A 57,671-nucleotide genomic window follows, 5' to 3' on the forward strand; every position below is an offset into this window, starting at 1 on the left:
CCTTCCAGTACCTGCGCGATGCCAATGGCAATGTGCTGCAGACCACCCAGTTTGCCAACGGACAGGGCATCTACCAGGTCAGCAGCAATGACCGCGTCACCCGCACGGTCTACGATGCCGCCAATCGCGCAACCCGCACGGTGGACGCCACCGGTGCGGTTACCGATCTGGCCTATGACAAGATGGGCAATGTGCTGCGCACCAGGCAGTACGCCAATGCCTTGGCCGGCTACACGGCTGCTCAGGGGGGCTCGAACCTGGTGGCACTGGCTGCACCTATGGTGGATGCCGCGCATGACCGCGTCACGCGCCATGCCTATGACCGTGCCGGCCGTGAGGCGGTGGTGGTCAATGCCGAGGGCGAAGTCACGCAGTATGCGCGCAATGCGCTGGGCCTGGTGACCGACCTGACCCGCTATGCCACCAAGGCCACCGCCGTGGCCTTGCAGAATCTGGATACGGGCATGGCCATGACCGACCAGGCCGTGGCCGGTAACTTTGCGACGAGCACGCAAGACCGAGTGACCAGCCGCCGCTATGACGCCGCTGGCCAGTTGGAATTCGTGGTGGATGCCGAGGGCTATGTCACCCGCTACCGCCACGATGGCACGGGCCAGATGGTGGAGCAGACCCAGTTCGCACAGCGCGCTGACCGCAATGGTCTGGATGGCACCTTCTTTGCGGCCGCGGGCGCTAACGATGCCGCGACCGGGTTCACCTTTGATGGTGCGGGGCAGTTGAGCCTGCAGACTGATGCCCTGGGGCATACCCAGGTCTTTACGTACGACGGTGCGGGCAACAAGACCAGCTTTACCAACGAGAACGCCAGCACCTGGAACTATGACTACGATGCTGCAGGGCATCTGCTTCGGGAAACTTCGCCCGAAGTTGGAGTTTTGACAGTTCAAGGCGGCGACTCAGGTCCGTTGACATCAAGTCAGGATTTGTTCCACACGGTTCGCCTTGTCACCGAGATGGCATACGACGCGCGCGGCAACGTGCTGTCGCGCACCGAGGCCAAGGGACTTGTTGGCCAGGAACGCACGACTACCTACGTCTACGACAGCCTGGATCGCCAGGTCAAGACCATCTTTGCGACTGTGGGTGTGACCAACCCGCTCGACACCTACTCCATGGCGGATGTCAACGGAAACGCTACACGCCATGAGACGCAGCGACAACTCTCCACCTTCACCGAGTACGACACGCTGGGCAATGCCTTCCGTAGTACCGATGTGGCAGGCAATCCCCGTAGCAAGACCTACGACAAGGCCGGGCGTGTACTGACCGAGACCGATGCCGAAGGCAATGTGACCGAGTACCAGCGCGACTACGCCTTTGGTGATGTGGCACGCCTGGTCCGCCACGACAAGACCAATGCTGCCAATGACCGCCAGCTCGACACCTACTACGATCGCATGGGCCGTGTGGTCACCGTCCAGAGTGAAATGCTGTACGGCGTCATCACCGATGCACAGGGCAATCCCACTACTTACCGTGGCGTGCGTCCCACCACCACCAAGACCTACAACGCCTTTGGCGAACTCATTGTCCAATCTGATGTGCGCGACCCGGTCGCGCAGACTTCGCTGAAGACCTATTACCAGTACGACAAGCTGGGCCACCAGGTGGGGCAGATCGATGCTATGGGCTATCTGATGGCTCAGGACTTCGATGCTCGTGGCAATGTGGTGGCGCACACGGAGTTTGCCAAGGCTCTGAGTGGTTGGACCGGCAACCTGCCCAATGCTACCTTGCAAGATCTGCTGCCTTACGGTTTTGCTCCAAGTGCCACCGATCGCACCACGCAGTACAAGTATGATTTGCTCAACCGCAAGATTGAGCAAATCGAGGTTAACCTCAGCTATACCAACATCAACAACGATGGCACTTTGGGCGCCACGGCCAGCGGTGTGCACACGCTGTATGAATACGACAAGGTTGGCAACCTGACGAAGACGACCGACCCGCAGAATCATGCAGTCACCGAGAGTCAGTACGATGCGCTGGGCCGTGTTCGGGCTGTCATTGCACCGGAGCGCTCGGTGCAAGCCAATGCGCAGGCCGCCCCCACAACCGGCGCCCCCACCACCAGCTTCTACCGAGACGCGTTTGGCAATGTGGTGGTCATGTTGCAACGCCATGCGGGACAAGGCGATGCGATCGATCCAGCTTTGGACCGTGCGACCCTCACCCGGTACGATGCCCTGGGCCGCGCAGTGCAGGTTACGGATGCCGAGGGGCACAACAGCTTCATGTCATACGACGCCATGGGGCGCGTGACTACGCAGTGGCAAAACCTGACCAATACACAGCAGACCTTGTTCACAGCGACCGCCTATGACAAGGTGGGTAACCGAATCCATGTCTACACCTCCGTAGGGGCGGAGACGGCAGCACTGGTGGACACCGCTTCCATCTACAACGCATTTGGCGAGATTACCTCCAAGATAGTGCTGCAAGGGGATGCCCCATTGCGCAACGTTCTGGATTCTTCTCACCTGGGAGAGTTTTACGAGTACGACAAGGCCGGTCGCGTGTGGCGCAGCAATGCGGGCGATGGGGTGACCCGAATCTTCTTCTACGACCTGCAGGGCAACCAGACCACCCGTATCGAGAGCAATGGCGCAGCCAATCTGGATGCACCGGAATTGACGAGTGCAGCCCAAGTCTTGTCTATGGATGGCAGTGTGGACCCTACGGCCTACCGCCGAACGGATTTGGCGTATGACGCCTTGGGCCACCTCATCTTGACCAAGGAACCCACACGAGCGGCGAATGCGCAGCTCAACGTTCGCGTTCAGACCAACGACCTCTACGCAACTATCAAGCAGCAATCCAGCAGTGCGGACGGCGTCAATCAAATCGACATGCTGTGGAGCCCGCTGAACACATTGGGTAGCGGCGACGTGCGCGTCACCGTCGAATACGAGACGCATTCAACTTTTGAGCATGACGTCACGCAGCGGGAGTCTCAGACCGTCATACTGTCCCCAGAGGAAAGCGTCAACGGATATAGCTTCAAATGGAAAAACACCCACAAGGAACTGGACCCCAGCGCCAGCAGTTGGGGTGTTTCCAAGATATATAGCATCAAGGTTGAGAAAAAAGATATCTTGGGCGCCTGGTTGACTGTCTATGGCAGCAATACGCCTGGAACGCAGGGCGCCAGCGAAATTCAAACTTGGCAGTCCACGCAGCCGTCGGTACACCTGATTGCAAGCCCCGACCTGGTGCCACCTGGCCTAGCCACCATCATTCCGCTGGTCCGTTACCGCAACCAGTTCACAGGCCGTTATATCGTCACCTCCGACCGGGGTGAACCGAGCGACACAACCAACAAGGACATACTGCGCAACCACCTGGTGGGCTGGTCTGCCGGTGATGTCATTGGTTACATTGCCAAGGACCAAGTGCCTGGCCAGAGCCTGGTGCCGCTGTACCGCTACCACCAGGCTGGCACAGACGTATACCGCTATGCAACCGACGCCAATGACCCTGGTGTGGCGGGCTGGGTCTTTGATCGCATCGACGGTTATGTATACAGTTCCGCACAAGCGGGTTTCACAACGCAGATGTACGCACTGCAGCACGGCGCAGGCTCCAACGAATTCAACTACACCACATCGGCCATAGAAAACGCCAACCTGTTGCAAAGCGCGAACGCTTACTTTGTGCAGCACAGTGGGTTGTCCTTGGAAGTTTCGCTGCCGACCAATCTGAATTTCATCCCTACGCTGGAGATCACGGACAAAGCTACCCAGGCCGTCATTACCATTCCCGGGGAAGCCATACGTGCGTTCAAGGACGCCTATCGCTTCACAGACATCGGCTTGCCGCCCGGCAATTACGACTACAAGCTGAGCGTAGTTTCCAGCACGCAGGGTGACACCTTGGTCAGCAAAGGGTCCTTCGCGATTGGCGGTCCCAGTGCGCCCAGCGACTTCAATAGCTACCTTGCCAAGAACGACTCATTCCGTGTTGGCATGGAAAACGTGGGCGGACAAAGCCACAGCGTGGCCAGTTGGGATCGTCCAACGGGTGATGTCCATCCAGTCATCTCCTATCGCCTGCGTGGGCAGACCGAGTGGAACAAGGATTTGCAGGCACAGCCTCTGGACGCCAATGGGCGTGTGGGCGTCGTGTTGGATGGTTTTGGAGCCGGAATCTACGAATACAAGGTTGATTTCTTCAACTGGGTCAACGGTGACCACACCGTCAATTCGGGCACGATCACTATCACAGCGCCAACGCCACCGGTTTCTGCGGATATCACTTCTGTTGTGAGCAACCAGCCTTACTTCCAAAACGGCGGCATTGTCGGCTATGTCTACACCGACCCCGCATGGGACCGTGTACCGCTCAAACGCTACGTGAACAATGCCGGGCGCCATTACTTCACGGCGCGCGCGCAAGACGACATGTATTCGGTTTTGTCGGACTGGCAGAAGTTGGATGCTTGGGGGCCAGACATCAAGAATTTCTTTGGTGTGGCCGACCTGCACCAGGTCAGCTTGGACAACGTGCTCCGCATGATGCTTGGATTCCAGCCGGAGCCAGCGGTCGGATACGTCAATAGGACGCCAACAGCCAACGACATCCCGCTCTATTCCTTGTACCAAGGGAGCGACGTGGCGACCATGGACCGGCGCTTTACCACCAGTGCTGCGGAGAAAAACGCTCTGGGTTGGCAATCGGACATAGCGGGCTATGTCAGCAAAACACCGGCGGATGGCACCACAGCCCTATACCGTGCCGACATTCCGGGTATCGATGAAGTGCTTACCACCAGTGTGGGGGAGCGAACCAACCTGCTGACCTTCAGCGCCAACCCGTTGGCGCCGTCTAGCCCAGCGGGCGAGCCCCACATCGACGGCATCAGCTTAGGTATTGGCAAGATCGATGGCAAGCAATATGCCGTCATCCAAGGCCCCGCGCTGCCGGACAAAGCACGCGTGCGCGTCATCATTGCCTCTGCGACGCAGGGCATCGTCAACGCCGATGCCACTGTCTACAGCACGATCAGTGGCCGAGCCAGCTTGGATGCCGGTTATGGAATGTGCGTGCCCATTGCGGGGCAGAATATCTACCCACCCGGTGAGTACACGGTGCAGATCATTCTGGAGGGTGTGGTCTCGGAAAATGGGGGTTCTTACAACGAAGCCCGTACTACCTTGCGAGTGACCGTGCCGGCAAACTACACCCCGTCGGTCAATGTGAGCCACGTAGCCAATGCAGGCCCCTTGTGGCAACCCACACGCGTGTATGACAACACCACAGCAGACCAGAACATGCGCCCCACCATTGCGCGCCAGGTAGATCGCTGGGGCAATGTGACGCAGATCGATGATCCACGGGTCAACGCCAGTGGCAACCATCAGCACACCAGCTACGTCTACAACGCGCGCAATCAGTTGGTTGAGCAAACGCAGACAATCAACAGCGATATCTTGCCCCTCGGCATACACCGTGAAGAGCAGGCCACTACCAGGGTCTCCTATGATGCCCAGGGCCACCAGATCGCCATCACCGACGCGCTGGGCCATACCAATACCAAGCTATATGACGCGGATGGCAACCTTGTATTGGAGCACCACGCCGACGGTGGCTCGGTGCGCTATGGCTACAACGCCTTTGGCGACAAGGTGCAAAGCGTGGCTGACCAGTCTGCTGGCACCACCATCACCACCAACTTCGCTTACGACAAGCTGGGGCGTGTCGTCAAGACCACGCTCAAGGATGTAGTTGCATCTTACAAAGCCACCATTGAAGGTAACGAAGACTCTGTCAGCGTCATCGTCAATGGAACGGCGACCAGCAGTTTTGATGCAGCCAATGCCGTCAGTTTCAAAGACGTTGCGCTGGAACAAGGCGAAACCCTGGTGGAGAAGATCGTCTATGACGACGCCGGGCGCGTGATCAAAACCACCAACGGCAACTATGAACAAACGGTCTATGAGTACGATCGCAACGGCCAGGTCAGCGTGCGCAGCAACCTTGTGCCTACCGAATCGCCTGTAGTGAGTTACCTGGTACAAAGCGTTCACTACCGCTATGACGTGTTAGGCCGCAAGACCGAGCAATCAGACGCCACCGGTTACACCCAGCGCTGGACCTACGACCAATTCGGCCGCAAGTTGGGTTACCAGGACGCTGGTGTGACCTACAAGTACGCTTACAACGAGGCTGGCGAGCTTATCCATGAAGAGAACAACCGTGCTGGTAGGGCCGTCAACAAGGACTATCAGTACGACAACGCCGGCCAGCTCATTACCCTGCGTGACAACTATCTGGGCCAGACCACCCAGTACACATACGATCTGGCGGGCAACCGCCTGAGCGAGCAGCTGCGCCAACTCACCCGCCTGGCGGACGGCACCCTCAGCAGCGTGGTCTACCAAGACAACGACACGCTGTACGACAGCCTCAACCGCGTGATCTACACCAGCGACGGGCATGCCCAGGTGCGCATGGAGTACGACAAGGCAGGCAACCGCACCACGGTGAATACGGAAGTCTGGAACCCCTCTGTGACACAGGGCGTTCAGTCCGACGACCACAAGACCACCAACAGCACTTTCACCTATGACGCCATGAACCGGCAGGCAAGCCAGCATGATGCTCGGGAGGGTGGCGTGGTTGAAGACCGCACCTATCTCTACGATCTACAAGGCAATCGCGTTCAAGAGACAGTGACCGGTGGCGCCACCCCAGGTTCCACTTCGTACACCTATGACAAGCTCAACCGCTTGACGAACGCCAGCTCCGCGACCGAACTCAACCGGCATGACTACCGCTATGACGGCGCCGGCCGTGTCGTAGCCAGCACCAGCTACGTGGCCTACGGGATCGACCAAGCCCGCCTAACCCCACAATACCGCTACACCCAATACGATGCCACAGGCAAGGCCACCAAAACGCGCAGTGTGCAGCGTGGGGACTTCTTGCAAGGCAACGTCAATACCCCGGTCCAGGTCAGCACGATGGACTACCTCAGCGGGGGTGGCTACGATGCTGCGGGCAACCAACAGGGGTATGTGGATATCACCAAGACCTTTACCCAAGGCGGGGTGGCCAACAAGCGCATCACAACCACGGTTACCAACGTCAACGAGCACCAAAACGGCCAGGTTCACCAAACCAGCATCATCTCTGCCCGCAAGGTCGAGGCATGGGCTATTGGCGGACCAAACCCCGATCTGGGCTTTGGCACCCCAGGCTATACCCCCAGCCAGTGGGTGGACGACATAGGTGACGCTGTCGTCACCGCGACCAATACCTACGACGCCAACGGCTTCCTGGTGCGGCACGCAGAAAGCGTCGACACGTCGTTCAACCGGGCGTTTGTCAACAACAGCGCTGGCCAGGCGGTGTATGTCAACCAGCATGCCGCAGAAACACCCGGCGTCTATGGGGCGGGTTATCTGACCAACCCCAACGCGAACTTTGTGGGCGGCTTTGTGGGCAACTCCACGATGCCCGGTCAAGTGCAGCGCCAGCTCATCGTCAACGGTGAGGTATTGGCTCGCTACGGTATTGCCGCCCAAGATGACGCCAACCCCAATGGCATACCGGGCGTCACATACAAGAGCACGTTGGACGTATCCGTGGGTAGCGCACCCATCACCGGCACCAAGGCGGAGCCCACTGCCAGCAGCTACACCGTACAGCGTGGCGAGACCATGCAGAGCATCGCGCGTGCAGTCTATGGTGATGCCCGCCTGTGGTACCGCATAGCGGACGCCAACGGCTTGGCTGTGGCTGCGGACTCGCTGCTGCAGGAAGGCCAAACCCTGTCGCTGCCCAAGTTGACCCTGAGCACCAACAATGCGGGCAACTTCCAGCCTTACGACCCCAGCAAGATCACGGGCAACACCAGCCCCACGCTGCCCGTCATGCCCAACCCCGCGCAGACCGGTGGTTGCGGCATCATGGGCCAGATGATCATGGTGGTGGTAGCCGCTGTGGTGATGTATTACACCGGTGGGGAGGCGGCCGAATGGTTTGCAAGCCCTGAAGTTTGGGGCAGCGGCACTGCATCAGCGGTTGCCGGCGGCGCTGTGGGTGGAGCCGCAGGTTCTATCGCCGGGCAAGTCGTCGGCAATGCGCTAGGCGTCGTCAACGGCTTTAGCTGGAGCCAGGTGGCCATGGGTGCCATTGGCGGCGGAGTAGCTGGCGGGCTTGGCAACTATTCCGCCTTTGGTGGTGAGACGACCTCCTTTGGCAACACGATCGTCCGCTCGGCCATTGGCAACGCACTCACGCAAGGCATTGCGGTCGTCACGCATGTGCAAGACCACTTTGATTGGACGTCAGTGACAGCCAGTGCCGTAGGTGCGGGCGTGGGCTGGGGCATGAACGAAGCCCTGGACTTGACGAACAACGGTATGCTGAATAGTTCGATAACCGGTTTTGACAAGTTCACGCGTGCTGCGTTCAGCGGGGTTGTGGCTGGCAGCGCCACCGCTATTGCGCGTGGTGGCAAGCAGAGTATCCTGCAGGTGGCTACCGATGCGTTTGGCAATGCATTGGGTGGGGCGTTCATTGATGCAATGCAGCCGGTGGACAACCGACACTTACTCAACGGCGTCAACAAGGTCATGGACCCTGACTACTATGGCTCAGACAACCGGTCTGTGCTCAATGCGGTTAATCGGGCCAATGATCCTGACTACTACCAGGCTAGTACGGACTTTGCCGGTTATGCAGCTGCGCGTCAGCAAGAGCGCGATCCCTCGGGATTTATGAAGTGGAGTGGAGGCCCCGTTGAGCCACTCACCAATTCCGAAATTCTCGCCGCCGCCGGGTTTAGTGGCAATAGCGAAGTACAGCGGTCAATGCGTTCCTTGGATGTGTCGCGAATGATTGATGGCGGTACTGCACCAACAGTTGGCTATCGGGACAGCACGGCATTTAGGCCTATTGAAAAAGGAGTCTACGAATACAAAGAGTGGGTGGACGCTGATGGCTATCAGCAGAAGAGTTGGTTGGACTACCCATCCAACGTGGCATTGAAGGATGCGGCCGGCAACAACATCCTGCCTCAACTAACTCGCGTAAGCGGAGCCAATCCCCTGATGACCTCATTTCAGGAGACAGATCAATACGGCAATCTCACAGGCGGCACAACCGAGATTGATCCGACGCCAGTCCGTGACTCGTGGGGTGAAGCCGTGGTGCGCACAGCCAAGGCTGCTTGGAACAACCCGTGGCAAGCCGGGGTTGGCGCCGCCAAGAGCGTGCTGAACATCGGACCATCACTGGTCAACTTGCCGATCATGGCGGCCAAGAAAATCCCGGAAGGGTATCTTGCTATCGGGAATAAAATTGGGTGGGTCTCGGATGAGGTTTACGGCAACTACCGCGATGTACAGCCTTGGCAGTTGCACACTTGGTCTGCAAGCAATGATGCGCAGAGCTTCGGGTTGCATGGAACCGATGCGCTCATGGCTGTGGCTGGTGGAGTCTCGGCCTGGCAGCAGGCGGGGAAGGTGGCTGCGCTCAGGGAGGCCGCTAGTGCAGTCGATGCAGCGGCTGCCTTCCATCCCGGTCAACTGGCCGCCGCTTCAGGTGAGGTTTCCCAAGCGTCTATATTGCGTTCTTTGCGGCAGGCTGGGACTCCTGAGTCCCTTGCGTCGGCAAAGTTGATTAGTCGTGGTAAGGTGAGCTTAGACATTCTGGAAATTGACCCGTCCAATCGTGGCCTCGGTGGGCTATATCGCTTTGGTTCTTCCAGGGTTGAGGTTTATAGCAACGCATCGGCGACTCCGTTGGAGGCTGCTGGATATACGACACATGAGATGACCCACTTTATGCAGGGACTCAATGCGCGAAACTACAACCTCGGACATGAATTCTCTGCATTTAGAGCGCAAGGTGCAGTTGATGCAGGGCATTGGACAAACTCACTAAGTGATATTCAACTGTATGAGCGCCTTGCAAATCATCCTGTATATCGTGGTGTTCGCCCGGACCCAAATTGGTCCTACTAAGGGGGTGATTTATGAAATGTAGCAATTGTGGTGGAGAGCATTGGGCTGTCGTGAATCGACTTGGAGCGATAGAAACATGGCGCTGTCTAGAGTGTTCTAGAGAGGAGGTCGTACATGTAAATGCACCTTTATCAGCAGCGGATCTGCCGTTGAATAAAGAGCCTGTATTCCGGCTTATGGCTGAATGGTCTGCAATGCCAGGGGCTAGAGATGTAGAGTCACTTCGTTCTTTGTTTCCCCGTGTGAAAGACTTGACGTTGGCCACGATGATGCGCGCCGCACGTGAGAAGAGGTCGATTGAGTTGGGGCGGTTTATTGAGAGCGAGTTGCTTCCTATGACGAAAACTCTGGACACGTTGAGTCTCAAGTTGTCGCGGGTTCCGATCATTGTTCCGTAAGTTTGATAGCTGAAATCCTCCGCTTGGCTAACTTATGACTCAAGTCGAGCGCACAGCCAGTTACTAGTTTAATAGCTACTAAATAAAAAGCCCTCACCACCCCAGCCCTAGCGGCGGAGGTTTGTGAGGGCTTTGTCTTGGGTGGTGCTGTTGTTACTGTTCAGTGCTGCGCCAATACCGCATCCAGCATCTCACTGACAAAGCGCTGCCTTGCCTTGGGCAGTTGAGAAATCGCCTCGATCTGCTGCTGCCACTTCGGAGTCGGCCCACGTTTGCTGCGCTCCGTCTTGCTCGTCAGGCCAATCAACTCGTCCACCGCCACACTGAGGATCTGGGCCAACTGCGGCAGCATGGATGCCGGCACGCGCAGCCGCGCACCCTCGTAATGCGCCAGTGTCTGCTGCGCGATACCCAGCTGTTCGGCCAGTGCCTGCTGCGTCAAGCCATGCTCCTTGCGCAACTGCGCCACCTTCTGGCCCACGGCCACAAAAAAATCCTTGTCGTCCGTTGCCATGCTCTCAATCCAGATCCACTGCGATGGTCTGGGTGGGTAGCTCGCTCAATCAAGTGCGTCCTAGGTGTGCTTGTTCACCAGCGTATCCCGGCGGAACGATAGGCGTTAGCCACGGCGACTGTTGCGTTGGTTCGCAAAAGGTCAGAAGCGCAGTATTGCTATGATTTATGGAGCAAACTATATAGATTTGGCGAGGGTTAGTGGCAAAATCTATCCTTGTTCGTGCCTGGGAACTACCAATAAAACCTATTTTGGGTATTTTGAGCCAGTTGATATGCCATTCAGATGAAAAATGGCTACTAGCCCTCGCCAAGTGGTCTTTGGGTGCTATGAATTACGGAGCAAACAATCTCCCACCCTACCTTGACCAAGGATTCCGTTCAAACCCGATGGCTGCAACATCCGCTCGCCAGCCCCCATACCAGTGGCGCCAGGGCCCGAATCCACGGACAATGGAGGGGCAGGTCCTTCCTGGTCGTGCACCTTCTTCAGCCTTTTTGCCAGCCAACCCCTCCCGTGACAACCATCAACCCCCAGGTCCAACAAATCGCAACCACGCTGCGCACCCAGATAGCGGCGCTGCGCACGCCCATCGTGCAGGCCCGCGTGGCGCGGGACGCCAAGGACCGGTTGAAGAACGAGCAAGCCACCGCCAAAGAGGCGGCGGCGCCAGAGCCCGACTTTGCCCAGGCGCTGGCGCAGCGGGTGCAGCGCATTGCGCCGGATGACCCGTATGTCAAACGCAAGGTGTTTCGCGTGCTTTTGGAGTCGGTGCTGGCGGCAGAATTTGGCGCCGCGCTGGTGGCAGACCCGCAGTTCGCCACCATGGTGGACGGCATTCAGCAGCAGATGGAGTCTGATGCAGACCTGAACGCCATGATGGAAAAGGTGGCCAAGGATTTGACGGCGGCCAACCGCTGAGCGGGTTGGGTTATGGCGGCGTTGTTCGCCGCGGCTACCACGCAATGTCGCAGCGCGGCGTGCCTTTGAGGGTCTGGCGCAGGTTGGTCATGGCCTGTTTATGGATTTGCGAGATGCGCCCCTTGCTCAGGCCCAATAGGGTGGCTATGGACTCAAACGGCATGCTTTGCAGGTAGTGGCAGCGCACCACGGTCTTTTGCTGCGTGGGCAGGGTGTTGACGAGTTCGCGCACGCGCTCCTGGAGCTGTTTGAGTTCCAGAGACTGCAGGTAGGGTATGTGGTGGGTATCGGCTGTGTTTTCATCCGCTACCAGCATGCCGCTGTCTTCCAGCAGCCAAGACAGTGCCAGACCGATGCCTACTTCTGACAAGTAACCCAGCAGCGTGTCGGTAGGGGCCGATATAGGCGGCTGGGCCACGGGCTGCGTGCCAGAGTGTGTTTTCTTGCTGGCTTGCAGGCGCTCGTGCTTCAGCCGCTGGCTGAGGGCAATTTGCTCGTGTTTCTCGGTGGCGGAGTTGATGCCATCCACAATGGCGCCGTGCATCCGGTGCGATGCAAAGGTGCTGAATTTGAAGCCTTGGCTGGGGTCGAAGCGGTCCAAGGCTTCGATCATGCCTACCGTGGACCACTGCAGATAGTCGCCAAACTCAATGCTGTTGTTGTAGCGCTTGGCGTAGTGCACGGCGGCCACAGTGCGTGCGTAGGGCAGAAAGTGGCAGATGAGTTCTTCCCGGGCCTGCTCGTCCTTGTTGGCACGCAGGCGCGTCCACAAGGCGTCGACGGCGGCCTGGTTGAGGCCGCTGCTGTCTGGTGTCGCCGATGTGGGCCGGGCCGCTGACGTTATTGTCGTATTTGTTATGGCGGCGCCGGCTGCGGCTGAATAGAGTCCTCCCCCCCGTGGCATGCGGTGGTACCTTCAGTGAAAGCTGCCAACCAAGCCCTTGAGCAACAGGCTCCAGCCGTCGATCAGAATGAACATGAGGATTTTGACGGGCAGGGCCACCGTGGTGGGGGGCATCATCATCATTCCCAAGGCCATGAGCACGCTGGAGACGATCAGGTCAATCAGCAAAAAGGGCAGAAAGACGACAAAACCAATCTGGAACGCCGCGCGCAACTCGGACAGCATGAAGGCGGGAATGAGCTGCACGTTGCTGATGTCGTTCATGCTCTCGGGCGTGGGGGCCTTGGACAGCTCCACCATCAGCGCCAGGTCTTGCTCGCGGGTTTGCCGCACCATGAACTCGCGCAGCGGGCCTATGCCATTGCTGTAGCCGGCCTCCATGCTGAGTTTGCCGCTCATAAAGGGTTGGAAAGCGTCTTGGTTGATTTTCTGAATCACCGGTGACATGGTGAACAGGGTCAGAAAGAGCGCTAAGCCTATGAGCACGGTGTTGGGTGGCGTCTCGTTCATGCCAATGGCATGGCGCAGCATCGACAACACGATGATGATGCGCAGGAAGCTGGTCAGGCAGACTAACAGAGCCGGCAAGATGGCCAGCACGGTCAAGCCCAGCACAATGCGCAGGGCCTGAGCCGTCTCGGTGGATGGCGTGCTGCTGAGCGCCGGCAGTGTGTTGCTGGTGGCACCCGCAGCGTGGGCCACGCAGCCTACGCCAGCCAGCAGCGCGCCACACAGTGCCAGGCGCAGCCATGGCTGTGCCCGCAGGTGGCGGATATAGGTCGCCATCATGGGGTGGAGCCTTCGCTTTGCGGTGGCGGCGGAGTGGTTGCCGAGGTGGGCTTTTGCGCCAGCAGGCAAATAGCTTGCTCGGTGCAGCCGATGAGTAGTTGCTCGCCCTGCCACTCCACGGTGTGGACGCTGTGCTTGGCGGTGAGGCGTGTGCTGTGGAGCACGGTGGCAGCACCGCCGGCGCCACGCTCGCGCTTGAGCCATTGGGCCAGCAGGGCTGCCGAGGCGGGCTTGCGCTTTTTCCACCAGGCCCAAGCCAGTGCGGCGGCCAACACCAGCAGGCCAAACGCGGCCAGGGCCGAGGGCACATCCAGGCCCGCGCTGTCACCCGCTGAGCCCGGCGGGTCGCGGCGCAGTGGGATGGTGGCGGGGAAGGTCATTTGGCCGGGTTGTTGTTGCCCAGGGTCAGGCCTTGGGGCACTTCGGTAATGCGTACGCCAAAACTATCGCCCAGGGCGACCAACTGGCCGCGCGCGACGACCTGGCCTTCGAGCATGAGGTCTACCGGCTGGTGCACGGAGCGGTTCAGTACCAGTACCTGCTGCTCGCGTGCGGCGAGCAGCTCGCCTACGGTCAAAGTAGCCTCACCGACGCAGACTTGCAGGGTGGTCTTGACCAGGTGCAGCGGGTTGATGGAGGTGATGAGGGGGGCCTTGTCGGGTGGTGGCGCACCGTGACCGAGCTCGCTCAATGCAATGAGTTGGGCTTGTGGTTTGCCGGGTTGTGTTGCAGTGCCGGCGGTGGCCATATTCATATTTTCATTCATGGGGTCGTGCGGTGTGGGAGCAGGTCAGCCGCCAAAGGCGATCAATTCGGTTGCGACGGTGCCTTGGCGTTGACCCAGCCAAGCGTGGCACAAGGGTTGGTCTGTGCCTTCACCCACTTGCATCAAGAGGGTGGCGGGCTGGTTGAGGGGGTGGTGGATGGGGATGATGTCACCCAGGCGTAGGGACTGAATTTGGCCCAGGGTCAGGGTGACCGAAGCCATTTCTACTTTGACATCCATGGCCTGTCGGCCAATCGCCTCGATAAACGGGGCCAAGGGAGCTCGCCTTTCCGCAGTAGGTGCGGGGCTTGCTCGCATGCCATCCGGGCCTAGCAGATGCAGCACGTGAGCGGCCTCCAGTAGCAAGGAGAATTCTCCTTCCCACCAAGGCAGGAGCACCAGCAAGCTGCCGTCCCAGCGCTGGGTAGCGTTTGGAGCAGGCACTGTTTGTCGCAGTTCGCTCCAGGTGGATGACAGGGGGTTGCCTGCCAGCCCCAGGGCGGCGGCCAGCCGCGCCTGCCAGTCCTCCCAGGCTTTGGTGGCCAGCTCTTCCGCAACGGTGGACCCCGTGTCTTGCGCTGCTACAGGCTGCGCACCAAACATGGCGGTGGCCAGGGTGTGGCGGGCATGGGCGTCATCCAGTATCTCGGCAGAGCTGGGCGCTGCGTTGCTACCGGCTTCGGCAATGCCGATTTCCCACTGTTGGCACCAGTCAGATAGCACCGCGAGCAGGCATGCTTTGACCTGTGCTTGCTGCTTATGGTTCCAACTCAGCAGGTCTTTGGCGTTGCGAGAGGCCTCCAGGTCCAGCAGAGGAGATGCCCCAGCCTGGGGGGCGGTGGTGTCGGTCAACACGCTGTCACCTTAGCGGCCCTTCATGGAAAACAACTCTTGCAGCATTTCATTGGCGGTAGAGACGATCTGAGAGCTGGCCTGGTAGCCGCGCTGCATGATGATCAGGTCGCTGAACTCTTGCGAAATGTCCACATTGGAAAGCTCCACAAAGCCGGAACGCACGTCGCCAAACGCGCCACCTGCCGTGCCTATGTGCCAGGCGTTGGCATCCAGCGCTTCAAACTCGTTGTCGCCCAAGGAGCCGACGGCCTCTACGTTGTCAAAGCGGGCCAGTTGCAGGTGTGCACCCTTTTCCGTCTGGCCATTGCCAAAGGTTTTGATCAGTGTTCCGGTGGCATCAAACGCGGCTGAAGTCAGGTCTGCGGGTACATAGCCGTCGTTGGAGGCATAGGCCAGGGCCGTCAGGCTTGCCGTAGCGAAGGAGGTGACATCCTTGCTGAAGTCGAGCGTCAGTGGGATGGCGGGCTGGCCGGTGGGCGTGTAGCTCATTGCCAGCTTCTCGGTCGCTGCCGTGGGCTTGCCGTTTTGGAAGATGAGTTGACTGGTGCCAATGACAGTGGTGCCGTCCAGCAACTGAACCGACCAACTGCCGGGCGTGGTGGCGCTGGTGTTGGTCAGCTTCATGCTCAGCGTGTGGCTCTCTCCAGCGGCGTCCACCACGATGATGCCACCGACGGTTTGATCTGTTGTGGCCGTGCTGAGCAGGTTGCCATTGAACTTGACGGTGGTGGTCTGCTTGCCGGCCTGGACTTTGGATCCGTCAATGGTGATGTCGGTCTGAGTGCCGTTCTCATCCACGCCAACTACTTTTTGCTCAGTGCCCTTCTTGACCAAAATGCCATCTTTGTTGAATTCAAATTGGCCTGCGCGGGTATAGGTGATGCGTCCATCCTTTGCCTTCAACATGAACAGACCTTGCCCGTTAACGGCTACGTCCAGGTTGTTGCCAGTCTGGCGCAGCTCACCCTGTTTGAAGGAAAGGCTGGTCCCTGCCGTGTTGACGCCATAGCCAACTTGGCCAAATTGACGGCCGCTATAGGCCCCACCGGAATAGTAGGAATCGTTGAACTGCAGAAAGCTGCTCTTGAAGCCCGGTGTGTTGAGATTGGCGGTGTTATTGGCGATGACGCGCAAGCCGCGTGAAAAGCCGGCCAGGCCAGACATGCCAACGTAGATGGTTTCAATCATGGTGGGGGGTGCAGGGATGCAATAGGTTAGCGAACGGCGGTGATCTGGCTCAGGCTGATGCCTGAGAGGACAGCGCCAGATGCCGTTCTGATAGTGAGGGAAGGGGAGTCGCCCGATAGCGACAGGGCAGACACGGTGCCGGTGACGGCGCCAGAGCCCGAGCTGCCTCCAATATCAACCGTGCGGCCAATCAGGCCGACGGACTGCAGGGCCGACTGGTTGTTGATCAGGGTTTCGATCTTATTGTTGAGCTGCTGGGTTTGCTCCAGGCTGGTGAATTGGGCCATCTGTGCCATGAACTGCTGGTTGTCCATGGGTTTCATAGGGTCCTGGTAGGACAGTTGCGTGAGCAGGACCTTCAAAAAATCCTCCTGCGTCATGCCCTTGGCTTGCAGATTGGGTGTGGCGGCGCTGATTGCTCCGATGCTCATGAAACCTCCCGTGGGTTGATTGAATGCAGATACTTAGAAAACGACATGGCTTTGCCCAATTGGGCGGGTTCAGGTGGGGGCGAGCCCTCAGCTGGGTCAAACAAAACCTGTCCGTTGCAAATGACACGGCCCAGTTGTTGGCCCTGCGCCAGCAATTGCTTGTGCAGCGCAGGGATGATGATGGACGCTTGCTCGGCAATGGTGGAGGCCGTTCCGCTCATGCCCATCCAGATGTCGGCGGTGCTGCCATGCCACTCGGCGTGCAGTCTGACGGCGTTATTTTCCTTGATTGCCGCCGACGTGGCAAAGGGTAATTCGTCTACGGCGGCCTGGGGTTCGGTCGCAACCGGCTTCAAACTGGCTGCGGTCACGGGGGTGATGGAGATACCGCTGAGCTTGGAGACCCGTGCCGCCAGGCTGGTAACCAGCGCCAGTACTTGCTTGGGCGCGGAGCCATCGCTCACATTGGGCACTTCGGGGGCGGTTGTGCCGGCATTTCCGCGGCTCCAGCCGGCCAGGGAAGCAGCATCTGACGCGGCTGCAGAATTGTCTTGTAGAGGTTGCAGCCCGCTTGCAGGGCCGGCATTTTGTGGACGTACCAGTGCATGCGCCTTCAACATGGTCTTGGCCGCGGCTGTGCGCTGAGCCTGGTGGTGAGTCTCGGTCTGCTCTGGGTCAACAGTGTCCTCGGGCTGGCTTGGGGCGGCCGATGCATAGGCGCGCATTGCAAAGGTGGCTGTGCCGCTGCCTGTTGGCTGGGTTGCGGGCGCCATGCTAGGGCCGTGAACGCTCTGTTTGACAAAAGGCTTGAACCAACTGGCCACCTGCGCCCGCTCCATTTCGCGCTGCCAGGCACCGCGGCGTGCTACATCGGTCTTGGCATTGGAGCCGGCGTCGGTGCGGATGCCGGGCGACTGGGCTTGTGCCTGCGGGTCGAAGGGGAGATGGCCAAGGCGTGTCATGGTCCTGCCTTCTTCCGGACCGGGTGCCGTGCCTGGTTTGCCTGCATGCGGCCAATCCAATCGCGATCGGCCTCAGCGGCTTCGCGGCGTGACAGCTCGGTCGCGTATTCATGGACGGCCGATACACGATGGTCAGCAAGACCGTCCAGCTTTTCCTGCTGCGCGATGCACTGCTCCTGCAGTTGCTTTTGTTCTGCGCGCAGTTGCTCCAATATCTTTTGCTGGTCCGCAATCTTGCCTTGCAGTTGGCTTAGAAAGCGCAAACTTTGCTGGTGGAACCGGGGGTCTGCGCGGGTTTGCAGGGCTTGCTGCGTATGGGCTGCGTGCGTTGTGAGTTCGTGGGCCAGCGCATCGGCCTTGGCCTGCGCCTTGTTGGTGGCTTGTGTGGCACGGGCCAACTTGCCCTGCAGAGCATCCATGACCCACTCTTGCTGGCGCACAAAAGGCGTCAGCGCATACGAGAAACCCCGCAGGTCGACGTTCGTGATGGGTTGGGAGCGGCGCGAGGTCATAGTGAAGGCTTCTTATTCAGCTCTTTTGCGACTGGCTTTGCCGTGCTGTTGACGATTTCCTGCAAGCTCTTGATCGCCATCGTACGCGCAACTCCGCCATCGCGCTGCCGCAGCCATGTCTGCAATGGCTGTTCAAGGGCCAAGGCCTCGTCCAAATCCGGGTTGGCACCTTTTTGGTATGCCCCAATGTCCACCAGTTGGCGGTTTTTTTCCAGCAGGGCCAGGTGCTTGATGGCTTTGGTGATGAGGTCCTGCTCGGTCGTCGTGGTCAAGTCGGGCAGCAGGCGGCTGGCGCTTTTCAGCACATCAATGGCCGGGTATTGGCCTTGGTGGGCCAGATGCCGTGATAGCACGATGTGGCCGTCCAGAATGGCGCGCAGACTGTCGGCTACCGGCTCATTCATGTCGTCGCCCTCGACCAGTACGGTAAGTAGTGCGGTGATGGAGCCCCCGGAGGGAGCCGTGCCGCAGCGCTCGCACAGCTGTGGCAGCTCGGCAAAGACCGAGGGTGTGTAGCCGCGCGCGGTCGGAGGCTCGCCGGCCGCCAGGCCTACTTCGCGCCGCGCCATGGCGAGACGGGTGATCGAGTCCATGGTCAGCAGCACCTGATTGCCGATGTCCCGGAAATACTCGGCAATCGTCATGGCCGTGTAGGCTGCGCGGATCCGTGCCAAAGCGGGTTGGTCTGATGTGGCGACCACAACAATGGAACGCTTCAGACCTTCGACGCCGAGTTGCTTGTCTATGAATTCCCGCACCTCGCGGCCACGTTCTCCAATGAGTGCAATGACGTTGATATCTGCACTGACATGGCGGGCAATCATCCCCAGCAACGTGCTTTTTCCAACGCCGCTTCCCGCAAAAATGCCCACCCGCTGGCCCTGGCCCAGCGTCAACAAGCTGTCGATGCAGCGCACACCGGTTTGGAGCACGTGCTCAATGCGAGGGCGCTGCATGGGGTTGATGGGATGGGCGTACAGCGGGCGCTGAATGGGGGCAACTGGGTGTGGCAGATTGTCCAGCGGGTGGCCGAATCCGTCGATGACGCGACCTAACAATTCGGGGCCAACTCCCAAAGTGGACTGTCGGCCCAAGGCCACCACCTCGGAACCCGCGGCTATGCCGTGGAGATTGCCATAGGGCATCAGGGTGACGTGGTCGGCTCGGATGCCAACCACTTCAGCCAATACACCGGGAGAAGCTTCGGATTCAAGCTGCCCTTTCATGCGGGAGTTGGACCGTGTGCGGGGCAGGATGCGGCACAGTTCTCCAACCGTGGCATCGGGGCCTTGGGCGTCGATGGTCAAGCCCTGCATTTGGCGAACCCAACCCACACGCTGCACCAGTTCAATGTGGTGCAGCGCCGTGCGGTATGCGCGCAGCGGGCGGCGTCGGTCGGGTTGTTGCTGGCTCACTCGGCTATGTCCTCGTTAGCGGATTGGGCCAGCAGGTGGCGTCGGGACGCCCGGGTCTGTAGCAGCATGTTCTTGAGCGATTGGAGTTGAACCTCCAGTCGCGCGTCCAGCGCACCCTCGGTAGAGCGGAACTGACAGCCACCCAGGTTGATGCGCAGGTCCGGCACCCAATGCAGGGTGGACTGTTCTGCACTGAAACCGGCGCTGGAAAGTGCATCCAGGCTGGGCTGGTCGTTCTGCAGCAACGCAATGTCGTCTGGGTGCATGTGGATGTTCAGTAGCGCACGGCCATGCCAGGCCTTCAGGCACCGCAGCAGTTGGGCTCTGAGTCCCGGCAGGCTGGCGGCCTCGTCGCCCAGGATTCTGCAGACAACCTCGTACACCAATGCCAGCATATCGTCCTCAGCGTTGTTGAGATGGTCCGTAAGCTGCGCCGGAACGCCGGCCAGCAAGGTGTTGACCTTGCCTATCTGCTCTTGCAATTGGTGGCGCAGTTGTTGGCTCTTTTTTTGTGCCTGCTGTTCGGCTTGTATTTGCGCCTGCTGCAGCCGCTGGGCTATCAGTTCTTGCGATGCATGTTCTACTTGCTTTTGGTGTTCCTGCTCCGCATGGCTCGCGCCGGCTTGGTAGCCTTCTTGGTAGCCCTTCTGAAAGCCGACTTGGTGCCCTTCCTTGTAGCCAGCTTCCTTGCCCAGGGCTTCGCCTTGCCGCAGTGCGGACTCAAGATCCGGCTGCACCGTCGCGGGCGGCGGCACGACGGGCGGCTGCATGATGGGTGGCGGGCTTGCAACCACGGCGGGTGCAAGTTGCGTAGGAGTCTTTACCGCCGGTGCCGGTCGGCGCAGTTGGAGTGATTGCGACTGCAACGTGACATCGTGCAGTACGTCGCCGGGTGTATTCATGCACTCGCTCCAGGAAGGCGCAGCCAGCGCAGAGCATTTTTCCATCGCGGGGCATGGCTGGAGGGTTGCGAACGGATCTTCAATGCAAGCGAAGGCAAAACGCGGTCTGTGATGTCAGCTTGGCACCGTCGCCGGATCGATTGGGCTAGTGTTTTGCCCAATTGGGTGGATGAGGGCATGGCAACGGCAGTGTCCAAGATAGTCAGAACGTTTTGCTGGTGTGCTGGATGCAAATGCTCCAATATCTCTCGCTGCCAAGACCAGTTGTGCAGGCGCATGATGCGTGCCACCAGTGCAGCCGGCTCGCGGCGCAAGATGTTGGCCAACGTTGCAATGCCATGGTGATCCAATTGGCCCAGATACTCAATGTCTGTCAATGGCTGGTTGGGGCCTTCTCCTGCGTCGCGAGCGACCACCATTGTCGGCGTAGGGACGGATGCGTCTTGGCTTGCCTGCTGTGACACCATCAACGCCTTGGCGGGTGCAGCTACCGGCAAGAATGGGCCGCGTCCCGTGGGTATGCCCAAGGTGGTCAACTCGTTGACCATTTGACGCAGCAACTGGCGATGGTGTTCGGGGAGTTGCGCCAACAGCCACTCTTGGTCCGCAGGGGCCATGGCGTGCAGCGCCAGTGCGGCCTGCCGGGGGCCACCTTGCGCTTGTGCCGTAGTGGCGATGTTTGCGAAGTTCATGCCTGAACGCCTTCTTTGGGAACTCCGGCTTTCTCGGTGTTGCCGGAAGCTAGCCAGGCTTCAACTTGGCGTAGTGCTGCTTCGCGCTCTGATTCGCTCAAGTTGGATGGCTGTGACGGGACAGGGGCTTTCTCGCGGCGCGAAAGCCGGACCAGCAGCACCAGCATGACCGCAATGAAGGCCCCCAGTGCGATAGCCAAGGCAGGAAGAGCGGGTTGGAGCGAAGCGCTCGAAGTACCACCACTGTCTGCTGGCGGGAGATGGGTGGCGGATATCTGGTTTTCCACGTGGTAGTTGACGGGAGTGGTATCGGCGGCTGCAGGCGCCACCAGCGATCCGAGCGATTGAACGACGACCGTATCGCCACGTTCGGGTGTGAAACCGACGGCCGCCGCTACCAGGCTGCGCAATTGGGCTTCTTGCGCACTGTCCATGTTCCAGCGCACGACGGTGATGACTTGCAGCCGTCGGATTGCACCCGCGACATTGTTGACTTGCTCTACACGGCGACCTACCTGGTAGTCCACATCTCTTTGGGAGCTTCCTTGCCCAGAATTGCCAGGTGCACGGGCTGCATCGAGTGGGGGAACATTGCTCTCATGAACCGACTGCCGTTCCTTGACCATGACGCCGCGGCTGTCGCCGGCCTGGGTGGGGGCCGCAAGTACATCTTCTGTGGTGGTGCGGATTTGATCCATGTTCAGGGTCACATCGACGCTGGCCAGTGCCTGGCCTGGGCCGAAAGCTTTGTCCAGCACCTCGGTCAACTTGCGGACCAATTGCGCCTCGGTTTCCTGCTTGAGCTCTAGTCTGGTGTTGGCGTTACCGATAGCTGTGGTGGTGGTCGGAGTTGCGCTTTCATCTGGCAGTCTGCTGAGCGCCACTCCCTGTTTGTCGACCACCGTTACGTCCTGTGCTGTCATGCCAGGGGTTGCTGCAGCCACCAGACGCTGTATGCCGCTGACCTGCTGTGGGCGCAGCGTCTGGCCGTCCCGCAATGTAATGTTGATGGCCGCCTTGGGCTTGACATTGGCTTGCTTGAAAAGGCCTTGCTCCGGCAGCGCGAGATGAACACGAACATCTCGAATTTCCGACAAAGACAGAATAGTGCGCGTCAACTCACCTTGCAACGCCCGTTGGAAATTGATCTTTTGTGCGAATTCGGTCATACCGAAGTCGGTGTTGTTGAAGAGCTCGAATCCCACTGCACCATGCAGTGGCATATCCTTGCCCATGAGTTTGATGCGTGTAGCGTGAACCACGGTTTTATCAACCAAGATGGTGCCACCACTTTCGTCGACTCGGTAGGGGATTTTCAGCTTCTCCAACTCCGCTGTCATGACCGCAGCGTCTTGTGGTTTCAGGTCGCTGAATAGAACCTGGTATTCGCTACGCAGGAACCACCAGGACGTGCCGATCAGCACACCCACGATCACGATCACGCCCGCCACGAACGTCATCCGCGCGGCCTGACCCAAGCCATCCCAAAAAGCCTTCATCCCTGCACTCCCATGATTTGCACTTTACTTACCTTGCTTGATTGCGGCGGTGGGCTATATCTGCATCTTCATGACGTCCTGGTAGGCTTCCAGTACCCGATTGCGCACTTGCATGGCCAGTTGAAACGACATGCGGCTTTCTTCCAGGCGGATCATGATTTGGTGGAGGTTTTCCGCGTTGCCTGCAGCCAGTTGCTGCAGGTCAACTTGGTTTGCAAGCAACTGCTGGTTGATTTGGTTGATGCCCTGCGTCACCATGCTTCCAAAGTCTCCCGAAGGGGCGCTCTTGTCGACTGGGCCGGTGCCACCAAGGGTCGGCAGCAGGGAAGGTTCTACTATTTGGGGAGCCGCTATGGCGGCGATTGATTCCATCGTCATGTTCCTGCTCCAATTTCCAGGGCCTTGAGCGCCATATTGCGCGCAGTGTTCATGGCCGCCACATTGGCTTCGTAAGAGCGCACCGCACTCATCATGGTGACCATTTCCGTTGCAGTGTCTACACCCGCGTAGGCCACGAACCCTTGTGCGTCGGCCATCGGGTGGCCCGGTTCATACACAGTACGTGGGGCCTGCCCGGTGGGCTCGATGTGAACCGAAACTGCGTTCAATCCGGCGGTCACGGCGTCACCAAATGCGTTTCGCGCTACCACGCGCAAAGGGCGGTACAAATTCCCATCAGGTCCAGCCACCGTATTGGCATTGGCAAGGTTGAGCGTGGCGACTTCCACGCGTGTGCGCTCTATCGTCATGCCAGTCGCGCTAATGGCAAATGCTTGTGAGTAGTCCATGGCTGCGTTCCTTCTGCTTAGCGTTTTCCGTCGCTGATAGCGACAGACAAAATACCCATGTGGCGCGACAGGCCCTTGATGAGTGCCTGGTATTGCACAGAGTTTTGTGCCATGTCTGCTACCTCCTGGTCCAACAAGACTTTTGCCGGGGTGCCTGCCGCATTGACCAGGTCTTCTACAGGTAGGGACTTATGCGCCCACTGGGTCACACTGGACGCGTCGAGTCTGCCGCGCTCATTCAATTCTTGGCGTATGTCTTGTACATAGGCCGCGAAATTGACGCGTTTGGGCGTGTACCCTTCTGTGTTCGCGTTGGCGATATTGTTGGCAATGACTTGGTGGCGTTTGCTCGCCGCATCGAGCGCGAGAGATAGCGTTGCAGTTGTAATCGCTTCGAGTCCGTCTAGCATAGTGTGAGTCCCTCTGTTATTGAACGACTAGCTCTGCATGCAGAGCCCCCGCCGTCTTGATGGCGCGCAGTATGGAAATAATGTCCCGCGTACTGGTTTTAAGCTGCGATAGCGACTGGACCAAGTCCGCCACGGTGTTGTTGCCCGCGACAAAGCCAGAGCCTTGTTGCTCATCAATGTCCAGCCGGGTATTGGTGATGATGGCGGTTCGGATGTCCGCACCCGGCTGACCAATAAGTCCCGTGGGTTGCGACGCACCAATCTGGTTGCTGATCGATACCTTGATATCGCCGTGGGAAATGGCGACCTTGGACAGTCGAACATCGCCTCCGGAGACGATAGTTCCGGTGCGCTCATTGATAACGACTTTGGCTCGACGATCCGGTTCTACGGTGACAGATTCGAGTTTGGCAATGAAGCCGACCAGGTTCTGGCGCTGCGACTCAGGGACGGTTATTTCGATTCCCGATGCATCGCGTGCGCGCGCCAGGTTTTCTCCGGCTTGCTCATTGATCGCGCTGGCAACGCGGCTTGCCGTCGTGTAGTCTGCTTCGGTCAGAAGGAAGGTAAGCAGGTAGTTGCTGGACAGCATTTGCGCGCTGACGCCGACCTCGACGGTTGCGCCGTTGGGCACTGAACCTACGGTTGGGTGGTTCTTTTGTATGACATTTCCACTTGCGTCGTAGCGGTACCCACCTACCGACAGTGCACCCTGGGCCAAGGCATAAGTTTTCCCATTGGCTCCTTTCAACGGAGTTAGGAGCAAGCTGCCTCCTACAAGGCTTCTCGCATCGCCCACAGACGTCACGGAGATATCAACGGCATCGCCTTGTCTGGCGAATGTAGGCAATTGGGCACTGACCATCACCACGGCGACGTTGCGGCTTTGGATTTGGTCCACCGGGATAGTCAGGTTGAACTGGGACAAGGCGTTGGACAGTGCTTGTCGGGTCGTCCGATTGTTGGACGAATCTCCTGTCCCTGCCAGACCTGTGACGATGCCCGTTCCGACCAACACGTTGTCGCGCCAGCCTTGCAGCTTGCCGAGGTCTTTGACCCGAATCGGGTCGGCATGGATGGGCGTGACGAACAAGAAACTGCTGGCCACTGCAATAGCAAATGTGCCGAGTGCGCGCATTGGCTTCATACTACAGACCCATCCAATCCAGCATATTGCGCCACCAAGGTTTGGTGGTGCGCTCGTCAATATCGCCTTCCCCAACGTAGGTAATCTTCGCGTCTGCAAGACGCGTGGAAAGCACGACGTTGCCATCGGAAATGTCTTGTGGTCGGACGCGTCCTTCCAAGGTTACTCTCTGTGGTTCCCGATTGACGGTGAGCATTTGTTCCCCCGAAACCAGCAGGTCGCCGTTTTGCAGTACTTCGCGCACGGTCACGGTGATGGTTGCCAACACGCGGTTGGCGCGTTGGGTTTTTCCTCCACCATCGAATTCTCCGCCCACGCGCAGACTACCTTGCGTCGTGGGATTGTTGTTGGATCCGAATTCAGCGGACACACTGTTCTTGCGGCGGGTGCCCGTGTCTGCGCTAGACGATGCGGTGGAATTTTCGTAGATTTGAATCGTCAAAGCGTCACCTTCCTGGTGTGCTTTGTTGTCGGCTGTCAAGGACCGGTATGACTGTTCCCTATACAAACTCTCTGCATGGCCCTGCGGTGCCACCAACAGCAGGCTGGTTGACAGCGCCACGGCTTTCAAACCTGCTATGGCCGTTCTAAGGTTCTTCATGGTTGAAACTCCAGATGTCCTGGGCTTGTTACACGAGCAAATACGGGGCTGTTGCCAAGCGCCGGTCTGACGCGCACCATCTGGCCCACCAGGCCGTCCTGCAGAACCTCGACACGGCTCTCCAGGTTCACTAGACCATTTTGGGACGTGAGACTGGCCCAGTCTCCACGGGATACTGCAGGAATGGGCTGTACATGGGCCGTGGTTATGGTTTCGCCTTTTTCGATGGATTTGCGCAGGCGCTGGTGCGCTACAGCGCCGGACGCGCTCGATGTACCACTTGTATCGATGGGAACACCCTGCACGCGTGTCAAATCCACTTCCTGGACGGAAAATTGTCCGGGACCAATGGGCATGCCTACCGGAAGGCGTTCCGAGGCAACGGCTCCCTTGGCATACACAGCCACTTCAAAAGTCACAGGCGTCGCCCGGGCGAAGCGTCCATTGAGCATGGCATCCACCCACACGGTCATGCGCTTTGACATCGGCGTGTCCCCAAGGCTGCGTGCGCTCAGTGACACGTTGCCCATTGGAAGCTGAAACCCGCTTGGATCGGACGCTGTTTGTACCTGTATCCGGTCCTTTTGCATGCCTAGCGCCAAGACCTTGGATTCAAGATGTTTTTGAAGCGCCACCTGAGCAACGTCCACCAATTCGCTGGAGCGTACGTCGGGGCCATAGGTGCCAACTTCGGACCGTGGGTTACCTTCCCATCGAACTTGGGAAGGTAACAACTTGAGGTATTGCGCTGTCCAGCGCTGCACGCGCTCAGCTTCCAGGCTCACCGACATACCTGGCAGCGGTGCGTGGCCGATGGGTACCGCCATGGCGCGTTGCAAGACTGTGAGGTCTGTGCTGCTGATATTGGCAACGTCTCCCAGTGTGACCTGTGCCTTCGAAACTTGTATATGCGGCTTCAACTCAAACCGCATTACGTAGGTTTGTAAAAAGGGGCTTGCGGCAAACGCGCTCGCGCATTGGACAGCCATGCAGGCTATACAGCACTTTCGCAAGAGATGGAGGGCGATCGACATGGTTATCTGCGTAGGGCGTTAACCATGCCCATCATTTCATCGCTGGCCTGTACCAATTTGACATTTGCTTCATAGGTACGTTGCGCAATCATCAAGTTGACCATTTCATCAACCATTTTTACGTTGGATCCTTCCAAATACCCATGCGCCAGGGTGCCAACCCCATCTTCGCCTGGTTTGGAGGCGAGGGCTTCGCCGGAAGCTTCGTTGGACTTGTAGAGGCCATCGCCGTATGTGAGCAAGCCCTGCGGGTTTGCAAATCTGACCAGCTCCAGTTGCCCAACATCTGCCAGCGTGGGATGGCTTGCAGAACTCACTTGCACACGCCCGTCGGGCTGTATCACTACGCTTTGCGCATTGTCGGGAATGGCGATGCCCGGTTTCAGCGGGTAACCGGCAGCTGTTGAGATAACCCCGTCCTTGTTGAGTTTGAACGTCCCACCCCGGGTATAGGCGCGAGACCCATCCGGCATGGTGACTTCCATGAAACCATCGCCCTTGATCGCAAGGTCGTAGGGCGAGTTTGTTTTCTTCAAATCGCCTGTGTCAAACATCTTCGCGATGGATGCAATGCCGACGCCCGCGCCCAGGCGCATGCTGGGTGCCAACAGTCCAAGGTTCGCATCAGCACCCGATGATGACGGTCGGGTGTTGTCCTGAACAACCAGGTCCGTGAAGGTGACGCGCCCCTTTTTGAAGCCGGTTGTATTGACGTTGGCCAAGTTGTTTGCAATGGTGTCAACGTTGAGTTGTTGCGCCTGCATGCCAGTAGCGCCGATGTAGAAAGCTTCAAACATTCTGTAATTCCTTGTGCAATATTGCTGTCATTGGCTGGATGGGTGTCAAGACAAGTCGCCAAGTTTGCGGATGGCTTGTCCCGTCATGTCGTCATATGTCAGTGCCGCCTTTTGCAGCGACTCGAAGTGGCGCATGGTTTGCATCAGTTGCACCATCTCTTGCATGGAATTGACATTCGAATTTTCCAGAAAGCCCTGGCGAACCTGACCGTCCGCAGCGGCCAGGGTGCTGGCGCCACTGCTTGGCTTCAAGAGGCCGCCACCCAAGCGCTGCATATTCTTCGGGTCGTCAATCTGGACAACTCTTAGCTGGGAAACTGGGACGGGGTCCAGACTCCCCCCCAAGGGTAAAGGACCGGTACGGACTTGGGTCCCCGCTTTTCCTAGCGCCTGCTGTGATTCGTACACTTTGCCATCGGGGTCAATGACTGGATTCGTACTGCCGGGATAAATCTCACCGTCCTTCCCCATCACAGGCATTCCCTGTGAGGTCACGAGGCGACCACGTGCATCCACATGAAAATCACCCTGGCGGGTGTAGGCGAGACCGTTTTCGGTCATCACTTCAAAAAAACCATTACCGGTTAGAGCCAGATCCAGACTTTGTCCGGTCGATTTCATGGTTCCAGGGCGCAGGTCAGTTTGGACAAAAAATGGAGTCACCAGAGGAGCGTCTTGGTTTGTCCCCTGGTCTGGAACCGTTGCCCCCAGTTGGGTGACCAAGGTGGAGAAGGTGGTAGTTGTCAGTGGACGGCTGGCAGCGACTTCCCGCTTGTAGCCCGGCGTCAAAGTGTTTGCCATGTTCATGCCAACGCGATCTATGCGTTGCATATCGTGTTGCATGGCTTGCAGGCTCAGAGCGAGGACTTCTTGCATGGCTGGTTTCTCAAGAGTGGACAGACGGGTGGTGGTTTACAACGTGACAACAGCGTAGGACTTCAGTTCTAAGTTGTTCGGTATCTCCGCCATGGAGAGGACGCGTAAATGGGGCATGACGCGCTCAGACAGCGCCCTGATATGGCGACGCAACTCAGGATTGCAGAGCAGGACGGGCAACATATTGCTTTTCATCATGCGTTCGGCCTGTAGCACCAATTTGGCAATGACTTGCTCGGCCAGTTTGGGTTCGATGACGAAAGAGTGGTTTACCGTGGCGGCTCCCTCTTCTTTGGGCATCTGTGCCGTCTGGACGTGCTGCATGATCCGACTCTCGATGGTCGGATCCAGAGTCAAGACATGCAATACGTTGGAGTCGCCTAGAAGTCCTTGGCAGATCGCGTGGCCCAATCGGTGGCGAACCACCTCGGTAAGGTAGTTGGCGTCCTTGGAATTCCGCCCCGCATCTGCCAGGGTTTCCAAAATAGCTTCAATGTGGCGAATGGATACCTTTTCGCGCAGCAGATTCTGCAGCACCCGCTGTACATCGCTCACCGATAGAACGGTTGGAATGAGTTCTTCAACCAGGCTCGGTTGGGTCTGGCGAACGCGGGCCAGGAGACGGTCGGTTTCAGCCCGCGTGAGAAGTGCAGCCGACTCTCGCCGCAAGACTTCCATTAGGTGGGTCATGAATACGGTGGGGGCATCGACCAACGTGAATTGTGCAGCGGTTGCGGCGCCGCGCTGGCTCTCTTCGATCCACAGGGCCGGCAGCGAGTAGGTCGGATCTCGGGTGACTTCCCCTGGAAGCATGTCGGTCTTGCCAGTGGGGTGGATGGCCAGCAGACGCCCCAGTTTGGCCTCTCCACGGCCATAGATGACACCGTCGAGTTGAATCTCGTAGCGATCGGTTCCCAGCCGGGCTGCATCTTTGAAACGCACACGCGGCAAGACCAAGCCATACTCCTGCGCGTGCTGCTTGCGAAATGCCGCAATGCGTTCCATAAATACTTCGTTGACCGACGGTACCCAATGGGTCCCCATATGGATCTCGATGGGTTCCACAGGCAGCAGCGCATAGGGATCGTCATTCGCCGGTCCGGTCTCGGTGCTTGCCGTTTTCGCGGCAGAGTCCTGCGCTTCCTGGTCCGATTCTTTGGGTTGCATCAGCTTGTGTGCAGTGGCTGCGACCGTGCCCACAAGCGCGATCAGGAGCAGCGTGGGCCACACGGGAATGCCGGGCAGAAACAGCAGGCCGGCCAAGGCGCTGATCACCAGTATCAATGTTTTTGGGAAAGATGTGATCTGCCGCAAAACCTCTTGACTCAGGTTCCCATCAGAGGCTGATCGCGTAACAATGATGCCGGTGCCCACCGCAATGACCAAGGCCGGGACCTGGGTCACGATGCCGTCTCCTATGGTTAGCAAGGTGTAGGTCTGCAGGGCCTGGTCCCACGGCAGTTTGTGTTGCATTACACCAATAATCAGCCCGCCAACGATGTCAATGAACAGGATGACGATGCCTGCAATCGCGTCGCCCTTGACAAACTTGCTGGCACCATCCATCGCGCCGTAGAAGGCCGCCTCTTTTTCAATATTTTTTCTGCGGCGCTGTGCTTCTGCTTGATCGATGAATCCCATGTTCAGATCAGCATCGATACTCATCTGCTGGCCTGGCATGCTGTCAAGGGTAAAGCGGGCGGCTACTTCAGAGACGCGTTGCGCGCCAGCGGTCACCACGACATACTGCACGACAATCAAGATCAAAAATACAATGAGGCCAATAACGTAATTGCCACCTACGACGTAGGATCCGATTGCGCCAATCACGCGTCCAGCGTCTCCGTCAGACAAAATCAAACGTGTAGCCGCGACGTTCAGGGATAGTCTGAACAAAGTGGCGATTAGCAAGAGCGAGGGAAATGTGGAGAACTCCACTGGCCGCGCCATATAAAAGGTGAGCAGCAGGATCAGCAGCGCAAAGCTGAAATTGGTCAGTATCAGAAAGTCCAGCAGAGAGCTGGGTATGGGTACAAAAAGCACCACCAACACGCCCAGTACCAGCAGCACCATGGCGATGTCGCTGTTTTTGCCGAAGAATCTTTGCAGCGCGTTCATGCTGCGGCCCCCTGCCTGCGCATGCCGGACTGCCGCTCCCGCATAGCGAAGACCCATACGATGATGCGCGCAACCTCGGCGAACATATCTGGCGGGACGTAGTGTTCTATGTCAAGCTCCTTGAATAGTCTGCGGGCTATCGTTGGACTTTGCACAACGGGTATATGGTGTCTGGCCGCAATCTTGCGCATGGCAGCTGCGAGATGGCCGGCCCCCTTTGCGACCACCTGGGGTGACTCCATTTCTCCGTGGACATATCTCAGAGCGACTGCAACGTGTGTTGGGTTGGTGAGCAAAACGTCGGCATTCTTGGTGTTGCGCAGCGATTGACTGCGTTTACGCATTTCGTTGCGCAACTCGCGCATCCGCGCACGCACCCGGGGGTCGCCATCCCTGTGCTTGGCTTCGTCCTTGACATCGCGCTTGCTCATTCGCATTTTTTTTGCAAATTCATGGCGGGTAAAAATGAGATCCAACAAGGCTATGAATCCCAAGATCAACGCCATCTTGATGCCCAGGCTGGACATGTCGTCAACCAGTGTCTTGACATACCCGATCGAAGAAAAAGCAGACAGGCTGTAAAACTGTGGGGCCAGGCTCTGCAAGGCATAGTAAGAAACCGTGGTCAGGAGCAGCAACTTGATACAAGCCTTCAATGCATCAACCAATGTGCGCACCGAAAAAAACTTCTTCAATCCATTGACCGGGTTGATGCGATCGAAATCCGCGGTAATGGGGTCCAATGACAGAACCGGTCCTGTCTGCATCAGGTTGGCCACGAGGGCCGCGATCATCAGGGTGGCAAGAAAAGGCACCATCAACGATAGCGAGGCTTTGATGCTGAAGGCAACGAGCGCCCACAGGCCGGAGGCTTCGATGTGGCCTGCGAGTTGCAACAGGTTTTGATCAAAACGAAACTGCTCACGGACGACGTCCAAGCCCTTCCAGGTAATGAAAATGACCGCGGCAAAGAACACCACAGCAGATACGACGTCGCTGCTTTTGGAGACCTGACCCTTCTCCCGCGCTTTTTGCAGCTTATAGGGGGTGGCTTCCTCATTCCGGTCCAGATCTTGCTCAGACATGGGGCAGATCCCAACTACCGGCGGAAAACAGAAAATCCCAACCGCTGAAGACGCTATTGAAAATCTTGGTCATGGCCCCTCCCATGGCCATGAACCATAAGGACAAGAGAACCAACCCTGCGACGATCTTCAACGGAATACCGAGCGCAAACATATTGACCTGGGGCAGATTTCGGGCGATGGTGCCCAGAGCCAGCTCGATCAACAAGATGCAGAAAACGACAGGTGCCGCCAAGGCGAATCCCAGGCTGAAGAGCCCTGTCACTTGCCTGAGGACTGGGACGAGCATGGCATCCATGCTCCACGACACACCCAGCGGGAAGTAGGCTACGCTGTAGGCCACACCTTTGAGCAAGGCATGGTGTCCATCCAGGATGAAGAAGCACACTACGGCCAGATTATTGAAGACTGAAACCAGGAGCGGGACAGGTCTGTGACTGACGGGATCGAGCATTTGGGCTATGCCGAAGCCGATTTGCAGGTCCAGCAATTGGCCAGCCACTGCAAACGCCGCGAATGCCAAAAGTATCCCCATGCCAAGAATCGCTCCGAATGCGGCTTCAAGGCAGACGGCGGTGATCAGCGCCCCTGTATCGGGTGGCAAACTGTTCGATGGGATTGGCAAGGCAAGAGACAAGGAAACAGACAGAGTCAAAATGAGCAAGGCACGCACGCTGCCGGGCATAGGCATGGCATACAGCACAGGCGTCATGGCCAGCACGGTTGCCAAGCGTGTGGACAACAGCAGCACGGCATAGGCCGCACCCGAAGAATGTGTCGCCCCCAAGGGAGAAACGAGCGACGAAAGAACCCGCGTCAGTTCCATGGATGCCAGTTGCAGCTCGTCAAGTTAAAACAGGGACGGGATGGATGTCCACAGCGACGTGGAATACTGTCCCAGCTTGCGCAGCATCCAAGGCCCGAAGAACAGCAGGGTTGCGCCTGCAGTCAACAGTTTGGGGACAAAGGTCAACGACATCTCTTGGATTTGCGTGACCACCTGCAAGATGCTGATCAGCAAGCCAACCAACATCGTCAAACCCATGATGGGCGCTCCTACGAGGAAACCGGTCCATAGCAGGTCGGACACCATTTTTAATGCCAAATCAGAATGCACGCTCCGCCCTCCCAGAGCGATACAAATATGGCTTTTTCACGATATGAGAGCCGATACGTTTTGATACGTTTGTGTCGGATTCTATCCGCTTCTGTAAATTTGCCTAAATTTTCGGCAACTCTCTGTCTGAAACAGTCCGCAGCAGCGCGCACAGTTCCCCACCATCTCCTGGCAGAGGACGGTGCATCTGGTGATTGGCCTTGGCTACTGGTTAGGCGTCGGCCTTGGCAATCTCTTCGTAGGCATGTTGCATCCAGGTGGACAGGCGCTGGCGCTCCATCAGACGCAGGCTTGCTTCGCCCGCGGTGGCATCGTTCTTGGCTGCCCAGAAGCTGCTGTTGTTGGCATCTATCTTTTGTACGACGGCGTCGTGCAGGTGCCTGATGGAAATCACCTTGGCGCCCAAGTCCAGCGCACGTTCCAACTGGCCCGAGCGCTCCAATTGGCCAAAGTCGTCTCCGCGCAACTGGTTGAGCACCAGCACATAGTTCAGGTGCTTGCCATAGCGGTCTAGCAGGCGCGTCAGCAAATCCACCGAATCGCGACCTGAGTCCATCACATGCCAATAGTGCAGCGTGAAGCCGGTGTCGTCGGCCATGTTCAACACGCCGGAGTCGTCAATCCACTTCACCAGTGGCTCGTGCGTCTGCGCGGCCAGATCGACCAACACGCGTACGCCGGGCAGTTCTACCGCGGCCTCGACGATATGGTCCAGCGCTTCATAGTGGTCAATCAATACCGCGGACGCAAAGTCTTTGTAAAAGCGCAGCAGCGCGCCATGCGAGCGGTCGGTGTCGAAGCCGACAAACGGGATGTTCTTGTCGATGAAATACTGGGCTAGCAGGCGGGCCACCATGGATTTGCCAACCCCGCCTTTTTCTCCACCAATCATGTGGATCTTGGATGGGGCTATGGGTTGGTCTGAAGGATTTTGCATAAACGCTCTGGGTTGAAAGAAGGGGGGACAGCATGCCTAGCCGCGTCGCAGATCCCGTGTAAACGGAAACTCCTTGCTGCCCGCCACGTTGATCGTCGCCGGCGGCACATGCACCACACCCGGTGTATGGCCGGTAGAGGTGAAGCGCGTCAGGCGGCGGCTTTCGGCTTCGAAGGAGTTGACGGGGAAGTTGTCATAACTGCGTCCACCCGGATGTGCCACGTGGTATTGGCAGCCGCCCAGGGAGCGCTTCATCCACGTATCGATGATGTCAAAGGTTAGCGGGGCGTGCACGCCTATCGTGGGGTGCAAGCTGCTGGGTGGGTTCCAGGCTTTGAACCGCACGCCGGCTACAAATTCACCAACCGTGCCGGTGCTTTGCATGGGCAATGCCTGGCCGTTGCAGGTGATGACATAGCGGCTTTCGTTCAGGCCTTTCACATGCACTTCCATGCGCTCCAGTGACGAGTCCACATAGCGGGCCGTGCCGCCGGCCGAGCTTTCCTCGCCCATCACGTGCCAGGGCTCCAGCGCGCAGCGCAGCGTCAATTCGATGCCGGCCGATTGGACCGATCCGACCAGCGGGAAGCGGAACTCCACGTGGGGTGCGAACCAGCTCGGGTCGAACGGGTAGCCCGCGGCGCGCATGTCCGTTACCACATCGTCGAAGTCCATCTTGATGAAGGTGGGCAGCATGAAGCGGTCGTGCAACTCTGTGCCCCAGCGGGTCACCGGCGCTTCATAAGGCTTCTTCCAGAAGCGGGCGACCAGCGCACGCAGCAGCAGTTGCTGCACGATGCTCATGCGCGGGTGCGGTGGCATCTCGAACGCACGCAGTTCCAGCAGGCCCAGGCGGCCGGTGGCCGAGTCGGGCGAGTACATCTTGTCGATGGAAAACTCGCTGCGGTGGGTGTTACCGGTCACGTCGATCAGGATGTTGCGCAGCGTGCGGTCCACCAGCCACGGGGGCATGCTCTGGCCGTACAGCTCGCGGTTCTTGTAGATCTGCTCAATCGCAATTTCCAGCTCGTACAGCTGGTCGTTGCGGGCCTCGTCCACGCGTGGCGCCTGGCTGGTAGGACCAACGAACATGCCGCTGAACAGGTAGCTCAACGACGGGTGGTTGTGCCAGTACAGCAGCAGGCTGGCCAAGAGTTCGGGTTTGCGCAGGAAGGGGCTGTCGGCCGGTGTGGCGCCGCCCATCACGAAGTGGTTGCCGCCGCCGGTGCCGGTGTGGCGGCCATCGGTCATGAACTTCTCGGCCGAGAGGCGGGATTCGAACGCCGCGTTGTATAAGAACTCGGTGTTGTAGACCAGCTCTTTCCAGTTGTTGACCGGGTGGATGTTGACCTCAATGACGCCGGGGTCGGGTGTGACTTGCAGCAGCTTGAGACGCGGGTCGCGCGGGGGCGGGTAGCCCTCCAGTACCAGCTTCATGCGCAGCTCTTGTGCTGTGGCTTCGATGGCGGTCAGCAGGTCCAGGTAGTCTTCCAGGCGCTCCAGCGGCGGCATGAAGACATACAGCACGCCGGATGGTGTGCCCACTGCTTCGGCCTTGGGGCCGCTGGCGCGGCGCGGGTCGCGCACTTCCACGCACAGCGCGGTGCGAGTCACCCAATGGGCGGATTCGCCGCGTGCAGGCGCCCGCACATAGTCGTGCGGCTCCGTCTGCGCAGCGCGGCGCGCGGCCAGATCGGCCAGCGTGGGGCTGGTGCCAGCGGTGACGGGCGCCGCTGCGGACGCGATGCCCGCTTTGCCGTTCAATGCGTTCTGGTACTTGCGCGCGGCTTCCTGCTGTGTGGTGGCGCTGCTCAGGTAGGGCACATCGGCACGGGCCGTCTGGCCACCCACAGTGCCGACCGGTGGCGCGGCGGTGCTGCTGGTGACGGCCGGGCCAGCGGCGTTGGCGTAGCGCGCAATGAATGCGCCATGCGAGGGCAATGGTCCGCGCGGCGCGCTGGGGTCGGTCTCTACCAAATAGGGGAAGTCGGCCTTGCTGACCCATGGCAACGAGTCCAGCGGCAGACGCAGGCCCATGGGTGAATCGCCGGGCATCAGGTACATGCGCTCGTCACGGAAGAACCAGGGGCCGGTGGTCCACTTCGGGCCACTGAGGCTGGGGCCTTCACCGGCTTTGATGGGCAGCACATAGCCGATGGCGGTGTCCAGCTTTTGTGCGAACACGCGGCGCAGCCGCGCGCGCTCCATTTCGTCGTCGAGCTTGGAGTGGAACGGGTCCACATTCACCGGCAGGCGCCGTTCGCGCCACAGGTAGTACCAGGCGTCTTCGTAGCCAGGCAGGATGTACTGGTCGGTCACGCCCAGGCGCCTGCACAGGGTCTGCGTGAAGCGCATGGCATCTGCGCTGGTGTAGTAGGTGGGATCGCGCTCGTCGGTGAACAGCGAAGGGTCGGACCAGACCGGCTGTTTGTCGGCCCGCCAGTAGATGTTCAATGCCCAGCGCGGCAGCTGCTCACCGGGGTACCACTTGCCCTGACCAAAATGCAGGAAACCGCCCTGGCCGTATTCGTGGCGCAGCTTGTGCACCAAGGCTGTAGCAAAGCCGCGCTTGGTGGGGCCTAGGGCGTCGGTGTTCCATTCGGCGGCGTCGCGGTCGTTGACGGCCACAAAGGTGGGCTCACCCCCCATGGTCAAGCGCACATCGCCGGCTACCAACTCTTTGTCTACCGCAGCGCCCAGGTCCATGACGTCGGCCCATTGCTCCTCGGTATAGGGCTTGGTTACACGGGGCGACTCGTAGATGCGGGTCACCTGCATGTGGTGGCTGAACTCCACCTCGCTCTCGTCCACGCCGCCTTCAATGGGCGCCGCCCCCGAGGGCTGGGGTGTGCAGGCCAGCGGGATGTGGCCTTCACCGGCCAGCAGGCCGCTGGTGGCGTCCAGGCCTATCCAGCCGGCGCCAGGCAAATAGACTTCGCACCAGGCGTGCAGGTCGGTGAAATCGACCTCGGTACCGCTGGGACCGTCCAGGGCCTTGACGTCGGGTTTGAGCTGTATCAGATAGCCCGACACAAAGCGGGCCGCCAGCCCGCAATGGCGCAGCAGTTGCACCAGCAACCAGCCGGAGTCGCGGCAGGAGCCCGATCCCTTGGTCAGCGTTTCCTCCGGCGTTTGCACGCCGGGCTCCATGCGTATGGTGTAGCGGATGTCGTTGTGCAGCATCTGGTTCAGGTCGACCAGAAAATCGATGGTGCGCCGCTTGGTGTAGTTGATCTTGGCGAGGTAGTCGTTGAGCAGCGGGGTGCGCTCGTCGGCCAGCAGATAGGGCAGCAGTTCTTCCTGCAGCATGGGTTCGTATTTGAACGGAAACTCCTCGGCTGACGGCTCCAGAAAGAAGTCGAACGGGTTGTAGACCGCCATCTCGACGACCACGTCCACCGTGACCTTGAACTCGCGCGTCTTGTTGGGGAAGACCAGTCTCGCCTGGTAGTTGGCAAACGGGTCTTGCTGCCAGTTCAGGAAGTGGCCCTCGCTGGGCTCCACTTTGAGCGAATAGGAAATGATCTTGCTACGGCAGTGCGGCGCCGGGCGCAGGCGCACAACCTGGGGGCCTAGCGCTACCAGGCGGTCGTAGCGGTAGTGGGTAACGTGGTTCAGTGCAGCGTGAATGGACATGGCAGATCGTCTCGTTAGGACTCGTAAGTCGGTTCAATGCAAAGGGGCGTCCCGTTGCACGCATGGTAGCAAGCAATTACTACGCCACCGAAAATAGCGGGTTAGCATGGCCCTGTGCGCATGCTCTCTTTCCTCTTCCACGGTCAAGCCCGATTGCTGTTGGCGGCATTGCTGGGTGTGGTGCTGGGCACGGCCCTGCAATTGCAGCAGGCGCAGCTCTTTGCGTGGCAGGTCTATGCGGCTATTGTGCTGCTAGCCCTCGTCGTATATGCACTATCAGCTATTGAAAACATAGCATACGCTTGGCACTCGGTGTTGGCGATGCTGGCGCTGGGGCTGCTGTGTTTTGGTACGACGGGCCTGCGCTCCACTGTCTATCTGGGTGAGGCCCTGGACCCGGCATTGGAGGGGCGCGATGTGCAGGTCGTGGGCGTGGTGGCCAGCCTGCCCCAACGCAACGAATCGGGCCTGCGCTTTCGGCTGGAGGTGGAATCTGCATCCCTGGATGCCAAGGCGCTGCGCCTGCCGCCGCTGGTGGATGTGGGCTGGTATGGCGGTACGTTTTCCGCCGGGCCTGCGGTGTGGGAGGGCGCTACCAATCCCAAGGACGCAGCCAAGAACGCCGACGCCGTGTTGCCCCCGTCCAGCCAAAACCGCCAGCCGGCCGATGTGCGGGCCGGCGAGCGCTGGGCGCTGACGCTGCGGCTGAAGGCGCCGCACGGCAGCCGCAACCCCTTTGGCTTTGACTACGAACTCTGGTTGTGGGAGCAGGGCGTACAGGCCACTGGCTATGTGCGCTCTACCGCCAAAGACGCTGAGCCGCAAAACCTCGGCCAGACCTGGCGCCACCCCGTCGTGCTGGCCCGCCAGACGGTGCGCACGCGCATCTACCAGCAGGTGAGCGAGCGCCAGTTTGCCGGCATGATCGCCGCGCTGGTGGTGGGCGACCAGGCGGCCATTGACCGGGTGGACTGGGATGTGTTCCGCGCCACGGGCGTCGCGCATTTGGTCAGTATCTCTGGGCTCCACATAACCATGTTTGCCTGGGGCGCGGCCTGGCTGGTGGGCTGGCTCTGGCGGCGCTCGGGTCGGCTGTGCATTGCGTTGCCGGCACCCAGTGCGGCGCTGGTCGGTGGCGTGTTGCTGGCCACTGCTTACGCCGTATTCTCTGGCTGGGGCGTGCCGGCCCAGCGCACCTGCCTGATGCTGGCCACGGTCGCGCTGCTGCGTCTGTCGGGCGCGCGCTGGCCCTGGCCCCTGGTGTGGATGCTGGCCTGCGCCGTGGTCGTGGTTTGCGACCCTTGGGCGCTGCTGCAGGCCGGGTTCTGGTTGAGCTTTGTCGCGGTGGGTGTGCTATTTGCTACTGATTTAGGAGCGAATAATGCAGATGATACGAGGGCTAACGGACTAAATGGCTTGCAAGATCCCGGCGAACCTGCTCCAAGAAGCCTGGCACTTCTCCGGGGCGGTGCAATGCGCGCTGCGAGAGGCCTGGCGGGCGCCTTTCGTGAGCAATGGGTGATCACGGTGGCGCTGACGCCGCTGACGCTGCTGCTGTTTGGTCAGGTGTCGGTCGTGGGTTTGGTTGCCAATGCATTGGCCATCCCGTGGATCACGCTGGTGGTAACACCCCTGGCCATGTTGGGCGTGCTGCTGCCGGCGTTGTGGACTGTGGCGGCTGGTGCTATCGGCTGGTTGTATGCCTATCTGCAGTGGCTGGCGTCTTGGCCGTGGGCATCTGTTGCGGTGGCGGTACCGCCGCTGTGGGCGGGCGCGGCCGGCGTGTTGGGTGGGCTGCTGTTGGTGTTGCCTTGGTCTTGGCGTTTACGGGTCTTGGGTCTGCCCCTGTTGCTGCCGGTCTTGCTGTGGCGCGCACCGTTGCCGGCGGTGGGGCAGTTTGAACTGCTGGCCGCTGATATCGGCCAGGGCAATGCCGTGTTGGTGCGCACAGCCAACCACGCGCTGCTGTACGACGCAGGCCCCCGCTTCAGCCTGGAGAGCGATGCTGGCCACCGCGTGCTGGTGCCGCTTTTGCAGGCCTTGCATACACGGCTGGACATGCTGTTGCTCAGCCACCGGGACATGGACCACGTGGGCGGCGCGCCCGCCGTGCTGACCATGCAGCCCCGGGCCGAACTGCTTAGTTCCATTGAGGCCGGCAATGCCTTGCAGACCTTGCGTCCGGCCCGGCGCTGCGTGGCGGGCCAGCATTGGGAATGGGATGGCGTACAGTTTGACGTGCTACATCCTCAGGCGACGGACTATGACGCGCAAGCCAAGTCCAACGCCATGTCCTGCGTGCTGCGCATTGCCAATGGTGCACAAACGGCCTTGCTGGTGGGGGATATTGAGCAGCCGCAAGAGGCGGCTTTGGTGGAGCAGGGCGTTGACCTTAGAGCGGATGTACTGCTGGTTCCGCACCACGGTAGCAAGACCTCCAGCAGTGCGGAATTTCTGGACGCTGTGGCGCCGCGCACAGCCATCGTCCAATCCGGCTACCGCAACCGCTTTGGCCACCCGGCGCCCGCCGTGCTGGCGCGCTACCAGGAGCGGCAGATCGCAATCGTGGATTCGCCCCATTGCGGGGCTTACACCTGGCAGTCGTGGCAGGCCCAGAATGGTGCATGCCTGCGCAGCCAGGGTTTACGGTATTGGCACCACAATGTGCCATAGTGGGGGCGGATGATGGCATCCAACTTGCTATCCTCCGGTTCACGGCAAAGCTACATTACGCACGGGAGCGAATGAATCCCCGGCGGTACCAGGAGAGAGGTCTATGCAGAAGTTTGACGAGATGTATACCAGCTTGCCCTACCAGTTCTTTTCCAAGGGCGCGCAGGTTCGGGATCACTACAAGATCTATGACGAATGGCTGGCACGCCAGCCGGGCGACATGATGGCCAAGCGGCGAGAAGAGGCGGAGATGATTTTCCGCCGCGTTGGTATCACCTTTGCCGTCTATGGCGAGAAGGATGAGTCCGGCGCCGGTACCGAGCGGCTCATCCCCTTTGACCTGATACCCCGCATCATCCCGGCCCACGAATGGGCCAACATGGAAAAAGGCCTGGTGCAGCGGGTCACCGCGCTGAACCGCTTCATCCACGACGTCTACCACGACCAGGAGATCATCAAGGCCGGTGTCGTGCCGCGCGAGCAGGTTGAAAACAACGCCCAGTTCCGGCCCGAGATGGTGGGCGTGGACGTGCCGCACCAGATCTACTCGCACATCAGCGGCATCGACATCGTGCGCGCGCCCGACAGCGCCGGCAAGGGCGAGTACTACGTGCTGGAAGACAACCTGCGCGTGCCCAGCGGCGTGAGCTATATGTTGGAAGACCGCAAGATGATGATGCGGCTGTTCCCCGATCTGTTCAGCGCGCACCGTGTGGCCCCCATTGCCCATTACCCGGACATGCTGCTGGAGACCTTGCAGGCCAGCAGCCCGGCCACCACGGCCGAGCCCACGGTTGTGGTGCTGACGCCCGGCATGTACAACAGCGCTTATTTCGAGCATGCCTTCCTGGCACAGCAGATGGGCGTGGAGCTGGTCGAGGGGCAAGACCTGTTCGTCAAAGACAATTTTGTGTACATGCGCACGACGCGCGGCCCGCGCCGGGTGGACGTGATCTACCGCCGGGTGGACGACGACTTCCTGGACCCCACGGCGTTCCGGCCCACGTCTACGCTGGGTTGTGCGGGCTTGCTCAACGCCTACCGGGCCGGCCATGTGACCATCTGCAATGCGGTGGGTACCGGCGTGGCGGACGACAAGTCCATCTACCCCTATGTGCCCAAGATGATCGAGTTCTACCTGGGCGAGAAGCCCATCCTGAACAATGTGCCCACCTACATGTGTCGCAACAAGGACGATCTGGCCTACACACTGGCCAACCTCAAGGATCTGGTCGTTAAAGAGGTGCACGGCGCCGGTGGCTACGGCATGCTGGTGGGGCCTGCATCCACCAAGGCCGAGATTGAAGACTTCCGCAAGGCCATTCTGGCCAACCCCAGTGGCTATATCGCCCAGCCCACGCTGAGTTTGTCCAGCTGCCCGACCTTTGTGGAAAGCGGCATCGCCCCGCGCCACATCGACCTGCGGCCCTATGTGCTCAGCGGCAAGACCGTGGACATGGTGCCCGGCGGCTTGACCCGTGTGGCGTTGAAAGATGGTTCGCTGGTGGTGAATTCGTCACAGGGTGGTGGCACCAAGGACACCTGGATTTTGGAAGACGAAACCACCGGCGCCGCAACTGCGCCATCTCAAACACAAACACAATCCTGAAACTCGCGGAGAAACCCCATGCTGTCACGCACCGCAGACCATCTTTTCTGGATGTCCCGCTACACCGAGCGGGCCGAGAACACCGCCCGCATGCTGGACGTCAACTACCAGGCATCGCTGCTGCCCCACTCCGACGCCGTGGCCCAGGTGGGCTGGCAGGGCCTGCTGTCCATCAGCGAGCTGCTGCCGGCTTACACCAACCGCTATGGGGCGATCAGTGCGCGCAATGTCATGGACTTCATGGTCAAGGACGAGAGCAACCCGTCTTCCATCATCTCCTGCCTGGGCGCGGCGCGTGAGAACGCGCGCGCCGTGCGCGGTACGCTGACCACCGAGGTATGGGAGACGCAGAACACCACTTGGCTGGAGGTCAAGCGCATGCTGAAGTCCGGCGAGTTCGAGGCCGACCCGGCGCAGTTCTTTGAGTGGGTCAAATTCCGCTCGCACCTGTCGCGCGGTGTCACCGTGGGCACGATGCTGATCGACGAGGCCTTGCATTTCATGCGCCTGGGTACTTTCCTGGAGCGGGCCGACAACACGGCGCGGTTGGTGGATGTGAAATTCCATGCCGTGCAAAGCGACTTCTTTGGCGCCGCCACCGAGCAGGACCAGGAGTACGACTTCTACCACTGGAGTGCGATCCTGCGCAGCGTCTCGGGCTTTGAGGTCTACCGCAAGGTCTACCGCGATGTCATCAAGCCCGAGCGCGTGGGCGAGCTGTTGATACTGCGCCCTGACATGCCACGCTCGCTGCATGCGAGCCTGAACGAGGTGGTGGCCAATCTGTCGCTGGTGACCAGCGATGCATCCAGCGAAACCCTGCGCCGCGCGGGCAAGCTGCGCGCCGAGTTGCAGTACGGCCGCATCGACGAAATCCTGGCCACCGGCCTGCATGCCTATCTGACGCAGTTCCTGGACCGGGTCAATGATCTAGGTGTGCACATCAGCCGCGAGTTTCTGGTGCCGGTAGGGGCCTGACGCACGGGATTTGCACGGCGTCAGCAAAGTGTGGGGCGAATCCGGCAATAATGTTTTTTTGCATTTACTTGGACCGGACTTGGTATGCAGAGCAAGCCAACGCAAAGCAGCACGCCCACCCCTACCGCCACCGACCGTGAGCTGGACCGAGCTCTGGCTTCCGGGCCGCTGCGCGAAATCGTCATTCCCCCCTGTCCCGAATTGCTGATCGCGCTGCGGCGCGAGATGGACAAGGAAGACCCCGATCCGCAGATCGTGGCTGGCATTGCCGGGCGCGACGTGGCCATGTCGGCCTCGCTGATACGCACGGCCAACAGCCCCTACTACGCACGCTCCCGCGCTGTCACTTCGGTCAGCGAGGCCCTGGGCCTCTTGGGCCTGCGCATGACGGAGAAGCTGCTGACGGCCTTTTTGACGCGCAACTCGGTTCGCGTCACCTCGCCGTTGCTGGAGCACTTCTGGGACACCTCTACCCGCCGCGCGTTGGCGATGGCATACATTGCCCGCCAACTCCGCGGCGTGGACCCGGACCTGGCCTATACCGGCGGCCTGTTCTGCCATATCGGCATTCCGATTCTGATGCAAGGTGTGCGCGGCTACGCGGGCACGCTGACCGAGGCGCTGGCCCGCCAGGACCGCAGTTTCACCGAGACCGAGAACGCCGCCCATAAGACCGACCACGCGGTAGTGGGCTCGTTGGTGGCACGCACCTGGCGCCTGCCCACGCAGATCTACCAGGCCGTGCGCCTGCACCACGACTTCACGATCCTGCCCGACAAGAGTCTGCCGGTCGACGTGCGCATGCTGGTGGCCATGGGTCTGGTGGCCGAGCATCTGGTGACCCTGCATGAGGGCGTGGGCGAGCAGCACGAGTGGGCCCTGCACGGACCCACCTGCATGGCGGCGCTGTCCATTGACGAGACCGAGGTGGATGATTGGCTGGATGCGCTGCACCCGGTCTTTGATAGCGTGACCAACGTCTGATAGGTGGCTTCTGGAGGATACTGGGGCTGTGCAGATCGTGTCGCCAATGAGAGATTGAAAGGGGTCCCATGACTATTCGCAATCGTTTGATGTTGGGCTTTGGTGTCATGCTGGGCTTGCTGGCCCTGGTGGCCGGTGTGGGGCAGATGCAATTGGCCCAGATACAGCACTTCAACACCGCGCTGGATGAGCGGGCCTTCCGATTGTCCCTGGCATCGGATTGGGCCGTGCAGGTCAAGGTCGCCGTGGCCAAGAAGGCCGCGGTGCCCAGCCTGGACAGCGAGCAGGTCAAGAAGCTGGGCAGCCTGACGCAGGCGGACGACGAGAAGAAGGCGTTGTCCGCGGCACTGGCTTCGCACACCGCCTCACCCGAAGACCATATGCAGGCCGTGGACCAACTGGCCGCCAAGCTCGTCAGCCTGCAGATTGCCGACAGCGGCCAATTGCAGTCCGCACTGTCCCGGGCCGTGACGCTGAATTGGAGCGTGCTCTTCATAGGCATCGTGCTGGGTGTGGGCATCGCGATGCGCATATCGGGCGGCATCGTGCGGCCCTTGACCGAGGCGGCTGCGGTGGCGCAAAACATTGCGGGTGGCGATTTGTCCAACACCATCCATGCCGGCGGCGCGGACGAGGTGGGCGCCATGATGACCGCCTTGCAATCCATGCAGGGCAATCTGGCCAAGCTGGTGGCCAATGTGCGCCAGGGCTCCGAGGGCGTGGCCACCGCATCGTCGGAAATTGCCCAGGGCAATAACGACTTGTCGTCGCGGACCGAACAGCAGGCCAGTGCGCTGGAGCAGACCGCCGCGCGCATGGAAGAGCTGGGCACCACGGTGCAGCAAAACGCCGACTCGGCCCGCCAGGCCAACCAGTTGGCACAGAGTGCGTCTACGGTCGCCGTCCAGGGCGGCAATGTGGTGGGGCAGGTGGTGGAGACGATGAAGGACATCAACGACTCCAGCCGCAAGATTGCCGACATCATCAGCGTTATCGATGGCATTGCCTTTCAGACCAACATCCTGGCTTTGAATGCCGCTGTGGAGGCGGCGCGGGCCGGCGAGCAGGGACGCGGCTTTGCCGTCGTGGCCTCCGAGGTGCGATCGTTGGCCGGCCGCAGTGCCGAGGCCGCCAAGGAGATCAAGTACCTGATCAATGCCAGTGTGGAGCGTGTTGAAAGAGGCTCGGCTCTGGTCGACCAGGCCGGCGAGACCATGACCGAGGTGGTCAGCTCCATCCGCCGTGTGACCGACATCATGGGCGAGATCAGCGCTGCCAGTAGCGAACAAGCCGCTGGCGTGGCGCAGGTGGGCGAGGCCGTGCGCCACATGGACAATGCCACGCAGCAGAACGCTGCTTTGGTGGAAGAGATGGCCGCCGCGGCCAGCAGCCTCAAAGGCCAGGCGCAGGAACTGGTGCAGTTGGTGGCAGTGTTCAAGCTCTCCAGCGACCAGAGCCATGGCCATGGCGTGCCGGCCTACCGCGCACCGGCAGCGGCAGCGGCAGTGCCCAGCATTGCTGCCAAACCGCAGGCCTTGCGAGGCCCATCGACGGCGCGAGCCACGGTCAAACAATTGCCGCGCGGATGAGGTTACGGGTCTCGCCCGGCCGCAACAAGGCCGTGCTGCATATCCTGTCCCACCCGCTGGGTTTTGCACTGCAGGTGCTGCGGGCCTTCAACGCCAACCAGGGGCTGATGCTGGCGGGTGCCATTGCGTATTACGCGTTGCTGTCCTTGGTGCCGCTGTTGATACTGTCGGTCATTGTCTTGTCGCACTGGCTGGACCAGGCGGAGCTGTTGATGGCCATAGGCCGCTACCTGGAGTGGCTGGTGCCCAGCCAGTCCAAGGCGGTGCTGGGCGATGTGCAGGTTTTCATGGACAACCGCGTCACGATTGGCGCTGTGCTTTTGCTGACCATGCTGTTTTTCAGTTCGCTGGCCTTTGGCATTCTGGAGAAGGCCATGGGCCTGATCTTTGTGCACCGCGAACTGCTCAGCAAGCGCCACAAGCTGGTGTCCATGGTGCTGCCGTATTGCTATGTGCTGGCGTTGGGTGTGGCCTTGCTGGTGCTGTCGGTGGCCACGACGGGCCTGCAAACCCTGGCGCAAGAGAGCATCACCGTGCTGGGCTACGAATGGTCGCTGGTGGGCGTGTCAGGTTTGTTCTTGTATGTGCTGGGCTTTGCGGCGGAGACACTGATCGTGGCCTCCATCTACCTGACCTTGCCGGTGGGCCGCATGCCGGTGCGCCACGCGGTGCTGGGCGGGCTGGCGGCCAGTTCGGCATGGGAGGTGATCCGCCACTTGCTGGTGTGGTACTTCACGACACTGTCCAAGACCAGCGTGGTCTATGGTTCATTGACGACGGCCGTCGTCGCCTTGTTCTGCATGGAAATCATCGCCGCGCTGCTGTTGCTGGGCGCGCAGGTCATTGCGGAGTACGAGCGGCTGGAGCGGGCCTGATCAGCGACCCGCGCAGCATGTGGGGGCAACAAATCCGCGCCGGGCCGCCCCAAGCGGATTTAGCCCCTTGAGGGGGCAGTGACCCGCGCAGCGGCGGAGCGTGGGGGCTAGAGTCGCCGCCGGGCCGCCCCAAGGCGACTACGGCCCCCTCGGGGGGCAGCGTAGTACGCGCAGCGACAAGCGTGGGGGCTATTACATCTGGATGACGACCGCGTCCAACTGCAAGGCCTTGATCTTTTCCACGGCGGCATCCGCGTCGGCCTTGTTGGCAAAGGGGCCAACCCGAACGCGGATCTGGCGGGTCTTGGCTTTGAGCTCTTTCATCACCGAAGGCAGATTGGCTTCCAGCAGCTTGGCGTGGGCGCGGGCGGCGTTCTCGGGCACGCCAAACAGGCCTACGTTGATGAAATAGGGCTTGTCGGTGCTGCTGGCGCCGGCCGCTTTGTCGCTGTGGGATGCGGACGCGGCTGCTTGGGGCTCGGCCATTGCTGTTTGCGGCTTCTTCGCTTTGGCGACGGCTGGCTTGTCCGCCTCTTTCTTCGCATGCACCACTGGAACAGCCGCAGGCACGGTGGCGGCAGGGCTGCTGGCCTTTTCCTTGAGTGGGGTGCTTGCAGCAGCACTATGCGCGTCGGCCTTGGCTTCGGGTTTGGCAGGTGCTGCCGCCTTGTTGCCAGGGGACGCAGCGGTTGCGGCCGATGGAGCACTGGACGGTGGCGTTGCCGCAATGGGAACAGAAGCCGGGGCACGCGCCACCGAGGCACTGGGGGTTGGCGCTGATGCAGCCGCAGAGGCCGCCATGGCCGCCGGCGCAGCACTGCTGGCTGCGGTGGCGGATCCGGTTACAGCAGGTGCGGCCGCACTGGCCAGGGTTGCGAATGCCGATGCGGCGGAGGCTGCAGGGGTGGGCGTGCTGGCGGCATTGGCCGGGGCGCTGGCGGCTGCCACGGCTGCAGATGCGGCAGGTTGCAATGGGCTGGCCGTCACCGGGGTTGGCGTGGCTTCTGGGGTGGTGCGTCCCATCGCCACCTGGCCTGCTTCCAGCGCGCCTTGGGGCATGACACTGACCGTGCTGAGTGCAGCCACCTGCAGGTATACCAGGATGGCCACCAGCAGAAAGGCGGCATTGGCGCCAGCCAGCCAGATGGCCCGGCGGCGGGTGCTGGCCTTGCGCAACAGCGCGTCGCGTGCGTCGGCCACCTTGGAATGCTCCACCAGAGCCTTGGACATGGCCTTGCGGCACTCGGTATGGAACAGCGCGTTGCCAAACAAACCCGGCAGCACAAAGGCCGCCAAACCAAAGCCCAGACCCAGGGCCATCATCAGCGTGTCTGAAAACTGCAGCACCAGATGGCCAATGCCAAACACCAGCAGCGCCACCGTGACCAGGATGCCCACATAGGCCAGGGCCGCCACCCAGAGTTTGCGAAACACCAGCCAGTTCAGCGTCAGCAGGCTGGCGGCCGTGTTCCAGCTGATGCCGGCGTGGTCGGCGGCTTCAAAGCGGGTAAAGATGGGGAGGTAGTAGCCGCCGCCAACCGGGCCTATGGCGGCGCGGTACAGCGTGGTCGTGACATCTTCTTCCGGGGCCGGTGTGGTGGTGAAGAGGGCGGGTTCTACCATGGCGTGTTATTTTGACATGGCGGCGGCCACTTCCTGGCCCAGTTCGATGACCGCCAAAGCGTAATAGCTGCTCCAGTTGTAACGGGTGATGGCGTAGAAGTTTTCGGTGCCCACAATGTACAGCGGCGGCGCATCCCCGTTTTGCAATTCGACCAGGGCCAGCGGGCCTACATGCTGCAGGGCCTTGGCATCCAGTTCGGCGCCCATGGCGGCCATGGTGGCGGCGGTGAAGGTGGGCAGGATGTCGGGCGCCAACAGGGCTGTCTTGTCCATGCCCTCGGACTGCAGACGCACCGGGTAGTGGGTGGGCATGCCGGGCTTCCACTGGAAGGACTTGAAGTAATTAGCCACCGAGCCAATGACGTCGGCTGTGCTGTGGAACAGGTCGATGCGGCCATCGCCATCAAAGTCCACCGCGTATTTGCTCCAGCTCGATGGCATGAACTGTGGCAAGCCCATGGCGCCGGCATAGCTGCCGCGCAGCGCCAACGGGTCGGTGTGGGTGCGGTTTGTCAAAGCCAAAAAGGCTTCCAGTTCCGACAGAAAAAAGGCCGTACGCTCCTGCGCACGGGGATGCTGGGCAGGGAAGTCAAAGGCCAGTGTGGTCAGCGCATCCATGACGCGGTAGCCGCCAATCTGCTGGCCGTAGATGGTCTCCACGCCAATGATGCCGACGATGATGCTGGCCGGCACGCCGGTCTGCTGCTCGGCGCGCTCGAGCGTCTCGCGGTTGTCACGCCAAAACTTGACGCCGGCGTTGATGCGGATCGGTTCAACAAAGCGGCTGCGGTACACGGCCCAGTTCTTGGCGGTGCCAACCGGCGGCGGGGTGATGGCGCGGGCAATGCCCGGCATGTAACGCGACTGGCCGATGGCGTGGCGCACCCATTGCGGCTCCAGGCCCAGGCGCTGGGCGATGCCGTCGGCGGCCTGCAGGACCTCGGGTCGGGTGGCGTACAGCGGGCCGGCGGCCTCGAGCTTGCGGGCCGCCTGCGGCTTGCGCTTGGGCGCACGCTTGCTGGCACCGGCGTGCCCGTGGCTGCTGGGTGCTTTGGCGGCCGCAGATGGGGCTGGGGGCGAATCGCTTGGAAGATTCTGGGCTGTAGCCCTCGTCGATATTGTGCATGATGCTATCAAAATAATAGCAGTCGTTTGCAGGAGGCGGGTCACGGTTGGGGAAGGGTTCACAGAAGACGTTGCGGCCAGGGCAGGGAGCGGAACTCGCGTTGCAGTGTACCCAGTTGTGGGTCCTGGGCATGGCGTGCATAGCGCCATGCCTCCAGGCGCAGCAACCACTCGACGATGGCCGTCAACTCGGGCTTGCTGACGCCGGCATGGGTCTGCAGCAGTGCGGCCACTTGGCGCGGTGGTGCCGTGTCGGGCAGTTGCAGCCCGGCCTTGCGCAGGCGCGCCGTGGCACCGTGCAACAGGCGCAGCCAGGGGTCCTGGCGATGGCGTTCCCACAGCGTCCAGAGGGCGCCGATGCCGCTGGCCGACACCAGCAGGGCGATCAGCACATAGGTCAAATCCTCCCAGCTGGGCGACTCGAATCCCAGGTTGCGCAGCATGTCCAATTGGGTGGTCTGCGAATAGTTCAGTACCCACTGGTTCCATCGGTTGTTGGCGGCTTCCCAGAGGGTGCGTAGGCTGAGCGCAAACTCGGGGTTGACGTTGACAAGGGCCTGCGTGATCACGTTGCGCGGTGCAATCAGCCGCGTGACGCTGCCGGTGCGTCCGGGGGATACGGCCGACGTGGGGTCTACACGCACCCAGCCGCGCTCGGGCACCCACACTTCGGACCAGGCATGGGCATCGCTTTGCCGCACCGTCCAGAAGCCGTCGATGGCGTTGAGATCTCCACCCTGGTAGCCGGTCACGATGCGTGCCGGTATGTTCATGGCCCGCATCAGCAGAACAAAGCTGGACGCTATGTGTTCGCAAAAGCCCATCTTCTTGTCGAACCAGAATTCGTCGGCCGTGTGGGTGCCAAAGACCCCTGGGTCCAGCGTGTAGAGGTAGCCCCCGGTGCGCAGGCGATCCAACACGGTGTTGACCAGCGCCGGTGTGTCTGCACCCTGGTTGCGTGGGTCGGTCAGGATGTCGGCGGCCAACTGTCGGGTGCGCGGGTTGTAGTTGGGGGGTAGCTCCACATACTCCTGCAGCATGAAGCTTCTGCGCAACGGTCCATGGCGGAAGGCCGTGTGGCTTTGCGCCGTATAGCGCACCAGGTCGGTCACGGGGTGGTCTGCCACCCATTGGAGTTCCGGTGTCATGGTGGTGCGAAAACCCTCCAGCACCGGCTTGGTGTCCGTAGCGTCCAGCACCAGAACCCAGGGCTTGTTGTTGGGTTCCAGCGTGACCTGGTAGGAGTAGGTGGTGCCTTGCACCTCCAACTGTGCGATGGACGCTGCCCGCGACGGCAGGATGGGTTGCGCTGGCCCCCACTCGCGCCCGTCGAAGCTCGTCAAGACCGGGCCACGGAAATACATGTCGGCTATGCGGGGGGTTGCGCCGTCAAAGCGGATGCGCATGGCGATGCTGTCGTCCAGCGCCAGGCTGGCAATCGTGCCGACCTGCATGCTGCTGGATAGGCCGGTGAGTCCGGCCATGGCGTCATCGGGTATGCCCCACAGCGGCGCGATGCGCGGAAACAGCATGAACAGCGCCACCATCACCGGTGCGCCCAGCAAGGCCATCCACCCGGCCATCTTGGCCGCCTGCAGCAGCGGCGGGCGCCCCACCGGCATATGGCTGTTGACCAGGGCGGTCAGCAGGCCCAGCAGGCCTATCAGCATGGCCATGGCGGTGAGCAGGCTTTGTGAGAAGAAGAAATTGGAGAGCAGCGTGAAGAAGCCCAGAAAGAAAATCACAAAGGTGTCCCGTTGGCCCCGCATCTCCAGCGTCTTGAGGCTGAGCAACACCACGACATAGGTGACGCCGGCATCGCGCCCCATCAGCGTGCGGTGCGTGAAATACGTGGCGCCGGTGGCAACCACCAGCAGGCCCAGCAACCACCAGCGGGCCGGCAATGCAAAGCCGCGCACCGCCAGATAGCCGCGCCACATCAGCAGGCCCGCCGCCATGCCGGTGCACCACAGCGGCAGGTTGTTGACCTGCGGCGCAATCACCCAGGCGATGACCGTCAGCAGGAATAGCGTATCGCGCGCTTCGCGGGGGAGGTTCTTGAGGGCTTGCAGCATGGAGCTGGTCAGGTGTTGCTGCTGGTGTGCGTCAATGCCAGGGCCTGCAGGCAACTGCGCCTGTGGGCTTCGCCGCTGCCGGGGGCGATCTCTTGGCCGCCCAGGCGCATACCGTAGTGCAGGCCTTGCTGGTCGGCCATCAGCACCCAGGCGCACAGGCGTGACACGGCTTGCTCCATTGCCGCACCGCCGGCCATCGCACCGGCGATGCCGGTATGGGCCAGGTCCAGCCAGAGCTCGAAGCGTTGCACCTGTTGGGCATCGCGGCTGACCAGTTCATCGGACTTGGCGGCCTTTTTCCACACCACCAGCTTCAGCGGGTCGCCGCGGCGGTAGGCGCGCACGCCGTCGAACTCGCCGGTGCTTTGGCGCTGCACCGTGGCCTGCCCACCCGCGCGGGCCTCGCCCGGTGGCAGCGGTGGCGGATGCAGTTCGGGGGCGGGGTAGACCAGCACCTGGGCGGCCGGGCGCCACACGGTCCACACCCGGAAGGTGCCCAATGGGAAACGCGTTTCCGCTGTCAGCGGCGGCACGCGGTGCAGGCCGCGGTGCGGGGCCTGGAAGGCGACCTGCACCGTGGACCGGCCCTGGGCGGGCACATCGGTCCAACTCCAGTGCTGGGTGCCCAGCACGGCCAGGCCTATGCCGTAGCGTACGGAGCGTTTGTCGCTCAGCAGGTTCACGCCAATGGCAATGTTCGCCCCCGCAAAATGGTCTTCGGGTGCTACCAAATTCATAGTAATACCGCGCAGGGTGCCGTGGCATACCTGCATGCCGACAACCGCACTGCCGGTGAGCAGAAAGGTCAGCACATAGCCCAGGTTCAACTGGTAGTTGATGGAGGCCACCAGCAGAACCAGCAGCGTCGCGCCCAGCATGAAGCCCGGTCCAGTGGGCAGGATGTAGACGTTGCGCTGCGTCAGCGTTGTGCTGTCGCGCAACGGCAACCGGGCTTGCCACCACATCTGAAAGCGCCCCCTGACATAGGCCAGTGGGTGCCAAATCGGACTCGGCAAAACAGTCGTCATGGACGGTAGGTCAAGGGAGCGGGACGGCGGCCAGCATCGCGCGCACTTGCTCTACAGCACCACGCCCGGCATCACCCACCGGAATCAGCCGGTGCGCAATGGTCTGCGGCAGCATGGCCTGCACGTCATCAGGTGCCACATAGTCGCGTCCGCTGAGCAGGGCCTGGGCTTTGGCCGCCCGCACCACGGCGATGCCGGCGCGGGGCGAGAGGCCCTGCAGGAACCACTTGCCGGAGCGGGTCGCGGCAATCAGGTCCTGCACATAGTCCAGCAGCGGGCCGGCCGCATGCACGGCCAGAACCTGTTGCTGCAGGTGTTGCAGCTCCGTCTGGGAGAGCAAGGCGGGCAGGCGCTCCACGATCTCGCGCCGGTCATGGCCGGCCAGCAGTTCGCGTTCGGCCAGGCGGTCTGGGTAGCCCAGCGATATGCGCATCAGGAAGCGGTCCATCTGTGATTCGGGTAGTGCATAGGTGCCCAACTGGTCCAATGGGTTTTGCGTGGCGATGACGAAGAAGGGCAGGGGCAGCGGGCGGGTCTCGCCCTCAATGGTGACCTGCTTTTCTTCCATGGCTTCCAACAGCGCGCTCTGCGTCTTGGGGCTGGCCCGGTTGATCTCATCGGCCAGCAGCACCTGGGCGAAGATGGGACCGGGGTGGAACACAAAGGCCTCTTTGCCGCGTTCGTAGATCGATACCCCCGACAGGTCGCTGGGCATCAGGTCCGAGGTAAATTGCACCCGGGAGAACTGCAGGCCGAAAGTGCGGGCCAGCGCGTGGGCCAGCGTGGTCTTGCCGACACCGGGTACATCGTCGATCAGCAGGTGGCCGCCGGCGAGCAGGCAGGCCACGCAGTCCTGGATCTGTGCCGATTTGCCCACAATCACCGTGTTAAGCTGGTCGAGCAGGGATTTGAGTTTGAGTTGTGCGTCCATGCAGGGACATTAACCGAAAATTTTGAGATGCGAGAGCTTTGGTGAACAAGACCGGTTACTTTTCCCACACCGATTGCTGGAAACACGAAATGGGTGCCGGCCATCCTGAATGCCCCGACCGCCTGTCCGCCATCGAAGACCGTTTGCTGGTCAGCGGCGTGGGCGATGCGCTGGACCGGCGCGAGGCGCCGCAGGCCGCCCTTGCCGACATCGAATTGGCCCATGGCCGCATGCATGTGGCCGCGCTGCGCGGCCTGACCGATGGGCTGCGCGACGAGATCCAGGCCGGTGGCCCCTGCTATGCCCAGATCGACCCCGATACCTCGCTCAACGTCCACACCTGGAATGCCGCCCTGCGCGCCGCCGGTGCTGCACTGGCCGCCACCGATGCGGTAATAGCAGGTGAGTTGGAAAACGCTTTTTGCTCCATACGCCCGCCCGGCCACCATGCCTGCCGTGACACGGCCATGGGTTTTTGCTTTTTGAACAATGTAGCCATTGCGGCCCGCTATGCGCTGGAGCGCCATGGTCTCAAGCGCGTGGCGATTGTGGACTTTGACGTGCACCACGGCAACGGCACCGAAGACATCGTGGCCGGCGATCAGCGGGTCTTGATGGTCAGCTTTTTTCAGCACCCCTTTTATCCACCCGGCGGTGCCCGCTCCCATGCCAGCAACCTGGTCAACGTGCCGGTGCCGGCCTACACCAAGGGGCCGCAGGTGCGTGAGCTGGTCGAGACCCAGTGGCTGCCGCGCCTGGAGGCCTACAAGCCCGAGATGATTTTCATCAGCGCCGGCTTTGACGCCCACCGTCTGGACGATATGGGACAGATGGGCCTGGTGGAGGCGGATTACGCCTGGATCACTGAGCGCATCAAGGCGGTCGCACAGCGCCATGCCAAAGGGCGCATCGTGTCCTGCCTGGAGGGGGGCTACAACCTGGACGCTTTGGCGCAGAGCGTCGAGGCCCATATTCGTGTACTGGCAGATTTGTAATGGCAAACATTCCCAAAGTTTCCGCGCCCCAACCGATTGACGACCTGGACGGTTGGCTGGCCGCCTTCACACAAACTACCGTGCTGGTGGAGCTGGGCGCTCTGGCGCTGTGCGTGGCCTTGTCCTGGGGCCTGGTCGTGGCGCTGCGCCGTTCATTGGGTGGCTACGACGGCAAGTCCATCCTGTTTGGCCAGCGTGCGGTGGATGGTGTGCTGTTCCCGCTGGTATTGCTGCTGCTGAGTTCGGTGGCCTTGGCTATCGTCGGCAATTTCATGCGCATTGCTATCTTCAAGGTGGCGATTCCGGTGCTGGTCGCGCTGGTCGTCATCCGCATGGGCGTCAAGGTCTTGCGTGTGGCCTTTGAAGAGGCGCGTTGGGCCCGTTCGCTGGAACACACCATCTCCTGGGTGGCCTGGCTGGCCATGGTGCTTTGGGTCAGCGGCCTGCTGCCCGTGGTGCTGAACGAGCTGGACCAGATCACGTGGAAGGTGGGCGGCGCCACGCTGTCGGTGCGCAACATCATCGAAGGCCTGCTGACCGCCGGTGCGGTGTTGATACTCACACTGTGGATATCGGCGGCCATCGAGACGCGGCTGCTCCGCTCTGCCACGGGCGGCGAGCTGTCCTTGCGCAAGGCGATCAGCAATGCGACCCGGGCGCTGTTGATGTTTGTCGGCCTGATCGTGGCCCTGTCTACGGTGGGCATCGACCTGACGGCCTTGTCGGTGCTGGGTGGTGCAGTTGGCGTGGGCATAGGCTTTGGCCTGCAGAAGCTGGCGGCCAACTACATCAGCGGCTTTGTGATCCTGGCCGAGCGCAGCATGCGCATTGGCGACAGTGTGAAGGTCGACAATTTTGAGGGCATCATCACCGAGATCAATGCCCGCTACACCGTGGTGCGTTCGCTGGGTGGGCGCGAGTCCATCGTGCCCAATGAAATGCTGATCACCAGCCGGGTGGAAAACCTGTCGCTGGCCGACCCCCACCTGTACCAGACCACCGTGGTCTCAGTCGCTTATGACAGCAATGTAGAGCAGGTGTCGGCACTGCTGCTACAGGCGGCGCTGGCCCAGGAGCGGGTATTGCGCGACCCCGCGCCGTCGATCTACCTGTCCGCCTTCGGCGCCGACGGCCTCGAATTCACCGTGGGCTACTGGCTGCGCGACGTGCAGAACGGCCAGATGGGCCTGCGCTCCGACATCAACCGCGCCGTGCTGGCCGCGCTGCGGGCCAACAACATCGAGATTCCCTACCCGCAACGGGTGGTGCACCAGCGTTGACCCTGGGATTGTTTGCGAGCCGGCGCTTGGCGAATGCCCAACGCTGCGTTGGATAATGACATTGCGTTCCACGTCCATGCCCAGTGGCGCATCCCTACACACAACCCGTAAAGTAAACGAGAAGAATGTCCGAAGTCAGTCCTCAAGCCTTGCGCATCGCTAATCTGGCAACGTTCGCCTTCATTGCTGTTTCTGGCGTAACCGCGCATGCTGGCAGCGTCTACGACCCTAGCTCACAGTTGCTTAGCTTGGACAGTGTGGCTGTGGGCGCAAGCACGTATCGCAACGTTGTTGCGACCATAAACTCCTATTCATTGCATATGGTTGCCGGTGGTGTAGCGGGAGGCGACTCTTTCGACCCTGCATCCAACACGTTGGTTCTCGGCACGGTGAGTGTGCAGGGCAAGACATATAACAATGTCATTACCAAAATCGGCTCCTATGTCCTACGCAGTGCGGACCTCGTTCCCGAAAATCCCTCGTCAACGTCGGTAGCTCCTGGCGCTCCCGCGCTGAGTCTCTATGCGGGCACTCCAGGCGCCAACAGCCCGGCGGGTAGTGGAGCTGCCGCGCGTTTTTTTCAGCCATCGGTTTGGGCTGTTGACGTTCTGGGCAACATCTACGTTCGCGACTATTCCACTTTACAAAAGATCCCTCCGAATAAAGACACGACCGCGATCTTTAACTGGGGTACGAATCTTAGTTATGGAACTGTCGCTGTTCTTACCGTTGCGAAGACGGGTGAGATTTACTATTCCACATTTCAGCACTCTATTGGGAAGTTCGGGGTAGGCACCCTAGCGGGCCCCACTCCTATTGTTTCTGGGTTTGGTTCTTCGGCACCGTCGGGTTCCGATGATGGTCAGGGGGCTAGTGCACGGTTCAATGACCCGATGGGCGTGGTGACGGATAGCTTCGGCAATCTCTTTGTCGCAGATCGGCTGAACCACACTATTCGAAAAATCACACCTAGCGGCTTTGTGACAACCTTTGCAGGCTTGGCTGGTGCATCGGGGACCGTTGATGGCAAAGGCACTCTTGCAAGGCTAAATCTGCCCGAATATTTGGCTATTGACGCACAGAACACTTTGTATGTGTCTAGTGGGGACTTCACAATCCGGAAAATTACTTCAGACGGGACGGTCAGCACCCTTGCGGGAAAGGCGGGGCTCAGCGGCTCGACCGACGGGATAGGCAATTCAGCGAGGTTTTCCAACGTGACAGGGCTTGCAGTGAGTGACGCTGGAAACATTTATCTCGCGGACTATGGCAACCACGTGATCAGGAAAATCGACCAAGATAGCATCGTAACCACCATTGCTGGCAAGGCTGGCGTTGTTGGATATGAGTTGGGTGCGTTGCCGGGCAAGCTTACTTACCCTACCGGAGTTGCCATTTCTGGCACAACTTTGTACTTTGCTTCGTGGAACACGGTTGTCCAGATAAACAACGTTCCGTGATTCGCCCAGGCGCATCAGACCCAGGCGATCGCTCGGCCATCAGCCAACCGTACTCGCCGCGCCGATCCACCTTCCGCGAAGCACAGTGCACCAAAGGTGACAGCCAACCCCACCTGGGCAGCTGGGTCGGGCGAAAATGTCAGGGTATAATTTAAAAAAGCACGATCGTTCTTTTTTCGTATATATTCATGTCGGCTGGACGACAGGCATTGGTCCTTGTCGTGGTGCGGCATAGAATCGAGTGAGTTGACGTTTACGTAAAGGTAAACCCCCTTTTTCTAACTACTGGAGTAGAGCAATGAAAGCTTTGGTCGCCGTCAAGCGCGTGGTGGACTACAACGTCAAGGTGCGGGTCAAGTCCGACGGCACCGGCGTGGACATCGCCAACGTCAAAATGAGCATGAACCCCTTTGACGAAATCGCCATCGAAGAGGCCGTGCGTCTGAAGGAAAAGGGTATCGTCACCGAGATCATCGCTGTCTCTTGCGGCGTGACCCAGTGCCAGGAAACCCTGCGCACTGCGATGGCCATCGGCGCCGACCGCGGCATCCTGGTCGAAACCGCGGTGGAGTTGCAACCCCTGGCCGTTGCCAAGCTGCTCAAGGCCCTGGTCGACAAAGAACAACCTGGCCTCATCATCCTGGGCAAGCAAGCCATTGACGATGACTGCAACCAGACCGGCCAGATGCTGGCTGCGTTGGCCGATCTGCCCCAAGGCACCTTCGCCAGCAAGGTCGAACTGGTCGACGGCAAGGTCAATGTGACCCGCGAAGTGGATGGCGGCGCCGAAACCGTGTCCCTGACCCTGCCCGCCGTTGTTACCACCGACCTGCGCCTGAACGAGCCCCGTTATGTGACGCTGCCCAACATCATGAAGGCCAAGAAGAAGCAACTCGACGTGCTGACCCCTGAAGCCCTGGGTGTGGACGTCAACCCCCGCATCAAGACCCTCAAAGTGGTCGAGCCACCCAAGCGCAGCGCCGGTATCAAGGTGCCCGACGTCGCAACCCTGGTTGCCAAGCTCAAGACTGAAGCCAAAGTTATCTAAGGAACACGGAAATGACTTCTCTCGTTATTGCTGAACACGACAACGCATCCATCAAGGGTGCCACCCTGAACACCGTGACTGCCGCTGTGAAATGCGGTGGTGATGTGCATGT

At 60.3% G+C, this 57,671-nt stretch carries 46 protein-coding genes (1 of these 46 running past the window's edge); 13 read left to right on the plus strand and 33 right to left on the minus strand.

Annotated features, from left to right (window positions below; all coding sequences use genetic code 11):
- Positions 1 to 32 precede the first annotated feature (32 nt).
- On the plus strand, positions 33 to 9,992 hold the full coding sequence (locus AC07OO_RS17310) for a LysM peptidoglycan-binding domain-containing protein (protein WP_495083373.1): 9,960 nt from the start codon (positions 33 to 35) through the stop codon (positions 9,990 to 9,992).
- 558 nt (positions 9,993 to 10,550) lie between these two features.
- On the opposite strand, the gene AC07OO_RS17315 is transcribed toward AC07OO_RS17310, so the two are convergent.
- On the minus strand, positions 10,551 to 10,904 hold the full coding sequence (locus AC07OO_RS17315; protein WP_495083374.1) for a helix-turn-helix domain-containing protein: 354 nt from the start codon (positions 10,902 to 10,904) through the stop codon (positions 10,551 to 10,553).
- Positions 10,905 to 11,420: 516 nt separating this feature from the next.
- Between AC07OO_RS17315 and AC07OO_RS17320 the strand changes: the two genes are divergently transcribed.
- Positions 11,421 to 11,825, plus strand: a complete 405-nt coding sequence (locus AC07OO_RS17320) for a hypothetical protein (protein WP_495083375.1) — start codon at positions 11,421 to 11,423, stop codon at positions 11,823 to 11,825.
- 34 nt (positions 11,826 to 11,859) lie between these two features.
- Here the strand turns inward: AC07OO_RS17320 and AC07OO_RS17325 are convergent, their stop codons facing one another.
- From AC07OO_RS17325 to AC07OO_RS17455, 27 genes are all read right to left on the minus strand, one after another.
- Positions 11,860 to 12,729 (minus strand): sigma-70 family RNA polymerase sigma factor, encoded by an 870-nt coding sequence (locus AC07OO_RS17325; protein ID WP_495083376.1) that lies wholly within the window; start codon positions 12,727 to 12,729, stop codon positions 11,860 to 11,862.
- Positions 12,730 to 12,741: 12 nt separating this feature from the next.
- Positions 12,742 to 13,518, minus strand: coding sequence for a flagellar type III secretion system pore protein FliP (gene fliP / locus AC07OO_RS17330; protein WP_495083377.1), 777 nt, complete (start codon positions 13,516 to 13,518; stop codon positions 12,742 to 12,744).
- Positions 13,515 to 13,898, minus strand: a complete 384-nt coding sequence (locus tag AC07OO_RS17335; RefSeq protein WP_495083378.1) for a flagellar biosynthetic protein FliO — start codon at positions 13,896 to 13,898, stop codon at positions 13,515 to 13,517. Before AC07OO_RS17335 ends, fliP begins: the two co-directional genes overlap by 4 nt.
- Positions 13,895 to 14,284, minus strand: a complete 390-nt coding sequence (locus AC07OO_RS17340; protein ID WP_495083379.1) for a FliM/FliN family flagellar motor switch protein — start codon at positions 14,282 to 14,284, stop codon at positions 13,895 to 13,897. Before AC07OO_RS17340 ends, AC07OO_RS17335 begins: the two co-directional genes overlap by 4 nt.
- 24 nt (positions 14,285 to 14,308) lie before the next feature.
- Positions 14,309 to 15,139, minus strand: coding sequence for a FliM/FliN family flagellar motor switch protein (locus AC07OO_RS17345; protein ID WP_495083380.1), 831 nt, complete (start codon positions 15,137 to 15,139; stop codon positions 14,309 to 14,311).
- Positions 15,140 to 15,148: 9 nt separating this feature from the next.
- A complete protein-coding gene (locus AC07OO_RS17350) occupies positions 15,149 to 16,327 on the minus strand; it encodes a flagellar hook protein FlgE (RefSeq protein ID WP_495083381.1) in 1,179 nt (392 codons plus the stop codon).
- A gap of 26 nt (positions 16,328 to 16,353) precedes the next feature.
- Positions 16,354 to 16,758 carry a flagellar hook assembly protein FlgD gene (locus tag AC07OO_RS17355; protein ID WP_495083382.1) on the minus strand — a complete coding sequence of 135 codons (405 nt, stop codon included), beginning with the start codon at positions 16,756 to 16,758 and terminating at the stop codon, positions 16,354 to 16,356.
- Positions 16,755 to 17,720, minus strand: coding sequence for a hypothetical protein (locus AC07OO_RS17360; RefSeq protein WP_495083383.1), 966 nt, complete (start codon positions 17,718 to 17,720; stop codon positions 16,755 to 16,757). The genes AC07OO_RS17355 and AC07OO_RS17360 overlap by 4 nt, the downstream gene beginning before the upstream one ends.
- Complete coding sequence (locus AC07OO_RS17365; RefSeq protein ID WP_495083384.1) at positions 17,717 to 18,232, minus strand: hypothetical protein; 516 nt, start codon at positions 18,230 to 18,232, stop codon at positions 17,717 to 17,719. The genes AC07OO_RS17360 and AC07OO_RS17365 overlap by 4 nt, the downstream gene beginning before the upstream one ends.
- Complete coding sequence (locus AC07OO_RS17370; RefSeq protein WP_495083385.1) at positions 18,229 to 19,647, minus strand: FliI/YscN family ATPase; 1,419 nt, start codon at positions 19,645 to 19,647, stop codon at positions 18,229 to 18,231. The genes AC07OO_RS17365 and AC07OO_RS17370 overlap by 4 nt, the downstream gene beginning before the upstream one ends.
- Entirely contained in the window at positions 19,644 to 20,549 is a 906-nt protein-coding gene (locus AC07OO_RS17375) for a FliH/SctL family protein (protein ID WP_495083386.1), read from the minus strand. The genes AC07OO_RS17370 and AC07OO_RS17375 overlap by 4 nt, the downstream gene beginning before the upstream one ends.
- Positions 20,546 to 21,241, minus strand: coding sequence for a hypothetical protein (locus AC07OO_RS17380; protein WP_495083387.1), 696 nt, complete (start codon positions 21,239 to 21,241; stop codon positions 20,546 to 20,548). The genes AC07OO_RS17375 and AC07OO_RS17380 overlap by 4 nt, the downstream gene beginning before the upstream one ends.
- Complete coding sequence (gene fliF / locus AC07OO_RS17385) at positions 21,238 to 22,740, minus strand: flagellar basal-body MS-ring/collar protein FliF (protein WP_495083388.1); 1,503 nt, start codon at positions 22,738 to 22,740, stop codon at positions 21,238 to 21,240. The genes AC07OO_RS17380 and fliF overlap by 4 nt, the downstream gene beginning before the upstream one ends.
- A 54-nt stretch (positions 22,741 to 22,794) precedes the next feature.
- On the minus strand, positions 22,795 to 23,118 hold the full coding sequence (gene fliE / locus AC07OO_RS17390; RefSeq protein WP_495083389.1) for a flagellar hook-basal body complex protein FliE: 324 nt from the start codon (positions 23,116 to 23,118) through the stop codon (positions 22,795 to 22,797).
- A complete protein-coding gene (gene flgC / locus AC07OO_RS17395) occupies positions 23,115 to 23,528 on the minus strand; it encodes a flagellar basal body rod protein FlgC (RefSeq protein ID WP_495083390.1) in 414 nt (137 codons plus the stop codon). The genes fliE and flgC overlap by 4 nt, the downstream gene beginning before the upstream one ends.
- A gap of 17 nt (positions 23,529 to 23,545) precedes the next feature.
- Positions 23,546 to 23,938, minus strand: a complete 393-nt coding sequence (gene flgB, locus AC07OO_RS17400; RefSeq protein WP_495083391.1) for a flagellar basal body rod protein FlgB — start codon at positions 23,936 to 23,938, stop codon at positions 23,546 to 23,548.
- A gap of 16 nt (positions 23,939 to 23,954) precedes the next feature.
- Positions 23,955 to 25,085 carry a flagellar basal body P-ring protein FlgI gene (locus AC07OO_RS17405; RefSeq protein ID WP_495083392.1) on the minus strand — a complete coding sequence of 377 codons (1,131 nt, stop codon included), beginning with the start codon at positions 25,083 to 25,085 and terminating at the stop codon, positions 23,955 to 23,957.
- A gap of 1 nt (position 25,086) precedes the next feature.
- On the minus strand, positions 25,087 to 25,686 hold the full coding sequence (locus AC07OO_RS17410) for a flagellar basal body L-ring protein FlgH (RefSeq protein WP_495083393.1): 600 nt from the start codon (positions 25,684 to 25,686) through the stop codon (positions 25,087 to 25,089).
- Entirely contained in the window at positions 25,683 to 26,720 is a 1,038-nt protein-coding gene (flgA, locus tag AC07OO_RS17415; RefSeq protein WP_495083394.1) for a flagellar basal body P-ring formation chaperone FlgA, read from the minus strand. Before flgA ends, AC07OO_RS17410 begins: the two co-directional genes overlap by 4 nt.
- Before the next feature lie 2 nt (positions 26,721 to 26,722).
- A complete protein-coding gene (gene flgG, locus AC07OO_RS17420; RefSeq protein ID WP_495083395.1) occupies positions 26,723 to 27,517 on the minus strand; it encodes a flagellar basal-body rod protein FlgG in 795 nt (264 codons plus the stop codon).
- Between the two features lie 45 nt (positions 27,518 to 27,562).
- The gene (locus tag AC07OO_RS17425) at positions 27,563 to 28,393 is read right to left on the minus strand and encodes a flagellar hook-basal body protein (RefSeq protein ID WP_495083396.1); all 831 of its coding nucleotides are present in this window, start codon (positions 28,391 to 28,393) and stop codon (positions 27,563 to 27,565) included.
- 36 nt (positions 28,394 to 28,429) lie between these two features.
- Positions 28,430 to 30,511, minus strand: coding sequence for a flagellar biosynthesis protein FlhA (locus AC07OO_RS17430; RefSeq protein WP_495083397.1), 2,082 nt, complete (start codon positions 30,509 to 30,511; stop codon positions 28,430 to 28,432).
- Positions 30,508 to 31,596 carry an EscU/YscU/HrcU family type III secretion system export apparatus switch protein gene (locus AC07OO_RS17435; protein ID WP_495083398.1) on the minus strand — a complete coding sequence of 363 codons (1,089 nt, stop codon included), beginning with the start codon at positions 31,594 to 31,596 and terminating at the stop codon, positions 30,508 to 30,510. Before AC07OO_RS17435 ends, AC07OO_RS17430 begins: the two co-directional genes overlap by 4 nt.
- On the minus strand, positions 31,589 to 32,422 hold the full coding sequence (locus AC07OO_RS17440) for a flagellar biosynthetic protein FliR (RefSeq protein WP_495083399.1): 834 nt from the start codon (positions 32,420 to 32,422) through the stop codon (positions 31,589 to 31,591). Before AC07OO_RS17440 ends, AC07OO_RS17435 begins: the two co-directional genes overlap by 8 nt.
- A 24-nt stretch (positions 32,423 to 32,446) precedes the next feature.
- Positions 32,447 to 32,713: a flagellar biosynthetic protein FliQ gene (locus AC07OO_RS17445; RefSeq protein WP_495083400.1), complete on the minus strand. Its 267-nt coding sequence runs from the start codon at positions 32,711 to 32,713 to the stop codon at positions 32,447 to 32,449.
- 211 nt (positions 32,714 to 32,924) lie between these two features.
- Positions 32,925 to 33,650 (minus strand): nucleotide-binding protein, encoded by a 726-nt coding sequence (locus AC07OO_RS17450; RefSeq protein ID WP_495083401.1) that lies wholly within the window; start codon positions 33,648 to 33,650, stop codon positions 32,925 to 32,927.
- Positions 33,651 to 33,686: 36 nt separating this feature from the next.
- Complete coding sequence (locus tag AC07OO_RS17455) at positions 33,687 to 37,286, minus strand: transglutaminase family protein (protein ID WP_495083402.1); 3,600 nt, start codon at positions 37,284 to 37,286, stop codon at positions 33,687 to 33,689.
- A 120-nt stretch (positions 37,287 to 37,406) separates the two neighbouring features.
- Between AC07OO_RS17455 and AC07OO_RS17460 the strand changes: the two genes are divergently transcribed.
- From AC07OO_RS17460 to AC07OO_RS17485, 6 genes are all read left to right on the plus strand, one after another.
- The gene (locus AC07OO_RS17460; RefSeq protein WP_495083403.1) at positions 37,407 to 39,959 is read left to right on the plus strand and encodes a DNA internalization-related competence protein ComEC/Rec2; all 2,553 of its coding nucleotides are present in this window, start codon (positions 37,407 to 37,409) and stop codon (positions 39,957 to 39,959) included.
- Positions 39,960 to 40,062: 103 nt separating this feature from the next.
- On the plus strand, positions 40,063 to 41,568 hold the full coding sequence (locus AC07OO_RS17465; protein WP_495083404.1) for a circularly permuted type 2 ATP-grasp protein: 1,506 nt from the start codon (positions 40,063 to 40,065) through the stop codon (positions 41,566 to 41,568).
- Between the two features lie 18 nt (positions 41,569 to 41,586).
- On the plus strand, positions 41,587 to 42,546 hold the full coding sequence (locus tag AC07OO_RS17470; protein WP_495083405.1) for an alpha-E domain-containing protein: 960 nt from the start codon (positions 41,587 to 41,589) through the stop codon (positions 42,544 to 42,546).
- Positions 42,547 to 42,630: 84 nt separating this feature from the next.
- Positions 42,631 to 43,530, plus strand: coding sequence for an HDOD domain-containing protein (locus AC07OO_RS17475; protein WP_495083406.1), 900 nt, complete (start codon positions 42,631 to 42,633; stop codon positions 43,528 to 43,530).
- Positions 43,531 to 43,598: 68 nt separating this feature from the next.
- The gene (locus AC07OO_RS17480; protein WP_495083407.1) at positions 43,599 to 45,119 is read left to right on the plus strand and encodes a methyl-accepting chemotaxis protein; all 1,521 of its coding nucleotides are present in this window, start codon (positions 43,599 to 43,601) and stop codon (positions 45,117 to 45,119) included.
- Positions 45,116 to 45,994: a YihY/virulence factor BrkB family protein gene (locus AC07OO_RS17485; protein ID WP_495083408.1), complete on the plus strand. Its 879-nt coding sequence runs from the start codon at positions 45,116 to 45,118 to the stop codon at positions 45,992 to 45,994. The genes AC07OO_RS17480 and AC07OO_RS17485 overlap by 4 nt, the downstream gene beginning before the upstream one ends.
- 192 nt (positions 45,995 to 46,186) lie before the next feature.
- Here AC07OO_RS17485 and AC07OO_RS17490 read toward each other — a convergent pair whose 3' ends face one another.
- From AC07OO_RS17490 to AC07OO_RS17510, 5 genes are read right to left on the minus strand one after another with little or no spacing between them, the layout of a single operon-like run.
- A complete protein-coding gene (locus AC07OO_RS17490; protein WP_495083409.1) occupies positions 46,187 to 47,617 on the minus strand; it encodes an SPOR domain-containing protein in 1,431 nt (476 codons plus the stop codon).
- Positions 47,618 to 47,623: 6 nt separating this feature from the next.
- Positions 47,624 to 48,787, minus strand: a complete 1,164-nt coding sequence (gene mltB / locus AC07OO_RS17495; protein WP_495083410.1) for a lytic murein transglycosylase B — start codon at positions 48,785 to 48,787, stop codon at positions 47,624 to 47,626.
- 14 nt (positions 48,788 to 48,801) lie between these two features.
- Positions 48,802 to 50,817, minus strand: a complete 2,016-nt coding sequence (locus AC07OO_RS17500; protein ID WP_495083411.1) for a transglutaminase TgpA family protein — start codon at positions 50,815 to 50,817, stop codon at positions 48,802 to 48,804.
- Positions 50,818 to 50,825: 8 nt separating this feature from the next.
- Positions 50,826 to 51,845: a DUF58 domain-containing protein gene (locus AC07OO_RS17505; RefSeq protein ID WP_495083412.1), complete on the minus strand. Its 1,020-nt coding sequence runs from the start codon at positions 51,843 to 51,845 to the stop codon at positions 50,826 to 50,828.
- A gap of 10 nt (positions 51,846 to 51,855) precedes the next feature.
- Complete coding sequence (locus tag AC07OO_RS17510) at positions 51,856 to 52,776, minus strand: AAA family ATPase (protein WP_495083413.1); 921 nt, start codon at positions 52,774 to 52,776, stop codon at positions 51,856 to 51,858.
- Positions 52,777 to 52,817: 41 nt separating this feature from the next.
- Between AC07OO_RS17510 and AC07OO_RS17515 the strand changes: the two genes are divergently transcribed.
- From AC07OO_RS17515 to AC07OO_RS17535, 5 genes are all read left to right on the plus strand, one after another.
- A complete protein-coding gene (locus tag AC07OO_RS17515) occupies positions 52,818 to 53,771 on the plus strand; it encodes a histone deacetylase family protein (protein ID WP_495083414.1) in 954 nt (317 codons plus the stop codon).
- A complete protein-coding gene (locus AC07OO_RS17520) occupies positions 53,771 to 55,051 on the plus strand; it encodes a mechanosensitive ion channel family protein (protein ID WP_495083415.1) in 1,281 nt (426 codons plus the stop codon). Before AC07OO_RS17515 ends, AC07OO_RS17520 begins: the two co-directional genes overlap by 1 nt.
- Before the next feature lie 125 nt (positions 55,052 to 55,176).
- Complete coding sequence (locus AC07OO_RS17525; protein WP_495083416.1) at positions 55,177 to 56,511, plus strand: NHL domain-containing protein; 1,335 nt, start codon at positions 55,177 to 55,179, stop codon at positions 56,509 to 56,511.
- 298 nt (positions 56,512 to 56,809) lie between these two features.
- A complete protein-coding gene (locus AC07OO_RS17530) occupies positions 56,810 to 57,559 on the plus strand; it encodes an electron transfer flavoprotein subunit beta/FixA family protein (RefSeq protein WP_495083417.1) in 750 nt (249 codons plus the stop codon).
- Between the two features lie 11 nt (positions 57,560 to 57,570).
- Positions 57,571 to 57,671, plus strand: partial view of an electron transfer flavoprotein subunit alpha/FixB family protein gene (locus tag AC07OO_RS17535; RefSeq protein WP_495083418.1) — the beginning only. The gene runs 832 nt beyond the window's last position; only the first 101 of its 933 coding nucleotides appear in the window; the start codon lies at positions 57,571 to 57,573; its stop codon lies beyond the right edge, outside the window.

The organism is Rhodoferax sp. GW821-FHT07G04 (genome assembly GCF_059418585.1).

Excerpts from the sequence above, each read along its gene's own strand:
- AC07OO_RS17315 (WP_495083374.1), bottom strand. The coding sequence starts at position 10,904 with ATGGCAACGGACGACAAGGATTTTTTTGTGGCCGTGGGCCAGAAGGTG.
- AC07OO_RS17325 (WP_495083376.1), bottom strand. The coding sequence starts at position 12,729 with ATGCCACGGGGGGGAGGACTCTATTCAGCCGCAGCCGGCGCCGCCATA.
- fliP (WP_495083377.1), bottom strand. The coding sequence starts at position 13,518 with ATGATGGCGACCTATATCCGCCACCTGCGGGCACAGCCATGGCTGCGC.
- AC07OO_RS17335 (WP_495083378.1), bottom strand. The coding sequence starts at position 13,898 with ATGACCTTCCCCGCCACCATCCCACTGCGCCGCGACCCGCCGGGCTCA.
- AC07OO_RS17340 (WP_495083379.1), bottom strand. The coding sequence starts at position 14,284 with ATGAATGAAAATATGAATATGGCCACCGCCGGCACTGCAACACAACCC.
- AC07OO_RS17350 (WP_495083381.1), bottom strand. The coding sequence starts at position 16,327 with ATGATTGAAACCATCTACGTTGGCATGTCTGGCCTGGCCGGCTTTTCA.
- AC07OO_RS17355 (WP_495083382.1), bottom strand. The coding sequence starts at position 16,758 with ATGAGCATCGGAGCAATCAGCGCCGCCACACCCAATCTGCAAGCCAAG.
- AC07OO_RS17360 (WP_495083383.1), bottom strand. The coding sequence starts at position 17,720 with ATGACACGCCTTGGCCATCTCCCCTTCGACCCGCAGGCACAAGCCCAG.
- AC07OO_RS17365 (WP_495083384.1), bottom strand. The coding sequence starts at position 18,232 with ATGACCTCGCGCCGCTCCCAACCCATCACGAACGTCGACCTGCGGGGT.
- AC07OO_RS17375 (WP_495083386.1), bottom strand. The coding sequence starts at position 20,549 with ATGAATACACCCGGCGACGTACTGCACGATGTCACGTTGCAGTCGCAA.
- AC07OO_RS17380 (WP_495083387.1), bottom strand. The coding sequence starts at position 21,241 with ATGAACTTCGCAAACATCGCCACTACGGCACAAGCGCAAGGTGGCCCC.
- fliF (WP_495083388.1), bottom strand. The coding sequence starts at position 22,740 with ATGAAGGCTTTTTGGGATGGCTTGGGTCAGGCCGCGCGGATGACGTTC.
- fliE (WP_495083389.1), bottom strand. The coding sequence starts at position 23,118 with ATGACGATGGAATCAATCGCCGCCATAGCGGCTCCCCAAATAGTAGAA.
- flgC (WP_495083390.1), bottom strand. The coding sequence starts at position 23,528 with ATGGACTACTCACAAGCATTTGCCATTAGCGCGACTGGCATGACGATA.
- flgB (WP_495083391.1), bottom strand. The coding sequence starts at position 23,938 with ATGCTAGACGGACTCGAAGCGATTACAACTGCAACGCTATCTCTCGCG.
- AC07OO_RS17405 (WP_495083392.1), bottom strand. The coding sequence starts at position 25,085 with ATGAAGCCAATGCGCGCACTCGGCACATTTGCTATTGCAGTGGCCAGC.
- AC07OO_RS17410 (WP_495083393.1), bottom strand. The coding sequence starts at position 25,686 with ATGAAGAACCTTAGAACGGCCATAGCAGGTTTGAAAGCCGTGGCGCTG.
- flgA (WP_495083394.1), bottom strand. The coding sequence starts at position 26,720 with ATGTCGATCGCCCTCCATCTCTTGCGAAAGTGCTGTATAGCCTGCATG.
- flgG (WP_495083395.1), bottom strand. The coding sequence starts at position 27,517 with ATGTTTGAAGCTTTCTACATCGGCGCTACTGGCATGCAGGCGCAACAA.
- AC07OO_RS17425 (WP_495083396.1), bottom strand. The coding sequence starts at position 28,393 with ATGCAAGAAGTCCTCGCTCTGAGCCTGCAAGCCATGCAACACGATATG.
- AC07OO_RS17430 (WP_495083397.1), bottom strand. The coding sequence starts at position 30,511 with ATGAACGCGCTGCAAAGATTCTTCGGCAAAAACAGCGACATCGCCATG.
- AC07OO_RS17435 (WP_495083398.1), bottom strand. The coding sequence starts at position 31,596 with ATGTCTGAGCAAGATCTGGACCGGAATGAGGAAGCCACCCCCTATAAG.
- AC07OO_RS17440 (WP_495083399.1), bottom strand. The coding sequence starts at position 32,422 with ATGGAACTGACGCGGGTTCTTTCGTCGCTCGTTTCTCCCTTGGGGGCG.
- AC07OO_RS17450 (WP_495083401.1), bottom strand. The coding sequence starts at position 33,650 with ATGCAAAATCCTTCAGACCAACCCATAGCCCCATCCAAGATCCACATG.
- AC07OO_RS17455 (WP_495083402.1), bottom strand. The coding sequence starts at position 37,286 with ATGTCCATTCACGCTGCACTGAACCACGTTACCCACTACCGCTACGAC.
- AC07OO_RS17460 (WP_495083403.1), top strand. The coding sequence starts at position 37,407 with ATGCTCTCTTTCCTCTTCCACGGTCAAGCCCGATTGCTGTTGGCGGCA.
- AC07OO_RS17465 (WP_495083404.1), top strand. The coding sequence starts at position 40,063 with ATGCAGAAGTTTGACGAGATGTATACCAGCTTGCCCTACCAGTTCTTT.
- AC07OO_RS17470 (WP_495083405.1), top strand. The coding sequence starts at position 41,587 with ATGCTGTCACGCACCGCAGACCATCTTTTCTGGATGTCCCGCTACACC.
- AC07OO_RS17475 (WP_495083406.1), top strand. The coding sequence starts at position 42,631 with ATGCAGAGCAAGCCAACGCAAAGCAGCACGCCCACCCCTACCGCCACC.
- AC07OO_RS17480 (WP_495083407.1), top strand. The coding sequence starts at position 43,599 with ATGACTATTCGCAATCGTTTGATGTTGGGCTTTGGTGTCATGCTGGGC.
- AC07OO_RS17485 (WP_495083408.1), top strand. The coding sequence starts at position 45,116 with ATGAGGTTACGGGTCTCGCCCGGCCGCAACAAGGCCGTGCTGCATATC.
- AC07OO_RS17490 (WP_495083409.1), bottom strand. The coding sequence starts at position 47,617 with ATGGTAGAACCCGCCCTCTTCACCACCACACCGGCCCCGGAAGAAGAT.
- AC07OO_RS17500 (WP_495083411.1), bottom strand. The coding sequence starts at position 50,817 with ATGCTGCAAGCCCTCAAGAACCTCCCCCGCGAAGCGCGCGATACGCTA.
- AC07OO_RS17505 (WP_495083412.1), bottom strand. The coding sequence starts at position 51,845 with ATGACGACTGTTTTGCCGAGTCCGATTTGGCACCCACTGGCCTATGTC.
- AC07OO_RS17510 (WP_495083413.1), bottom strand. The coding sequence starts at position 52,776 with ATGGACGCACAACTCAAACTCAAATCCCTGCTCGACCAGCTTAACACG.
- AC07OO_RS17520 (WP_495083415.1), top strand. The coding sequence starts at position 53,771 with ATGGCAAACATTCCCAAAGTTTCCGCGCCCCAACCGATTGACGACCTG.
- AC07OO_RS17525 (WP_495083416.1), top strand. The coding sequence starts at position 55,177 with ATGTCCGAAGTCAGTCCTCAAGCCTTGCGCATCGCTAATCTGGCAACG.
- AC07OO_RS17530 (WP_495083417.1), top strand. The coding sequence starts at position 56,810 with ATGAAAGCTTTGGTCGCCGTCAAGCGCGTGGTGGACTACAACGTCAAG.